Source organism: Bradyrhizobium sp. USDA 4532 (assembly GCF_024171315.1).
Classification (GTDB): domain Bacteria; phylum Pseudomonadota; class Alphaproteobacteria; order Rhizobiales; family Xanthobacteraceae; genus Bradyrhizobium; species Bradyrhizobium australafricanum.
The window spans coordinates 7,631,742-7,687,374 of the sequence record NZ_JALJZN010000001.1; the positions used below are offsets into that span (position 1 = coordinate 7,631,742).

The window sequence follows — 55,633 nt, forward strand, 5'->3', positions numbered from 1 at the left end:
TTGATCAGGAGGGAGCCGGGCTTCATGGCGTTGAGCCGCCCGGCATCGATCATGCCGCGTGTCGCATCGGTCAGCGGCGCGTGCAGGCTGACGATGTCGGAGACCGCAAGCAGCTCGGCGAGATCGGCGGCTTCGCGCGCCAGTGCCGGATCGACACGGCCGCTGCTCCGGCCGAGCGCGACGACGCTCATGCCGAGCGCGGCCGCCGCGCGGGCGACGTGCCGGGCGATGCGACCGAAGCCGACCAGGCCGATCGTGCGGCCGCGGATTTCGCGGCCGCGATAGGTGGCGCGGTCCCAGGCGCCGGAATGGGTTCGCGCGTTCAGGCTGACGACGTCGCGCCCGAGCGCGAGGATTAATGCGATGGTGTGCTCGGCAACCGCAGGCGCATTCGCGTCGCCCGCGACCATCACCAGCACGCGCCTGGCGGTTGCGGCATCGATATCGACGCTGTCGATGCCGGCGCCGTGCTTTGCGATCACGCGCAGGTGCGGATTGCCGGCGATGGTGGCGGCGGAGAACACCGGATTGCCGCGCATCAGGATCGCCTGCGTCGGCGCCCGCGCCATCTCATGCGCGAGACGCTCAGGCGTGACGGCATCGCGCATCAGCACGACATCTGCACCGATCTCGCTGAGGACATTGACGGCGGCCGGCGCGAGGCTGTCGCCGGTGACGAGAACGCGAAACGGAACGGTCATCTTCTATCGTCCGCTGCGATATTGCATGGCTGACCCGCTGCGAGCGCCGCGCCGTCGTGTCTGAACCTGACGCATTTCGCGCGCTTCTCCCTTGGAGGACTGGTGATTTCGCGCGAAGATCGGGAAACGGCCCCGTGAGGTCAAATACTTTGTTGACCCCCGACTTATAGGGAATCGGAATAAGCGATGGATTACAGGCAGCTTCGTTACTTCATCGCGGTAGCCGAAGAGCTCAGCTTCAGCCGCGCCGCCAAACGCTTGCATGTCAGCCAGCCGCCGCTGAGCACGCAGATCAAGGCGATGGAGGAAGAGCTCGGCACGCGCCTGTTGGCGCGGACGCGGCGCGCGGTGGAACTGACGCAAGCCGGACAATTGCTGCTGGAACATGCGCGGCGCGCGGTCAGCGAGCTTGATCTGGCGTCGGAGACGGTGCGCCGTGCGGCGCGCGGCGAGGCCGGCATGATCCGCGTCGGCTTCACCGGCTCGGTCCCGATGCTCGACATGTTCGCCGAGCTGTTCCGCAGCTTTCGCGCCAGCTATCCGCGGGTGAAGATCGAGCTCAGGCACATGTCGACGGCAACGCAGCTGCGCGCGCTTGCCGACGCCGAGCTCGATGTCGCGATCATGCGCCCGCCGCTCGATTTCAGGCCGGCGGCCGATCTGCAGGTCCATGTGGTGTGGCGCGACCGGCTGATGGTGTTTTTGCCGCTGGATCATCCGCTGGCCGGCGCGAAGGGTGCGCTCGAGATGGCCGACCTTGCCGAGCATGAATTCGTCGGTATGGCCGAAAGCGGCTGCGGTGTCGGTGATCAGGCCGCGATGCTGTGCCGGCGGGCGGGCTTTGCCCCGCGCGTGGTGCAGGAGGCGCATGAACTGCGCACCGTGCTCAGCCTGGTTGCGGCCGGGATCGGGCTGTCGATCCTGCCGTCGTGCTACCAGCAGGCCGGCGTGATGAATGTGGTGGCGAAGCCGCTGGACACGCCGGATGCGGAGAGCCGCATGCTGGTGGCGATGCGCTCCAACGCCTCGCTGCTGCCGCGCCGGTTCGTCGAATGCGCGCTGCAGGCGGCGTCGCGCAGCGCACCGCCGCTCGTTCCGGAGGTTGCGGCAGTGAGTCGTTGATCGTGCCGCGCGCCCTATACTTTCGTCGGCCGTAGTCTTCCGGCGTCCCGTCTGGCCTTGCTCTTGCATCGTTCAATGTCAGGTGCTGGGGCGCGGATGTGTCGCGTTCTCGCCTGCGGCGGCAGCGTCGCAGGCGAGCGGTCTGTGACGCGCGCCCGCAGCTGGATCGACGCTTACGGAGACGATGACATGCACGCTATCACGCGTGCGGCACTGCTGCTCGGGACGATGTGGCTGACATCGCCGACCCTGGCGCGGGACGACGGCCGCTACGCCAATTCACCGCTGAAGCCCTGGTTCGAAAGCCTGCACAGCGGCTATGGACAATGCTGCTCGGATGCCGACGGCTATGTGGTCGCCGATCCCGACTGGGAGTCTGATCACGGCCACTATCGCGTGCTCATCGACAATGAATGGGTTGTCGTGCCGAACGAGGCCGTGATCACCGAGCCGAACAAGGTCGGGCGCACCATGGTGTGGAAGCACTATATCGACGGCCACCCGCGCGTGCGCTGCTTCATGCCGGGCAGCATGACCTGAGGCGCATCGTCCGGGTTGCAACTCAGGCCGGCGGGACGAACACTCGGTTCGGGAATGCCTGCTCGACGACGTCGAGAAACGCGCGAACCTTTGCGCCGACCAGCCGTCGCGAGCTCTGCAGCGCCCAGATCTCGACCGGAGGTCTGGCATCCGTTCCCCAATAGGCAAGCCGGCCCGCGGCAATGTCGTCATCGACCAGCAGCTTGGGCAACAGGGCCGCGCCGGCGCCTGCGAGCACCGCATCGCGCATCATCAACATCGACGAGAGACGCAGCATCGGCCGCGGCCTGAGCATCATCTCATCGTGTTCATTCCGGATGCGCCAGGCCATATCGGGCGGCGTCGGCGACATCACAACGGCATCGACGGAGACGCCATCCGGATCGCGCACGGAGATCGTCGGTCGTCGCAGGTCGGGATGCGCCACGACCAGCAGCTCGTCGCTGAGGAAGCGGCGGCCGACGAGACGTTCATCCGGTGACGGGTTGATGCGGATGACGAGGTCATAGCCGTCTTCCACCGGATCGACCAGGCGATCCTCGGCGACGATCTCGAGCTGGACGTCGGGATAGGCGTGCGCAAAGCGCGCACCGATCCGGCCGAACGCGACATGGGCGAGCAAGACCGGCGCGCTGACCCGCAAGCGGCCGCGCGGTGTCGATGCGCCGAGCACCACGGCTTCGCCGGCCTCGGCGATGTCGGACAGTGGACCGCTGGTGCGCTCGTGCAGCGCGCGGCCGTCATCGGTCAATCGCAGACTCTGCGAACCCCGCTCGATCAAGCGGACGCCGAGACTCTGTTCCAGTTCGGCGACGCGGCGGGACAGCGTGGCCTTGGCCCGTCCGGAAGCGCGGCTGGCGCGGCCGAGCCCGCCATGAGCGGCCACCAGATTGAAATCGGCGAGTGCCTGAAGGTCCATCGAACTGTTCCATATTCGAAACGATGTGTTCAGATACTGCCATCTCCAAAGGAAAATTGGAACAGATAGCTTCTCCGCAACGGCAGACGGTCTGCCCCAAAAGAGGAGTATTCGACATGACCATTCTGGTGACAGGCAGCACGGGCACCATCGGCACCCAGGTTCTCAATCATCTCGCCGGTCAAGGCGTCGAGGTTCGGGCCCTGACGCGTTCGCCCGGCAAGGCGCAATTTCCGCAGCACGTGACGGCGGTTCGCGGCGATCTTGCCGACGTGGATTCGGTCCGCGCGGCGCTCATTGGCGTCAGCACGCTTTTCCTGCTGGTTCCGAACGCCGCCGACGAACTGACGCAGGCGATGCTGACGTTGACTGCCGCGCGCGAGGCCGGCGTCAAGGGCATCGTCTATCTCTCGGTGTTCAAGGGCGAGGCCTATGCGGACGTGCCGCATTTCGCCGGCAAGCACACGGTCGAGCGGATGATCGAGGCGCTCGATCTTCCCGCGACTGTCCTGCGTCCGGCCTATTTCATCCAGAACGATCTTCGGCTGAAGGAGCCGCTGCTGAACTTCGGCGCCTACGGCATGCCGATCGGCGCGAAGGGCATCTCGATGGTCGATATCCGCGACATCGGCGAGGCGGCCGCGATCGAGCTGCTGCGCCGCGTGCGCGCGTCCGCCCCGCTCGGCCGCGAGACTTACGCGCTGGTTGGCCCCGACGTCGTGACCGGCGAGGGCGCGGCTGCGATCTGGCGCGATGAGCTTGGCCGCGCGATAAGCTATGGCGGCGACGATCTCGCAGCGATGGAGCAGCGTTTCAAGGCAGCGATGCCGGCATGGCTCGCGCTCGACATGCGCCTCATGTTTGGCCGGTACCAGAGCGACGGCGCGGTCGCGACGGCCGACGAGCTGGCACGCCTGACGAAGCTGCTCGGCCGTGCGCCGCGGGCCTATCGCGATTTCGCCCGCGACGCCGCCGCGCAGTGGCGCAAGGGCTAGCTGCGAATGAAGGCTTTACAGCGAAGCAAGCGCTTCCTTCAGCTCTCCCCCGCGTGCGGGGAGAGGTCGCATCGCATCGAAGATGCGATGCGGGTGAGGGGGGAGCCTCCGCGAATTTTTCTGGCTCCGTTGACGTGGTGACAGCCCCTCACCCCAACCCTCTCCCCGTAAGAACGGCGCGAGGGAGCGCAGTTCCGTTGCGGCCGCCAAGCGAACACGATGTCTAGTTGCTACGCCGCACGAGGAAGCGCGTGACCACGCCGCCAAGCGTGGCGTGGTCGAGCGGTTCGGTGAGCGAGGTCTTGGCGGCTTCGATCAGGGCATCCGGCGCGCGGCCGCGATGCAGATCGCACAGCGCGTCGGCATAGTCGGCGGTGAATTCCGGATGCGGCTGCACCGACAGCGTCGTGCCGTTGGCGTAGAGCAGGGCGGCGTGCGGCGTGAACCCGGACGACAGGATGGTGCGCGCTGAGGCGGGCGGGTCGACCACTTGGTCCTGATGCGAGCAGGCGACGGCGATCGTCTCGCCGTCGATCAGCCCGTTGTCCGGCGCGATCCGATAGATATGGCGCCCGATGCCCCAGCCTTTCTCGGATTTGCGCACCGTGCCGCCGAGCGCCTGCGCGATCAGCTGATGGCCGAAGCAGACGCCGACGGTTGGAATGCGCTTGTCATGGGCCGTGCACACGAAGGCTTCGAGCGGCGCGATCCACGCGACGTCGTCGTAGACGCCGGCGGCCGATCCCGTGATCAGGATCGCATCCAATGCGACCGGATCCGGCAGCGTCTCGCCATTGGCGAGGCTGACGACGTCGCAGGTAACAGAGGAATCGGCGGTGGCTACCATCCGCTGAAACATCTGCGGATAGCTGCCGTGGCGCTCGCGGAATTGCGGACTGACGAGCCCGGTTTCGATGATGGTGATGCGGGGCATGGAACGCGCTGACAGATGAGCGAGGATGCCTCAGCCTTTACTCCGAAAGCGCCAATGGCGACAAGGTGCGCGTGGGCGGTTGCCGATCAATTCCGCGACGGTACCGCCGCGTCGATCGTGGCGGTGTGCTGCGCTGTCGGCGCCGGCGTCGTTGCGACGATCACGGGCTCGGTGCGGTAGCGCGGCAGCTGATCCTCGAGCGAGTAGCCGACGCAGAGCGCGAGGCTCGACCAGACCGCCATGCTGAAATACAGCGACATCCAGGCGATCTCCTCGCGCCACTCGGCGATGTCGTGGGTCACGACCCAGCGCCGGCTGACGTCGCGCAAGCCTTCCAGCGGATGCAGCAGCGTGCCGCCGGCGGCGAGGTTGGCGCGCCAGCGATTCAGATACATCGGGACGTCGACGGTCATCAGGAAGGCGAGGAAGGCGGCGATGCCGAGGATCGCGACGATGAAGGCCCAGCGCACCGGGCCATGAAACTCCGGCAGCAGCCGGCACAGCGCGATCCCGACCAGGAAGAACACCACCGCCCAGATCGAGTTCTCGATCGCGTTGCAGAGATAATGGGTGGTCAGCACCGCATACCAGGAGAAGCATTCCGCGATCACGATCAGCGGCACGATGATCCAGGCGATGTTCACGGTGGTCTCGGCGCCGGTCATGGTGCCGAGCTGATGCAGGATGATCGCCCATTGCGCGGCGAAGCAAACCTCGGCGACGGTGGCGACGGTGCGGCCGACCACGACGCTCGACAGCCAGGTGTCGAACAGGCAGATGCGCTGCACGTCGGCGCGCGGCAGGACCGAGCGGAAGGCACAGCCGAACACATAGGCCGCGCACAGCAGCATCATCAGGCCGATGCCCGAGGTGTTGCTGAAGCTGCCATTGGCTTGTTCATTGAACTGGCGGTAGAGCGCGAACCAGATCGCGATATTGGCGGCGCTGACGAGGCTCAAGAAGCCCCACCACCGGACCACTGGATTTGACCAAGCCAGCGAAACCGGCCGTGCCCGCCACTCCATGCTCATTCACCGCTCCACGTGTAACCGAATTGATATTGAACTGTAGCAATTCTGTCATAGAAGCCGGCGAATCACGAACTAAAAATTGCGTGTGGGAGCGAGCCGGGCAGATCCGATTATGACAGTGCCCGATTATGACAGTGCCCGATTGTGACAGTGCGCGATTGTGACAGTGCGCGATGGCGCGTGACCGTCAGCCGCGCAGCGCCGTCTCGGGAATGGTGCGGCGAACCACCTCGCGCATCGCGAAGCTGGAATGGATGCGGGCGACTCCCGGCATCCGCGACAGATGCTGCTTGTGGATGCGCTCGAAGTCGGCGATGTCGCGGGCGATCACCTGCAGATGATAATCGTCGCTGCCCGACATCAGATGGCAGGACACGACGTCGGGACAGCGCGCGATCGCAGCTTCGAAGGCTGCGAGATAGTCCTCGCTCTGCTTCTCCAGCGTGATGGTGACGACGACGGTCGTCACCAAGCCCAGCGCCGATGGTTCGAGGTCGACGCGATAGCCGCGGATCACGCCGATCTCCTCGAGATGGCGGATCCGCCGCGCGCAGGCGGTCGGCGACAACCCGACCTTCTCGGCAAGCTCGATCTGGCTGGCGCGGGCATCGCTGACCAGCTCGGCGAGGATTCTGAGGTCGATACGATCGAGACCGTCCACGCAGATTTCCTTCAAGAGCTGAGCTGGAAGCGAAGGATATGGGCGTATTTTGCTGTGAGCAAGCCGGAAATCGCTGAGAAACGCCATGTGACGGGGCATAGCCTTGACGACGGCGGAAACGAATCCTTCAAGGAGCGGACCATGCGCATCGGCGTGCCCAAGGAAATCAAGGTCGAGGAATATCGGGTCGGGCTGACGCCTGCCTCGGTGCGGGAATATGTGGCGCACGGCCACGAGGTCGTGGTCCAGCGCGGCGCCGGTGACGGCATCGGTGCCGGCGACGACGTCTACACGCAGGCCGGCGCGCGGATCGCCGATACCGCCGAAGAGGTGTTTTCCGTCGCCGAGATGATCGTGAAAGTGAAGGAGCCGCAGCCGTCCGAATGGATCAGGCTGCGCGAGGGACAGATCCTCTTCACCTATCTGCATCTCGCGCCCGATGTGCCGCAGACCGCGGGTCTGATCGCCTCCGGCTGCACGGCGGTGGCCTATGAGACGGTGACCGACGCACATGGCGGACTGCCGCTGCTCGCGCCGATGAGCGAAGTCGCCGGGCGGCTCGCGATCGAGGCCGCGGGCGCCGCGCTGCGCAAATCCGCCGACGGCATGGGCAAGCTGCTCGGTGGCGTGCCCGGCGTTCCGCCGGCGCGGGTTGCGATCATCGGCGGCGGCGTGGTCGGCACCCATGCGGCGCGGATGGCGGCAGGCCTTGGCAGCGAAGTCACCATTCTCGACCGCTCGTTGCCGCGGCTGCGCGCGCTCGACGACCTCTTCCTCGGCCGCGTCCGCACCCGTTACGCCACGCTGGAAGCGATCGAGCAAGAAGTCTTCGCGGCTGATGTTGTGATCGGCGCGGTGCTGGTGCCGGGCGCCAGCGCGCCAAAGCTGGTGTCGCGCGCGCAGCTTGCAGGCATGAAACGCCGCGCGGTGCTGGTCGACGTCGCGATCGACCAGGGCGGCTGCTTCGAGACCTCGAAGCCAACCACGCATCAGGCGCCGACTTACCTCGATGACGACATCGTGCATTATTGCGTCGCCAACATGCCGGGCGCGGTGCCGGTCACCTCGAGCCACGCGCTCAACCACGCCACGCTGCCGTTCGGCTTGGCGCTGGCCGCGAAGGGACTGCGTGCGCTGGTCGAGGATCCGCATCTGCGCGCCGGCCTCAACGTGCATCGCGGCCGCATCACCAACCGCGCCGTCGCCGAAAGCCAGCATCTGTCGGCTGTGATGCCGGAAGAAGCGCTGGCGTCGTAGGAAATTCGAAAGATCTAACTGCAGCGCGGGTCCCAACCTCCCCTTCAAAAGGGGAGGTCGCTTTGCTCGCCAGAGCAAAGCGGGTGGGGATCAACTCTCTCCACATAGAGCGTCGCCTGCGGCTGCCCCCCATCCCGACCTTCCCCCTTTCAGGGGGAAGGAGAAGACAGATATTTAGTCCGAATGCTTCGCTTCATCCGGGCTGCGGCTCCGTCATCCGCACGACGCGTTATGCGTCCCAAGAGGTCATTTCTCAACGAATCTTGGCCCGGCTTCATCTGTCAATTCCTTCAGCCGGCTCTGCATGACTTCAATGATGTGCGCGCGCTTTGCCGCGATACGTTCGATGGGGCCGCCGATGCCGATAGCCAGCGGAGCGCGTCGCTTTGGCAGGGGAACGAGCATGCCTATTGTGTTTGCGCCTGGCGTCGTGCGGCCGCCTGTCTCGGAAAAGCCGCGGCGGCGAATGCGCTCGACCTCTTCGAGAAAGGCGGATTCGCGAACGCGCGCCGACTGACTCGGCTCCTCGGCATTGTTGCGCCGGATAATGCCGCGAATTTTGGTGTTCGGCATTTGGCTCAGCAGCACATGTCCGAGCGCGGTCCGCACCATCGGTCGTATTTGACCGGCTTGTGCCGTGTACTGAAGCTGAGAGCCGCCGGGGACAACGTGCAGATATTGCATCCCGGCGGCGCCGGCCTGTTGTCCGAGCATGACGGTTTCGCCGCCCGTCGCGGTCCAGAGTTCCTCCATCAGATCGGTGAGCTTGGTATCACGGAACGGGGAACGACGGATCCAGTCACCCAGCAAATTGACCCGGTAGCTCGGGATGAAGAGCCGGGTCTTTCGCTCGTATTCCAGGTAGTTCAATTCAACGAGACATCGAAGCAACACTGACGTGCTCGACTGGGGCATCTCCAGCGCGGACGATATTTCGGTCACGGAAGCAGCCCGCTTTGTTTTCCGAAAGAACTCCAGAACTGCAAACGTCCGCATGGCCGATTTGACGACGGCCGTCTTATTCGGATTCGGCATGGCTGGCTCCTCGGCGGGTCAAGTACCGCACCTCCATCACATATGTGATGTTAGGGCAAAACTGCTTCACTTGACGACAACTTTGGCCCAGATTGGCGTCAATAAGATCAAGCCGCATGGAAACGCACAGAGCAGGGGAAGGCGGATGCCCGGCCGAAGTTTGCTCGAGAAGATCTGGGACCAGCATGTCATTGCTCGCCTCAGCGAAGACACAGACCTCCTTCATATCGACCGCCATCTGCTGCACGATCTCGGCGGCTCGCGCGGCCTGCTCGATCTCAAGAGCCGGGGCCTCAATGTCCACAATCCCGAACTGACCTTTGCAACGCCGGATCACGCGCTGTCGACGGCGCCGGGCCGCGCCGGAACCAGCAAGATCGGACTGGAATTGCTGGCGGCGCTGCGGGTCGAGACCTCGGCGAGCGGCATCACGCTGTTCGACGTCGATCAGCCCGGCCAGGGCATCGTCCACGTCATCGGTCCGGAGCTCGGCCTGAGCCTGCCGGGCGCGACCATCGTCTGCGGCGACAGCCACACCTGCACCCATGGCGGCTTGGGGGCGCTCGCCTTCGGCATCGGGTCGAGCGAGCTCACCCATGTGCTGGCGACGCAGGCGCTGATCCAGCGCCGCCCGAAGACGATGCGCGCGCGCTTCGAGGGTAAGCTGCCGCTCGGCGTCACCGCCAAGGACATGATCCTGGCGCTGATCGGCCATATCGGCGCCGCCGGCGGCGCTGGATATGCGGTCGAATATGCCGGCAGTGCGATCCGCGCGCTGCCGATCGAGGGCCGGCTCACGATCTGCAACCTCTCGATCGAGCTCGGCGCCAAGATGGGAATGGTGGCACCGGACGAGAAGACGTTCGAATTCCTGCGCGGCCGTCCCTATGCGCCGCAAGGCGAGATGTGGGATCTCGCGGTGAAAGCGTGGCACGAACTGCCGAGCGATCCCGACGCGGTGTTCGACCGCGAGGTCGTGATCGATGTCGAGAAGATCATCCCGCAGGTGACCTGGGGCATCAGCCCCGAGCACGTCGTCGGCGTCGATGGCGTGATTCCCGATCCGAAGGCGGTCGACGATCCCTTGCGGCGCGCCGCGATCGAGACGGCGCTGGAGTATATGGGCCTGCAAGGCGGGGCGCCGATCGCGGGCACGCCGGTCGATTGGGTGTTCATCGGCTCCTGCACCAACAGCCGGCTCAGCGATCTGCGCGCCGCGGCCGAGGTTGCGCGCGGTCGCAAGGTCGCGGCCGGGGTCCGCGCCTGGGTTGTGCCGGGTTCGGAGAACGTCAAGCGCGAGGCGGTCGCCGAAGGGCTCGACAAGATCTTCATCGACGCCGGCTTCGAGTGGCGCGAGCCGGGCTGCTCGATGTGCCTTGCCGCCAATGGCGAGGTGGTGGCGCCCGGGCAGCGCTCGGTCTCGACCTCGAACCGCAATTTCGTCGGCCGGCAGGGGCCGCGCGCGCGGACGCATCTGGCTAGCCCCGCGAGCGCCGCAGCATCCGCCATTGCCGGCGCGATCGCCGATGTCAGGATGATGGGACGCTAGAGCATGCCAAAACCCTTCGACAAGCTCACCGCAACCGCCGCGCCGATCATGCGCGGCAATATCGATACCGACGTCATCATCCGCATCGAGCGGCTGGTGGGCAATTCGATTCGCGGCACGCTCGGTAAATGGGCGTTCGGCTCGCTGCGCTATCTGCCCGACGGCTCGGAGAATCCGGAATTCATCCTGAACCGCGAACCGTACCGCGAGGCGGAGATCCTGGTGACCGGGCCGAACTTCGGCTGCGGCTCCTCGCGCGAGGGCGCGGTGTGGTCGCTGCAGGAGCGCGGTATCCGCGCCATCATCGGCTCCGGTTTCGGCGACATCTTCTTCGCCAACTGCTTCCAGAACGGAATCCTGCCCGTCATCGTCGACAAGGCGGTGGTCGATCAGCTTGCTGCCGACATCGAGGCGACGCAGGGCGCGGGCAAGGTCTCGATCGACCTCGAGGCCCAGACCATCGTCTCGCCGTCGGGCGCGCGGCATTCGTTCGAGATCGATCCGCGGCGGCGCGAGGGGCTGCTGAAGGGGCTCGACGAGGTGGCGCTGACGCTGCAGCGCGACGACGAGATCCACGCCTTCCAGGCCTCCGACCGCGCGGCGCGGCCATGGATTCATTCGACAACGACACCCGCTTCAAGGACACCGGCATGAGCACGCAATCCAACATGGTCAAGGTCGCCGTCGTCGGCGGCGAGGGCATCGGCCCCGAGGTCACCGCGCAGTCGCGCCGCGTGCTCGACTGGTTCGCGGCGAAGCGCGGCGTTCCGATGACGCTGCGCGAGGCGCAGTACGGCCTGATCCCGTATCTGGCGACCGGCAAGGTGCTGCCCGAGGATACCGCCGCGGCGATGGACGAGGCCGACGCGATCCTGTGGGGGGCAACCGGCGGGCCGGAGACCACCGAAGTGCCGGCCGCGGCACGCAAGGCCGGCAGTCTGCTGGGCCTGCGCAGCAAATACGATCTCTATGCCAATCTGCGGCCGATCGTGGCGAGCCCGGCCCTGTCGGCCTCCGCGCCGCTCAAGGCCGAGGTGCTCGACGGCGTCGACTTCGTCATCATTCGCGAACTGACCAGCGGCATCTATTTCGGCGAGCCGCGCGGCATCGAGACGCTGCCCGACGGCCAGCGCCGCGGCTTCAACACCGAGCAATACACCACGAACCAGATCCGCCGCGTGGCGCGCTCGGCCTTCGAACTGGCGCGGACCCGGCGCAACAAGGTCTGCTCGGTCGACAAGGCCAATGTGCTGGAGACCAGCGTGGTCTGGCGCGAGGAGGTGATCAAGCTGCACAAGGAGGAGTTCTCCGATGTCGAGCTGAACCATCTCTATGTCGATAACGCCGCGATGCAGATCGTGCGCGAGCCGCGGCAGTTCGACGTGATGGTGACCGGCAACATCTTCGGCGACATCCTTTCGGACTGCGCGGCGATGGCTTCGGGCTCGCTCGGCATGCTGCCGTCGGCCTCGCTCGGCCCGGTCGATCGCTTCGGCCGGCGCAAGGCGCTCTATGAGCCGGTGCATGGCAGCGCGCCCGACATCGCGGGCAAGGGCATCGCCAATCCGCTCGGCTCGATCCTCAGTGTCGCGATGCTGCTGCGCCTGACGCTGAACCGGCCGGAGGACGCCGACCTGCTCGAGAAGGCGGTGCAGACCGCGCTGGCCTCCGGCGCGCGCACGGCCGATATCGCCGAGGCCGGGGCGAAAAAGCTGTCGACCGTGCAGATGGGCGATGCGGTGCTCGGCGCGCTCGACAAGATCTCGGCGAAGGAGCACGCGTGATGGCGCGCCTCGCCATGCCCCACATTTCGAGGCGATCGGCGCTGACGGTCATCGCCGCCGGCGGCGCCGCCCTGGCGGGTGGCCGTGCATGGGCGCAGGCGGCCGCGGGCCGCGCGATCTATCCGGTCGCGGTGCCGGTCTATCAGACGCAGTTCGTCGCCGACCGCATCGGCTACTTCAAGGAGGCCGGGCTCGACTGCAAGCTGGTGCAGGGCGGCAGCGGTGTGAAGACCCGCGAGATCATCGCCTCGTCGCAGGGCGACATCGGCATCGGCGACGTCACCCATCCGATGCAGCTGACCAATCACGGCCGCGCCGCGCGCGTGCTGTTGCCGGTCGACACGCGATCGAACTCGGTGATGTTCATTATCCGCAAGGACCTGAAGGACCAGGGCATCAACTCGCTGGAGGCGTTCACGCAATGGAAGCGGCCCGATGGCCGCAAGCCGATCGTCTCGGTCTCCTCGCTCGGCGGCACCAACCATGTCTGGTCGTCCTACTACATGGAAACCATGGGGCTTGACGACAAGGTGACCTGGATCGGCACCGGCAATGTCGACACCATGCTGGGATCGCTGAAGTCGAAGCAGGTCGATATCCTCGTCAGCTCGCTGTCGCTGTTGAACGAGGCACAGCAGCAGGGCTGGGGCGAATTGCTGTTCGACGGCACCGACGAGGCGATCTGGAACAAGCATATCGGCGGCAAGGTGCCGGTCACGGCGCATTTCACGCTGCAAGCCACCATCGACAAGGACCCGGCCAAGATGCAGGCCTACGTCACCGCGCTGTGGCGGGCCTCGCAGTGGATCAAGACCCACAAGCCGACCGAGGTCTACGACGCCATCGAGCCCTATGTCGGCAGCACCTCGCGCGAGGCCAATCTGCTGGAGATTACGTCGATCCAGAAGGTCGCGGACTATGAGGGCTCGATCGACGCCGCGAGCTTCGCTCGCGGCGAGAAGGTCTGGTTCCGCGAGATGACCGGCATCAAGCCGCTCAAGATCGCCGACGTGGTCAATTCCAACCTGATCGAAGCGGCGCGAAAGGCCTATCCGGGTTGAGCGCGCTCGAGACAAGCGCAACCGTATCGCCGCGCGCCTCGGCCGATCGCCGCGTCGAGGTCAAGGGCCTGAGCAAGTCGTTCCAGCTCGCCAAAACCACGATCGAGGCCGTGCGCGACGTGACCTTCGACGTCCGCCGCGGCGAGTTCGTCGCGCTGCTCGGGCCGTCGGGCTCCGGCAAGAGCACCGTGCTCAACATGATCGCCTCGCTGATCCGCCCGACCGGCGGCGAGATCCTGATCGACGGCAAGCGCGTCGTCGCCGGCAAGGCGACGCCCAACGTCGGCTACGTGTTCCAGCGCGACACGCTGTTTCCGTGGCGGACCGTCGGCGACAATATCGGCTACGGGCTGGAGCTATCAGGCGTGCCGGCTCACGAACGGAAGGAGCGCATCGCCGAATGCGTCGCGCAAGCCGGCCTGAAGGGATTCGAGAACGCCTATCCGTCGGCGCTGTCGGGCGGCATGCGCCAGCGCGCGGCGCTGATGCGGACGCTGATCGTCGAGCCGCAGATTCTCCTGATGGACGAGCCGTTCGGCGCGCTCGACACCCACACCAAGATCGACATGCACGAGGTGCTGCTCCGGATCTGGGAGCGCGAGCAGCAGACCGTGCTGTTCGTGACCCACGATCTCGGCGAGGCGTTGACATTGGCCGACCGCATCATCCTGTTCTCGGCGCGGCCGGGCCGGATCAAGGACATGTTCGAGGTCGATTTCGACCGCCCGCGCGATGCGGTGAAGGTGCGCGAAACCCCGCATTATGCCGAGCTGTTCCAGCACATCTGGCATTCGCTGGGCGAGGAATTCGTCAGGGGCCGCAGCACATGAAGAGGTACGGCACGCTCGGCACGGTCGGCTGGCAGGTCCTGATCTGCGCAGTCGTGCTGTCGGTCTGGCAATGGGGCTACGACCTCCGCACCAAACTGCCCTGGCTGGTGCCCGACCTGCTCGATCCCTACTTCATCTCGAAGCCGTCGATGATCTTCGACAACTTCCTGATCCAGAGCTGCCTGACCTCGAAGCTCGGCGCCTTCAACGGCTGGTTCAATGGCGACTTCGGAAAGTGCCTGGCGCGCAACGAGAACAACCTCTGGGCCGCGACCGCCATCACCCTGAAGAACACTTTCTTCGGCTTCGTCACCGGCGTTGTCAGCGGCTTCATCGCGGGGCTCATCCTGGGACGATCCGACCGCCTGAGCGCGATCTTTCAGCCCTTCATCACCGCGGTGAACTCGATCCCGCGGATCGCGCTGGCGCCGATCATCGTGCTGGCATTCGGGATCGGCGACATGTCGAAGATCGTGACGTCCTGGATCGTCGTCGTGTTCCTCGTGTTCTTCAACACCTTCGAGGGCGCGCGCTCGATCGACGAGGGCTTCACCAATGCCGCGCGGCTGCTTGGCGCCAGCGAATGGCAGATCACCCGGACGGTGGTGATCCCCTCGACCATGGCCTGGGTGTTCGCTTCGCTGACGCCTGCGATCTCCTTCGCGCTGATCGGCGTGATCGTCGGCGAGTTCATCGGCGCCGAGCGCGGCATCGGTCGCCTCATCATCGAATCGGAGGCGCGCGGCGAGGCCTCGGGCATGATGGTTGCTGTCGTGGTGCTGATGCTGGTCGGTGTGGTGCTGTCGACGATCATCTGGCGGCTGCAGGCCTATCTGTTGCGCTGGCAGCGGCAACGCAGCGCCGAGTAGGCCGCGGGCCGTGGCGACGTCGCATTTGCCGCCACGGCCGGGCTGGATCTAGGCTGCATTTTCCGATGGCGAGGTCTCGCCGTCGAGCCAGTCCTGTTCCTTTGCCAGCGCGCGCCAAGCCGCTTCCATTCGCTTGAAGCGATTGTAGGTCGGCCCGTCGTCGGCACGCTCGGCAAGTTGCGCGCAGTTCTCCGCATTATCGCGGAAGTGCTGTGACTGTTTCATGGAACGTCCTCCTATTAGTTAAGGACGTGGGACATCAATTCAGGCTATTCAACGCGTGGAACATGGGTATTTCGCCACACAGATGAATGCCTGTTCAGCGAGTTCCCGGCGCGATATTTCGCAACTGAGCGTGAGCAATTGCAGCACGGTCGATACAGGAACGGTGCGTCGCACTCGACGTTCCTCCTTCACGTCGCAACTGGAGGAGGAGAGACGGCATGAGGACGCATCTGCTAACCGCGGCCATGGTGACCGCGATCGCATCGCCTGTGTTCGCCGATGATATCGGTGTCCGCGCAGGTCCCGTCGGCGCAGGCGTAACGGTTGGTCGGGCACCCGAATATCGCGATCGCGATCGTGATCGCACCACGGTGATCAGGGAGCGTGAGCCGCGCCATGACCGGACCACGGTCATCAAGAAGCGGGACGAATTCGGCAATCGCAGCAAGACCGTCATCCATAACGACGACGATTGACGCCAACTCAGGCGATCTTGTGTGAGCATGAACGTCCGTCGCTGACCTCGTCACGGCGGACGTTTGCTTGGTGCCCCAGGCATGGAGCGACGATGGCGGCCGAGACGGAGCTCAAATTCCACGTTCCCGCGCGCAAGCTCAAGGGACTGAAGAAACCGCTGGTCGCCGGCAGCAAGAGCGGTGCACCATCCGAGAGCGATCTCGTCTCGACTTATTTCGACACCGCGAAGCACAAGCTCAAGCGGCACGGACTGACGTTGCGCGTGCGGCGGGATGGCGGCAACTATGTTCAGACTATCAAGTCGGGAGCGGGTCCGCAGTTTGAACGGGGCGAATGGGAGACTGACCTAGCGGACGGAAACCTCGACCTCGACAAGGCCAAAGGTACGCCGCTTGAAGGGCTTACGTCTGGCAGGCTGCGTCGCAAGCTGAAACCGGTATTCGAGACATCAGTGCGGCGTATCACCGTGCCGCTGCGGACCAAACGCAGCGAGATCGAACTCGCGATCGATCGCGGCTACACCACGGCCGGGCACCGTTTGCGCCGAATCGACGAGGTCGAACTCGAACTCAAGAGCGGCCGCCCGCTCGACCTGTTCCGGGTCGCCAGGGCGCTGGAGCGGAAGGCGGCGGCGGAGCTCGATCTGCGCTCGAAAGCCGAACACGGCTATGAACTTGCCGATGGCGAGGAGCCTGTCGTCGTCTCCGCCGGGAGCATCGTGCTCGACGCCGGACTTACCGCCGGCGCGGCGTTCCGGGTGATCGCGCGCGCCGCGCTTCGTCACTTCTCGTCGAATGCCGAGGCCGTCCGCGAGGGCGAGGCGGAAGGCATTCACCAAATGCGGGTCGGGTTGCGGCGGCTGCGCGCCGCGATCTCGCTGTTCTCGAAGATCCTGACCGTGGCCCCGACGGAAGACATCAAGACGCAGCTGAAGTGGCTCACCAATGCGCTCGCCCCGGCGCGCGAGCTTGACGTGTTCGTCAAGGAAGATATCGAGCCAGCATCGCATGACGCGCTGCTGCGGCGCGGCGGAAAAGCGATCCGGCAGGAATTTTCCGGCCGCCGTGATCGCGCATTTGCCGGCGCGAGGCACGCGGTCAATTCGCAGCGCTATCGCTCCATGCTGATCGATACGTTGCAATGGATCGAGGCAAAGCAGACCGTTGCCGCGGAGGACGAAGGCGGTCCGATCGAGGACTTCGCCGCCGCGCTGCTGCATCGCCGCATCAGGAAGCTGCGCAAGGATGGCCGGCGTCTCGACGAGCTGTCGGCCCGGGAGCGGCACAAGGTGCGCATCAGGGCCAAGAAGCTCAGATACGCGATCGATTTCTTCGAAAGCCTGTCTCCGCGCAAGGGTGAACGCAAGCAACTCGCGCGGCTGTCCAAGCACCTGAAGCGGGTCCAGGATGCGCTCGGCTCGCTCAACGATTTTGTCGCGCACCGCAAGCTGGCGGTCGATGCAGCGCTGAAGGCCCCGCATCGGAAGGAGCGCGCCAGCGCCTTTGCCTCGGGCGTTGTGCTTGGCCGAGAGGAACAGGCGGTCAAGCCGCTGATCAAGGTTGCCGCGAAGGAAGTGCGAGGACTCCAGAAATTTTGACGAGCGTGTGGTGGCGAACCCGGACATCTATGCTGCTGGTGATGCTCCCGACTGCCTCTCCCGCTCGGCCGCTTCGATGCGACATTCCTCTGCGTAGGCACGCAGGCGCTCGGCCGTCAACGAGTCCATGCCGGTGCGTGCCAGCCGCTCGGCGCGGTCGGCCTGATCTCTGAGATCATTGATGGTCCGGGTCATGTGTGCCTCCATGCCCGGACAATTTGAATCGAATTGCGACGTTCCCCGGCCGATCAGGACGTGGCTAATGGGTGGTTAAGGAGGCACGGTTGCTCAGGTCACCGGCGCCGGGTTGAACAGCGTCAGATCGTTGTGGATGCCCCAGCGGTCCGACCATGGCTTGGTGCGCCCGCTCGCGACGTCGAGGATCAGGCGGAACAGGTCCCAGCCGGTTTCCTCGATGGTCTTCTCGCCGGTGGCGATGCAGCCGGCGTCGAAATCGATCAGGTCCTTCCAGCGCCGTGCCAGCTCGCTGCGGGTCGCGACCTTGATGACAGGCGCGGCGGCCAGGCCATACGGCGTGCCGCGGCCGGTGGTGAACACCTGCAAGGTCATGCCGGAGGCGAGCTGCAGCGTGCCGCAGATGAAGTCGCTCGCCGGCGTCGCCGCAAACAGCATGCCCTTCTGCCGCGCCTTCTCGCCCGGCGACAGTACGCCCGCGATCGGGCCGGAGCCGGACTTGACGATCGAGCCGAGCGACTTTTCGACGATGTTGGCAAGGCCGCCCTTCTTGTTGCCCGGCGTGGTGTTGGCGCTGCGGTCGGCGCCGCCGCGGGCGAGATAGGCGTCATACCATTCCATCTCGCGGATCAGCGCGCGGCCGACATCCTCGTTGACGGCGCGGCGGGTTAGAAGCTGGATCGCGTCGCGCACCTCGGTGACTTCCGAAAACATCACGGTCGCGCCGGCGCGCACCAGCAGGTCGGCGGCAAAGCCCACCGCGGGGTTCGCGGTGACGCCGGAGAACGCGTCGCTGCCGCCGCATTGCAGGCCGATCACGAGATCGGCGGCCGGGCAGGTCTCGCGCTTGCGGGCGTTGAGCACCGTCAGCCTGGCCTCGGCCTGGGTCATGATGGCGTCGACGATGGCGCCGAAGCCGTCAAACGCTTCGTCCTGCATCCGCACGATGGCATCGCCGACGCCCTCCGGCACCAGCCGTTCCGGCGCGAGCTTCTCGCAGCCGAGGCCGACGACGAGGATCTCGCCGCCGAAGTTCGGATTGAGCGCGAGATTCTGCAGGGTGCGGATCGGCACCACGGCGTCGGGTGCGGTGATCGCGACGCCGCAGCCATAGGCGTGCGTCAACGGCACGACGTCGTCGACATTGGGATATTTCGGCAAGAGCTCGGCGCGGATGCGCTTCACGGCATATTCCATCGTGCCCTTGACGCATTGCACGGAGGAGGAGATGCCGAGGATGTTCTTGGTGCCGACCGAGCCGTCGGGATTGCGATAGCCCTCGAAGGTGAAGCCTTCGAGCGGCGGCAGCGCGGGCGGCACCGCGGTCGCGATCTCGAGCTGATCGAGCGGTGGCGCCTCGGGCATGCGGATACGGGCCTCGTCGACCCACTCACCGGCCAGGATCGGCGACAGCGCCGTGCCGATCACTTCGCCATAGCGGATGATCGGGGCGCCCTCGGCGATGTCTTCCAGCGCGGTCTTGTGGCCTTGCGGCACGAAAGCGCGCAGCGTCAGGCCCGAGGCGAAGCGGGAGCCGGCCGGCAGGCCGAAATCATTCACGACGATCGCGACATTGTCGCGCTCGTTGAGCTTGATGTAGCGGGGCTGCTCCTGCGCGCCGATCGACTGGTCCATGTGGCTTCTCCTGACTCTTCACCTCTCCCGCTTGCGGGAGAGGGGGCAGCGCTTGCGCGGCTGCAACTCGTTTCAACCGCTTCAGCCCGGGAAGGTGTAAGCCGTCTTCACCGTGGTGTAGAACTCGCGGGCATAGGCACCCTGTTCGCGTGCGCCGTAGCTTGAGCCTTTGCGGCCGCCGAACGGGACGTGGTAGTCGACGCCGGCGGTCGGCAGGTTGACCATCACCATGCCGGCCTCGCTGTTGCGCTTGTAGTGCGAGGCGTATTTCAGGCTTGACGTGCAGATGCCCGAGGCAAGGCCGAACTCGGTGTCGTTGGAGATCGCCAGCGCCTCTTCATAATCCTTGGCGCGGATCACGCAGGCGACCGGACCAAAGATCTCCTCGCGGGCGATCCGCATCTGGTTGGTCGCCTCGGTGAACAGCGCCGGCTGCAGATAGAAGCCGGGCGTCTCGCGGTTCAACAATTCGCCGCCCCAGTGCAGGCGGGCGCCTTCATCCTGACCGATCTTGATGTAGCGCAGGTCCTGGTCGAGCTGGCTCTGGTCGACGACCGGGCCGACATGTACGCCGCTCTTCAGCGCGTCGTCCACCGAAAGTCCCTTCATGCGCTCGGTCATCGCGGCGACGAAGCGGTCGTGAATTCCCGCGGTGACGATCAGGCGCGAGGACGCCGTGCAGCGCTGGCCGGTCGAGAAATAGGCGCCGTTGACGGCGACCTCGACCGCGACCTTCACGTCGGCGTCGTCGAGCACGACCAGCGGGTTCTTGCCGCCCATCTCGAGCTGGAACTTCTTCATGGGGTTGGAGAGCACGCAGGCCTGCGCGATCTTGCGGCCGGTCTGCACCGAGCCGGTGAACGAGATCGCGGCAACGTCGGGATGATCGAGCAGGGTCTGGCCGACCACCGAGCCCGAGCCGACCACGAGGTTGAAGACCCCCGCCGGAATGCCGGAACGCGCGATGATCTCGGACAGTGCATGGGCGGAGCCCGGCACCAGCTCGGCCGGCTTGAACACCACGGCGTTGCCGTAACACAGCGCCGGCGCGATCTTCCACGCCGGGATCGCGATCGGGAAATTCCACGGCGTGATCATGCCGACAACGCCGACCGGCTCGCGGGTGATCTCGACGTCGAGGCCGGGGCGCACCGATGCGCCCTTCTCGCCCATCAGCCGCAGCGCTTCGCCGGCAAAGAACGCAAAGATCTGCCCGGCGCGCGCCACCTCGCCGATGCCTTCCGGCAGCGTCTTGCCCTCCTCGCGGGCGAGCAGGCGGCCGAGCTCTTCCTTGCGGGCGAGGATTTCGACCGAGATCCTGGTCAGCGCGTCGAAGCGCTCCTGCGGCGTCGAGCGCGCCCAGGCCGGGAAGGCGGCCTTCGCCGCGGCGATCGCCTTTTCGGTCTGCGCCTTGTCGGCCTTGGCGTATTCGCCGACGACATCGGTCGTGTTGGAGGGGTTGATGTCCCGCGTGATGCCTGTTCCGTCGACCCATTCGCCGGCGATGAAGTTCTTCTGGTGAGCGGTCATGTTTCCAACCTTTCTTGTTAGCGCACGAGGCAGGGACGCTTGTCGTCGAAGGTCCACCCCTGGATCAGGAACTGCATGGCCAGCGCGTCGTCGCGGGCGCCGAGACCATGCTGCTTGTATAGCGCGTTCGCGGCCTCGATGGCACCGCGATCGAGCTCGATGCCGAGGCCCGGCCGATCCGGGATAGCGATCTTGCCGCCCTTGATCTGCAGCGGCTGGCGCGTCAACGCCTGGCCGTCCTGCCAGATCCAGTGGGTGTCGATCGCGGTCACCTTGCCGGGCGCGGCGGCGCCGACATGGGTGAACATCGCCAGCGATATGTCGAAATGGTTGTTGGAGTGCGAGCCCCAGGTCAGGCCGTTGTCGTGGCAGGTCTGCGCCACCCGCACCGAGCCCTGCATGGTCCAGAAATGCGGGTCGGCGAGTGGAATGTCGACCGCGCCAAGCCGCAGCGCGTGCGAGAGCTGGCGCCAATCGGTCGCGATCATGTTGGTCGCGGTCGGCAGCCCGGTGGCGCGGCGGAACTCGGCCATGATCTCGCGGCCGGAGAAGCCGGCCTCGGCCCCGCATGGATCCTCAGCATAGGCGAGCACGCCATGCATGTTGCTGCACAGCCGGATCGCCTCGTCGAGCGACCATGCGCCGTTCGGGTCGAGCGTGACACGCGCCTTCGGAAAGCGTTTTGCAATTGCGGTGACGGCCTCGATCTCCTCTTCGCCCGTGAGCACGCCGCCCTTGAGCTTGAAATCGGCAAAGCCGTAATGCGCCTGCGTCGCCTCGGCGAGCCGCACGATCGCCTCCGGCGTCATTGCCACCTGATGGCGCAGATCGAACCAGTCGGGCTTGCCGGTCTCGCCCTCGACGTAAGGCAGGTTGGTCTTCCTGCGATCGCCGACAAAGAAGAGATAGCCGAGCGTCTCGACGCTGGCGCGCTGCTGGCCTTCGCCGAGCAGCGCTGCGACCGGGAGATTGAGATGCTGGCCGAGCAGATCGAGCAGCGCGGATTCGACCGCGGTCACAGCATGGATGGTGACGCGGAGGTCAAACGTCTGCTTGCCGCGGCCGCCGGCGTCGCGATCGGCGAAGGCCTGGCGCATCGAGGCCAGGATGTTGTTGCAGGCGCCGATGGTCTGGCCGACGACGAGGTCGCTTGCGTCCTCGAGCGTCTTCTTGATCTTCTCGCCGCCCGGCACCTCGCCGACGCCGGTGTGGCCGGAGTTGTCGGTGAGGATAACGAGGTTGCGGGTGAAGAACGGCGCATGCGCGCCGCTCAGATTGAGGAGCATGCCGTCGCGGCCGGCGACCGGGATCACCTCCATCGCCGTGACAACGGGTGCCCCGGCAAAGCCGGTGCGGATCGTGTCCTGGATCATCTGCTCCTCCCCTTCGTCCTTTGCTGTTTTCCTGGCCGTTCGGCTTATTCCGCCGCCTGCTGCGCGGCGGCCTGCGGCAGCTTGGCGACCAGCGCCGCGAGCTCGGCGATCTCCTGCTCGGTAAGATCGGTCAGCGGCGGCCGCACCGGGCCGGAGTAGCGGCCGATCACCTTCATGCCGGCCTTGATAATCGACACCGCATAACCCTTCTTGCGGTTGCGTATCGCGATCAGCGGCAGGATGAAATCCTTCAGGCCTGCATGGATGGTCTGATGATCGCGCCGGCGCACCGCGGCGTAGAATTTGGTGGCGAATTCGGGCACGAAGTTGAACACCGCCGACGAATAGGTGGTCACGCCCATGTCGAGATAGGGCAGGGCAAAGGTCTCCGCGGTCGGCAGGCCGCCGATATAAGTCAGGCGGTCGCCGAGCCGGGTGTAGACACGGGTCATCAGCTCGATATCGCCGATGCCGTCCTTGTAGCCGACGAGGTTCGGGCAGCGCTCGCAGAGGCGCGCCAGCGTATCAGGCTGCAGGATCGCATTGTCGCGGTTGTAGACGATGACGCCGATCTTAACCGATGCGCACACCGCCTCGACATGGGCAGCGAGGCCGTCCTGCTCGGCATGCGTGAGATAGGGCGGCAGCAGCAGCAGGCCGTCGGCGCCGGCCTTCTCGGCGCCAACCGCGATCTCGCGCGCGATCGCGGTGCCGTAGCCGGTGCCGGCCAGCACGGGAACGCGGCCCTTGGTCTCGTCGACCGCGATCTTCACGACGTGGGGAACTTCACTCGGCGTCAGCGAGAAGAACTCGCCGGTGCCGCCGGCGGCGAACAGGCCGGCGACGTCATAGCCGCACAGCCAGTCCATGTTGGCGCGATAGGTCGCCTCGTCGAACGAATAGTCCGCGTTGAACGGGGTCACGGGGAAGGACAGGAGGCCGCCACCGATTCTAGCGGCCATCTCCTGAGGGGTCATCTTGCTCATGGCGCCACTCCTTGAATGTTTCTGGGAACGGGATGCGCGAGCAGCGCGCGTCCATGGCGGAATTTCTAGGGAATGGTTCGATGCGCGTCCAAGCCAAACGCGGTATCGAGCGATGCTAACTCTGCATCAATCGCCGCGCAGATGCGGCGCTGCGATTTCGGTCGCGATCTCGATCAGCGACGGCAGCAACTGGTTCTCGTGATCGCGCCGCCATACCATGAACAGCTCGACCGGCACGGGCGATCGCAGCTTCAGCGGCTTCAACTTGACGTCCGCGATCTTCAGGCTGGCGGCCGCTTCCGGCACGATCGCTACGCCAAGCCCGGCGCGCACCATAGCGAGGATCGAATGGATCTGGCTGAGATGCTGCACATAGCGCGGCAGCACGTCGGCGCGCGTGAACATCGACACCAAGAGATCGTGGAAGTAGCGCGCCTCGTAGGGCGAATACATCACGAAGGGCTGGTCGTCGAAATCCTTAATGCTCACGGTCTCGGCCGCGGCCAGCGGATGCTTCTTCGGGATCGCGGCGAGCAGCGGCTCGGCCACGACGCGCCGGCTGGCGAATTCCGGCCGCGCGATCGGCGGACGCAGCAGGCCGGCATCGATCTGCCCGGTGGTGAGCGCCTCGAACTGATCGCCGGAGACCATCTCCTTCAGCGAAAAATCGACCTCCGGCAGCCGTGAGCGGCAGGCCGCGATCAGGTCGGGCAGGAAGCCGTAGGCGGCCGCCGCGGTGAAGCCGATCTTGAGCGAGCCGGTCTTGCCGAGCGCGATGCGGCGGGCGACCTGCGAGGCGGATTCCGCGAGCTTGAGGATGCGCCGCGCCTCGGGCAGGAAGCTGCGTCCCGCCGGCGTCAGCCGCACCGAGCGGCTGGTGCGTTCCAGCAGCGGCGCGTCGATGATGTGCTCGAGCACCTGGATCTGCCGGCTCAGCGGCGGCTGCGTCATGTTGAGCCGCGTCGCGGCGCGGCCGAAGTGCAATTCTTCGGCCACCGTGACAAAGCAGCGGAGCTGGCTCAGGTCGAACATCGATGCAAGCCCGGAATTGATCGCGCGGGGATTTGTACGTTCTAGCATCGATGCCTCCCACTGGCCAAGAAGACAAACAAGCAGACAAAAAAGCAGACAAAGACGGCGGCCGAAGCCGCTGTTTGGTTTTCTGCTCCCTCTCCCCGCAGAAGGGCGGGGAGAGGTGAAGCGCGTTCACGCAGCCTTCAGCTGCACCCGCTTGATCTCGCCGACGATGAACAGATAGGCGATCGCCGCGACCAGCGCGTTGGCACCGACGAACACCAGCGCGCCGTTGAACGAGCCGGTGGCGGCCAGAATGTAGCCGATGACGATCGGCGTCGTGATCGAGGACAGGTTACCGAAGGTGTTGAACAAGCCGCCGGAGACGCCGCCGGCTTCCTTCGGCGAGGTGTCGGAGACGACCGCCCAGCCGAGCGCGCCGATGCCCTTGCCGAAGAAGGCGAGCGCCATGAAGCCGACCACCAGTGCCTGGCCGTCGACATAGTTGCAGGCGATGATCGACATCGACAGCAGCATGCCGCCGACGATCGGGATCTTGCGCGCTATGGTCAGCGAGCCGGTGCGGCACAGGATATAGTCCGAGATCACGCCGCCGAGCACGCCGCCGATGAAGCCGCACAGCGCCGGCAAGGTCGCGACGAAGCCGGCCTGCAGGATCGAGAGCCCGCGCTCCTTCACCAGATAGACCGGGAACCAGGTCAGGAAGAAATAGGTCAGGGTGTTGATGCAGTATTGGCCAATATAGACGCCGAGCATCATGCGGTTGGCGAGCAATTGGCGGATGTGGTCCCAGCTGGGGCCGCTGTCCTGGGTCTTGCCGGCCTTCGCCGCGTCCATGTCGACCAGCGCGCCGCCCTGCTTGATGTAGTCGAACTCGGCCTCGTTGATCGCGGGGTGCTCCTTCGGCTCGTAGATGGTCTTGATCCAGGCAATGCCCATGACGATGCCGAGCGCACCCATCACGTAGAACACATGGCGCCAGCCATACTCATGGGCGATCCAGCCCATCAGCGGCGCGAAGATCACGGTGGCGAAATACTGCCCCGAATTGAAGAAGGCCGAGGCGGTACCGCGTTCATTGCCGGGGAACCAGGAGGCGACGATGCGGGCATTGGCCGGGAATGACGGCGCCTCGGCGATGCCGACCAGGAAGCGCAGGGCGAACAACAGGACCACGGCCGCGCCCGCGGACAGGAATCCGACCAGGCCCTGCATCGCGGTGAAGATCGACCAGACGATGATGCTGAGCGCATAGACCCATTTGGAGCCGAAGCGGTCGAGCAGCCAGCCGCACGGCACCTGGGCGACCACATAGGACCAGCCGAACGCCGAGAACACGTAGCCCATCGCGACGGGATCGAGATGCAGTTCCTTGGAAAGGGCGGGGCCGGCGATCGAGAGCGTGGCGCGATCGGCATAGTTCACGGTGGTGACGAGAAACAACATCGTCACGATCAAGAGCCGGACGCGGGATCGCCGCGTGTCTGCGGCGGACACAATTGCGCTCATTAGCGCCTCCTCGAAAATTTCCTCAGGGTCTGTCCTAGAGAGATGACGACAATGGGTCCAAGCCGAAACGGGTATTGATCCATACCGATTTTGAATGGATCGGCCCGGTGTCATTCCACCTTCGCCGCTATTGCCAGGGTTTCGCATTTAGTGTACCAATAGTACAGTTATTAAGGGCGCAGCGTTGCGCCCGGCTGCTCGAGGTCGAATGCTGATGACCACGCCGCGCGACTATGAGGTGTTCGAGGCAGGCGATGTGACGCTGCAGGGCGGTGCCGTGTTTCCGCAACTGAGGCTCGCCTACAAGACCTATGGCACGCTGAATGCGGCGCGGGACAACGTCATCCTCTATCCGACGTCGTTCGCCGCACAGCACACCGACATCGAATGGCTGGTACAGCCGGGCGGCGCGCTCGATCCCGAGCGCTACTTCATCGTCATCGCGAATCTGTTCGGCAATGGCCTGTCTTCCTCGCCGTCGAATTCGGTCGAGGTGCTCGGCGGCGCGCCGTTTCCTGCCTTCACCTATCATGACGCGGTCGCGATCCAGCGGCGGCTGCTGGTCGAGCGGTTCGGCGTGACCAGGCTCGCGCTGGTCTATGGTTGGTCGATGGGCGGCATGCAGGCCTATCACTGGGCCGCGCGGTATCCCGACATGGTCGAGCGCGCGGCCGTGGTCTGCGGCAGCGCGCGGTGCTCGCCGTATAATCATTTGTTCCTCGAAGGTGTGAAGGCCGCGCTGACCGCCGACCCGGCCTACCGGGACGGCCGCTTCGTCAGCAAGCCCGCGGCGGGCCTTCGTGCGATGGGGCGCGTCTACGCCGGCTGGGCGATGTCGCATGAGTTCTATCGCGAGGAAGTCTGGCGCGCGGCCGGCTTCAACTCGCTGGAAGACTACCTCGCGGGATCCTGGGACGGTGCCTTCGCGCGGCGCGATGCGAATGATCTGATGGCGCAGATCGCGATCTGGCAGGCCGGCGATATCAGCCGTTGCGATCAATTCGGCGGCGACTTCGACCGGGCGCTGGCCGCGATCAAGGCGCATGTCCTGCTGATGCCAGGGCGTACCGATCGCTATTTCGACCCGCGCGACAACGAGGCTGAACTCGGCCGCCTGGTCAACGCGCGCTCGGCCGCGCTGCATGCGATTCCGTCGATCCACGGGCACCGGGCCGGAAATCCCACCAACAACGCCGAAGACCGCGCCTTCATCAACGCCGAAATCTCGGCGCTGCTGCAACGCTGACAGGTGAGACGACCATGAGCACCGCAGAGACCAGTGACGCCGGACCCCGCCTGAAGCCGCTCAGCCCGCTGACCTTGCGCGATTTGTCGACCAAGTCGAACCTTGCCGGCGCGGTGCGCGCGGCAAGCCATTACGGGATGATCGTCATCGTCGGCGCGCTGATCTCCCTGGTCTCATCGCGCTACGGTCTGCCATGGGCGCTGCCGCTGATTGCCGTGCAGGGCTACTTCGTCGCATTCCTGTTCATGGTGGTGCATGAGACCGCGCACAAGACGGCGTTCCGCAGTCCAGCGCTCAATCTTGTCGTAGGCAATCTGTCCGCCTTCATGATCGGACTGCCCTACCAGTATTACTGCCTGTTCCACTGGGACCATCATCGCTACACGCAGGATCCGGAGAAAGACCCGGAGCTGATCGTCGGCCCCAAGCCCGCGTCGGACACCCAGCTGGCGATCGCCTATTCGGGACTGCTGCAGGTGTTGGTTCGCATCCGCCTGATGTTTTGGCATGCACTCACCGGAAAGGTGGTCGTGCCGTGGATTCCGGAGCACAAGCGCGCCTCGATCGTGCTGGAGGCGCGGCTCTATCTCGCGGGCTATCTGCTGTTGCTCGCGGCCTCGTTCGCGCTGCACAGTGCGATCCTGCTGTGGGTGTGGATCGTGCCGCTCCTGGCCGGTCAGCTCATCCTGCGCCCCTATCTCTATGCCGAGCACACCGGCTGCGAGCGGACGCGGAGCGCGTTCGAGAACACGCGCACAACGATGACCAGCAGGATCATGAAATGGTTCGCCTGGAACATGCCTTACCATGTCGAGCACCACGCCTATCCCACGGTGCCGTTCCATGCGCTGCCGAAGCTGAACGCTATCGTCGATGGCCACATCGTGTATCGCGGCAGCAGTTACCGGGCCGTCACGCGCGAGACCTGGGTCTGGTTCCGCCGTCAGCGCCAACGCTCTGCTTGATAGTCAAGCGTCCGTGCGCGGCCGCAGCACCAGATTGACGAGATTGCGGGCGTAGGCCGGCGTCAGCGGCTTGATGCCGAAGACGTAGCGGTAGAACAGGCTGCCGTAGATTGCGTCATAAATATCGCCGGGTACGCCCGGTGCGCCGATGCTGCCGTCCTTCTGGCCGGCGGCGATGATCTCCAGCATCTTGCTGCGGCGCAGGCCGAGGTAACGCTCGTAGAACAGTTCTGCCGTGCTGGTCTTCGAGATGCATTCCGAGATCACGGCAAGCTGCACGCGGCCGAACTCGCCCTGCAACGCCTCGACATAGGTTGCAACGTGGCGGCGGATGCGGGCCACCGGACTGCCGGTTTCGGGCAGCGGCACGGCCCGCGAGGCCTGGTCGAGGAAGGCATCGATCAGCAAGGCTTCGCGCGACGGCCACCATTTGTAGATCGTCATCTTCGAGACGTTGGAATGCCTGGCGATCGCGTCGATGGTGGTCGCGGCGAGGCCGGTCGTCGCCATCAGTTGATAGGCGCCTTCCAGGATCGCGGCCGTGGTCGCGGCGGAACGCGGCCGCCCGCGCCGCCCCGTTGCCGCTTCCTCTGTCTGCGTCTTGCCGCTGGCCATGGCCGGACTTCGCGTCCTGCGTCTTTCAATCATTGCGCTGCATGCGGGCATAGCATGAAATCGCGCTCGGTTTCAGATCGTCGCCGTCGCTGATAGTGTACAACGCGCAGGCCAGAGCTTGCGTGCGGCACATTGCCCTCGCTCTGTCCAGCTCAGCCGCCGATCCAACAGGAGTGTCCCCGTGAAGGCCGTCTACAGTGATCTGCACCGCAGCCATGATCCGCAATTCTTCCTTGTCCGCGGTGTGGTCCAGCGTACCACCGAACAGCCCGAACGCGCCGACCGCCTGCTGGCGGGCCTGAAGGCCGGCAAGCACACGCTGATCGAGCCGACCAAGTTCGGGCAGGGGCCACGGGCGCGCGTGCACAGTCCGGAATATCTGAGCTTTCTCGCGGACGCCTGGGACGAATGGTCGGCGCTCGGCAATGCCGGACCGGAGATGATCGCGAACATCCACCCGGTGCGCAATGCCGGCACGTACCCTGCTCATATCGTCGGCAAGCTCGGCTGGCACACGATGGACACCGCAGCCCCGATCGGTCCCGGCACCTGGGCCGGCGCCTGCGCCGCGAGCGACGTGGCGGTCACCGCCGCGCAGATGGTGCTCGACGGCGAGGACGCCGTCTACGCGCTTTGCCGCCCGCCCGGTCACCACGCCTATCGCGACCTCGCCGGCGGCTTCTGCTTCCTCAACAACAGCGCGATCGCGGCCGAGCATCTGCGCCAGAAGCATGAGCGCGTCGCGATCCTCGACGTCGACGTGCATCACGGCAACGGCACGCAGGGCATCTTCTACGAGCGGCCGGATGTCTTCACCGTCTCGATCCACGCCGATCCGTCGTTCTTCTACCCCTTCGTCTGGGGCTATGCGCATGAGCGCGGCGCCGCAGGTGGCTTCGGCACCAATCTCAACATTCCCCTCGCCAAGGGCACCGGTGACGACGACTACATGAAGGCGCTCGCGGTGGCGGAGAAGGCGATCCGCTCCTTCGCCCCGACCGCGCTCGTGGTCGCGCTCGGTCTCGACGCCTCCGAGAAGGACCCGCTCGCCGGTCTCGCCGTCACCACCGACGGCTTCCGTCGTATCGGCGAGGGACTGGCCCGATTCGGACTGCCGACGGTGCTGGTGCAGGAGGGCGGCTATCTCTCCGACATCCTCGGCGCCAATCTGACGGCAGTGCTCGGCGGGTTTGAGGCCGCGCGCTAGCGCGGCTTTGGGCGAGGTGGCGACCGGTCCGCGCGAACAAAGCCCGTCAAGGCCGGAATCCGGAGCATCGGCCTTGATTGGTCAAAGCCGATACCCCGGCCGCGAGGCGCGCAACAGAACGTCGTGGACTTGCGTGTCCGCAACCAAAATCACATCATGCCGTTGGTATTCGGCGCTGGCTTATGATTCTGCCTGGCGACTTCAGCCGGCCAGGTGGACAGCAACGCGAGGACGGCCATGAGTGACCTGCTTCGCATCGCCATCGTCGGCTATGGCGAGATCGCGTGCCGGCAGCACGTGCCTGCGATCGCGAAGACGTCAGGCGTGGCTCTCGTTGCGGTGGCCGATCCCGTCAAGACCCCGCCCGGCCTGCCGCATTTCCGTGATTTGCAGGAGTTGTTGCGCGACGGGCCGGAGATCGACGCGGTCGCGCTGTGTACGCCACCGCAGATGCGCCACGCGCAGGCCGCCGCCGCGCTCGCCTCGGGCAAGCACGTGCTGCTGGAGAAGCCGCCGGGCACGACGTTAAGCGAACTCAAGCCGCTGATCGCGGCCGCGCAGGAGGCGGGTCGGACATTGTTTGCCACATGGCATTCACGCTATGCGGCCGCGGTCGGTCCTGCGCGGCAATTGCTCGCGAGACGCACCATCAACAAGGTCACCATCATCTGGAAGGAAGACGTGCGCGTCTGGCACCCAGGCCAGGCCTGGATCTTCGAGGCGGGTGGCTTCGGCGTGTTCGATCCCGGCATCAACGCGCTGTCGATCCTGACCGAGATCCTGCCGCGTGCGGTCTTTATCAGGAGCGCGGCGTTGGACTTTCCGTCCAATCGGGAGGCGCCGATTGCGGCAGAGATCGAACTCTCCGACGCGGGCGGCTTGCCAATTCACGCCGAATTCGATTTCCGCCAGACCGGATCGCCGAGCTGGGACATCCTGTGCGAAACCGAGGCCGGGCCCGTGACGCTGTCGAAAGGTGGAAGGCAACTGCGCGATGGCGGCAGGCTGGTGGTCGATGCGCCGGATGAGGAATATCCCGCGCTGTACCGCCGCTTCGTCGCGCTGACCTCGGAAGGAAAATCCGATGTCGACCTCGCGCCCTTGCGGCTTGTCGCCGATAGCTTCATGCTCGGGCGACGGCGCCTGGTCGAGGCGTTCGAGGACTGACAATGACATCAGCCAGCATTGGTCGCGCTCCCTTCGGCAAATTGCACGACGGCACCGTGGTCGAGCGCGTGATCTTGCGCGGCGAACATGGTTTTGAGGCCGCCATCCTTCCGTTCGGCGCCACGCTGCAGGCGCTGCTTGCGCCGGATCGTGACGGGCATTGCGACGACATCGTGCTTGGCCACGATGAGCTCGACGGCTATCTCGCACAGCGCAAATTCTTCGGCGCGACGATCGGGCGCTATGCCAACCGGATCGCCGGTGCGCGCTTCTTGCTCGATGGCGAGACCGTGCAGCTTGACGCCAACAACGGTCCCAACGCGCTGCACGGCGGCCTGCAGGGCTTTGATCGCAAGCTGTGGCGGATCGTCGAACTATCGGATGATCCGGGACCGACACTGGTGCTGGAGCGCGAGAGCCCGCATGGCGAGGAGGGCTATCCGGGCAATCTCGCGGCGCGCGTGACCTATCGCGTGCGCAGTCCGATGGAGCTCTCGGTCACCTACGAGGCGACGACCGACCGGCCGACATGCCTCAATCTCACCAATCATAGTTTCTTCAATCTCGAGGGCGCGCGCTCGGGCATGCAGATCCTCGATCACCGGCTGACGATCGTCTCCGACCATTTCCTCGCGGTGGATGCCACGGCGATGCCGCTCCACGAACCGCCGCGGCCGGTCGACGGCACGCCGTTCGACTTCCGCAAGCCTACAGCCATCGGCGCGCGGATCAGGATGAATGACGAGCAGCTGCGGCTCGGGCGCGGCTATGACCACAATTTCTGTCTGGCCAAGGGGGCGGGCCTTTGCCTTGCTGCGCGCCTCGAGGCGCCGCACAGCGGCCGCGTGATGGAGCTGTTCACCGATCAGCCGGGACTGCAGTTCTATACCGGCAATTTCCTCGACGGCTCGACCGCCGGCAAGGGCGATCGTCTGTACCGGCAATCCGACGCGCTCTGTCTCGAGCCGCATGCCTGGCCGGATACGCCGAACCGGCCCGACTTCCCGTCGGCGCGGCTCGATCCAGGACAGCTCTATCGGCGCAGCATCGTCTACCGCTTCTCAACCGCGTGAGTGACGCCATGACCGACCGTGCCGCCGAGCCGCTGATGGAAGAGGTGCCGACATCGGTGCTGTCGGCGGAGCGTTGCCATCTCGGCGAAGGCCCGACCTATGATGCGGCGACCGACACCGCCTGGTGGTTCGATATCCGCGAGCGCCGCCTGTTCGAGCATCGATTTGCAGGTGGCCGCACCGTCATCCACGGATTGCCGAAAATGGCGAGTGCATTGGCGCGGATCGACGGCGAGCGGCAGCTGATCCTTGCCGAAGATGGACTTTATGTACGGCACGTTGCAGACGGCCGCCTGGAGCTGTTCGCTGCGCTGGAGGCCGACAATCCGCTGACGCGCTCCAACGACGCGCGTGTGCATCCGTCGGGCACGTTCTGGCTCGGCACCATGGGGCGCCATGCCGAGCAGGGTGCCGGCGCGATCTATGCGCTGCACCGGGGCCGCATCGTGCGACTCTATCCCGGGATCACCATCCCGAATGCGATCTGCTTTTCGCCCGCGGGCGACATCGGCTATTTCGCCGATACCGCAACCAATGTGCTGCATCGCGTGCCGCTCGATCCATCAACAGGACTGCCGACCGGTGAACCCATCGAATTGATCAGGCATCAAGGCAGCGGCGGCCTCGACGGCGCGATCGTCGATGCCGACGGCCTGATCTGGAACGCGCGCTGGGGTGGCGGTCGCGTCGACGTTTACGATCCCGCCGGCCGGCATCTGCGTTCGCTGCGCGTACCCGCGAGGCAATCGAGCTGCCCGGCATTCGTCGGCCGCGACTTCTCGCGCGTGCTGGTCACTTCGGCCTGGCAGGACATGGATGAGGCGCAGCGTGCGGCCGATCCCGAGCGTGGCAGGACGTTCCTGCTCGAGGCCGCCGCGCGCGGTCGGGCAGAGCCTGACGTCAAACTATCCTGACGGATGGGTGCCGCGCGGCGTTGTTGACGCGACCGGATTATTTGGACGATAGTACAAATATGGTCCGCAAACCTGCCAGGTCTGACGTGAAGGCCGCCAGCGCCCGCAAGCCGAACATGCGCGAGGCGATCCTCGCCGCGGCGGAGGAATTGTTCTCGACCTACGGCTTCAACGCCGTCTCGGTACGCGACATCGCGCAGGCCGCCGGCGCCAATCCGGGCAGCGTGACCTATCATTTCAGGACCAAGGACGGCCTGCTGCTGGAAATCTATCGGCGCCATTGCGGCCCGATGAACCGCCGGCGCTCCGAGCTGTTGGCGGCGGCGCGGCGGGTGCGCGATCTGCAGGACCGGCTGGAGGCGATCGTGCGCGCCTATGTGTTGCCGGCCTTTACGTCCGGCAGCGATCTTGCCGGCGGCGGAACGCGGTTCACGCGATTGCGCGCGATCATGTCGGCCGAGGGCAATGAGGTCGTGCGCAAGATCATCGCGCAGACCTTCGACGACACCAGTCATGCCTTCATCGACGCGATTCATGAAAGCCTGCCGCATATTCCGCGTACCGATCTGGTCTGGCGCAGCCACTTCCTGCTCGGCGCGCTCTACTACACGCTGGTGACGCCGGAGCGCGTCTCGCGCCTGTCGCGCGGCAGCGCCGACGGCTCCGATGCCGGCCACGCCATCGAGGAACTGGTGCGCGCCACCGTTGCCGCGTTGCAGGCCGCGCCGCTCGACGAAGGGGCGCCCCGCAAGATCCCGGGCGCGAATCCGGGCCGAGTGGTGACCTGAACGTCCGGAGCTTGTCGCGATGGAGAAACTTCGGCTGCGCGCCGTGCTCGGCAATCATCCGCACATCCGGGCGGTGAAGAACGGTGAGCTTCGCTCCGAGCTGTTCGATCTCGACTTCAAAGAATTCACGCCGACCAACGCCGCGTTCAAGCCGATGGTGCGCGAGCAGGCCTTCGACGTCTGCGAGATGGCGATCGTGACCTATCTGATGGCAAGGGCGCACGGCAAGCCGCTGGTGCTGCTGCCGGCGGCGATGGTCGGCCGCTTCCAGCACGGCCATGCGCTCTATCGCGCCGACCTCGGTACGCTTGAGCCGGCCGATCTCGAAGGCAAGCGGGTCGGCATCCGCTCGTTCACGACCACGACCGGGGCATGGATGCGCGGCATCCTTGCCAATGACCATGGCGTGAACCTCGACAGGATCAACTGGGTCACGTTCGAGGATCCACATGTTGCGGAATATGTCGACAGCACCGAGCGCGCGCCGAAAGGCAAGACAATCGTCCAGATGCTGGGGGACGGCGAGGTCGACGCCGTGCTGGGCGAGACCTCCAGCGATCCGGAGCTCAAGCCGCTGTTCGCCGATCCAGCCCGAGAGGCGTCCCTGTGGTATCAGCGGCACGGCGTGGTGCCGGTCAATCATCTGGTGGTGGTGACATCGCGGCTTGCGGCGTCGCGGCCGGACGTGGTGCGGAGCCTGTACGAGCTGCTCAAGCGCGGCAAGGCAGCGGCCGGCCCGCCCAGCATGCCGGACCTGCTGCCGTTCGGCGTTGCGGCGAACCGCAAGCCGCTCGAATTGATGATCGACTATTGCGTCCAGCAGGCGTTGATCCCCCGGCGCGTCACGGTCGATGAGCTGTTCGACGACACAACACGGGACTTGAACTGATGACAATCTCCGGCGATCCGCGGCAATGGCAGGTCGGCATGCTCGGCTATGGCGAGGTCGGTCGCATCCTTGCCGAGGATCTGCGCCAGCAGGGCGTGAGGGTTTCGGCCTACGACATCAAGCTTGACCGCGGGCAGGGCGCGGCGCTGCGCGCACACGCGGCCGAGATCGGCGTCGAGCTCGCGCAATCCCATGCCGATCTCGCGGCGCGGGCCGATTTCATCATCTCGGCGGTGACGGCGAGCCAGGCGGTGCCGGTGGCCGCGGCCTGCGCGCCCGGGATCCAGAGCGGGGTCTGGTTTCTCGATTTCAACTCGGCCTCGCCCGGCGCCAAGCAGCGCGCGGCGGCGCACATCGACGGCGCCGGTGGCCGCTATGTCGAAGGCGCGGTGATGACTTCTCTGCCGCCGTACCGGATCAGGGTGCCGCTGCTGCTCGGCGGCCAAGGCGCGCGGGAGCTGGCGCCGCTGCTGGTCGCGCTCGGTTTTGCGGCGAAGGTCGCAAGCGACGAGCTTGGGGTCTCCTCTGCAGTCAAGATGTGTCGCAGCATCATGATCAAGGGGCTGGAGGCCATGGTGATCGAGAGCTTCACCACCGCGCGCGCCTATGGCGTCGAGGATGCGGTGCTCGCCTCGCTCAAGGAGACCTTTCCGTCGATCGACTGGGAGAAGCAGGGCGCCTATTTCTTTCAGCGGGTGATCGAGCACGGCCGGCGGCGCGCCGAGGAGGTGCGCGAGGTGGCGGAGACCGTGCGCGAGGCCGGGCTGACGCCATGGTCTGCCTCCGGCACCGCCGAGCGGCAGGGCTGGATCGCCGACCTTGCCGATGAGGGCGTGTTCGGACCCAGGGGAACGCCGGACTTCGCCCGCAGCGCCGACTGGCGTACCGAGGCCGACCGGATTCTCGCGCGCATCAAGTCGTAAGGTCTCGCCCGGAGAATCCGCCGCGTTCCCTGCCGACGCGCAATGCGCTATTGCTCCATGAACAGTTTGTTCTGGAGGCACTCCCATGAAGAATTCCGGCAAGGTCGTCGCCATCACGGGGGCGGCACGCGGCATCGGCAAGGCCTGCGCGGCGCGCTTCCTGTCCGACGGCGCCAGGGTCGTCATCTCGGATGTCGACGCTGCAGGGCTGGTCCACACCGCCCAGGAACTCGGACATATCGATCAGTTGCGGGCGGTCGAGGCCGACGTCAGCAAGCGCGCCGATGTCGATCGCATTGTCGCGACCGCGGTGAAGGAGTTCGGCCGGCTCGACGTCATGGTCAACAATGCCGGCGTCGCGCGCAACCGCGACTTCCTCGACATCAGCGAGGCCGAATTCGACGACGTGATGGGCATCAACCTCAAGGGCGCGTTCTTCGGCGTCCAGGCTGCGGCGCGCCAGATGATCGCGCAGGGCGGTGGCGGCGTCGTCGTCAACATGTCCTCGGTCAACGCGCTGCTCGCGATCCCCTCGCTCGCGACCTATGCGATGTCCAAGGGCGCGATGAAGCAGCTCACCTCGGTCGCCGCCGTGGCGCTGGCGCCGCACGGCATTCGCGTCGTGGCGGTCGGACCCGGCACGATCCTGACCGAGATGGTGGCGACGGCGATCTTCTCGTCCGAGGATGCGCGGCGCAGCGTGCTGTCGCGGACGCCGGCCGGCCGCTGCGGCGAGCCGAGCGAGGTCGCTGCCGTCGTGGCATTCCTTGCCAGCGACGATGCCTCCTACATCACCGGCCAGACCATCTATCCCGACGGCGGGCGGTTGATCCTGAACTACACGGTCCCGGTCAGCGAGAAGAAGTAGGGCAGGTTCAACCGCGAGCACACTGCCAAAATATCGAAAACAACCCCATGCAAAGGAGCCGCCGGCGGCCGGCGTTCGACCAGGCGACTTGACACGTCGGGCAAATCAGCGGCATTCTTCCATTATTCAGAAATCGTGCGATCGTCATCCGGCGTCATCACCCGCGCATGCGCATGCGGGTGATATTCCAGAGGCGGTCGTGCTTGAGCCGATGGGCCGCCGCGGACTGGATCGCCCGGTTGAACCGGGCGATGACCGGTGAGGATGAGGACGCCGCTACCGGCCCTTGAACTGCGGCTTGCGCTTCTCCATGAAAGCGTTGCGGCCTTCGCGGAAGTCCGCACTGTCCATGCATTCGATGCCGACCTGCTTGATCGCCGCCATGTCGCGATCGGCGGGATCCTTCAGCACCTGCGCGATGGTGATCTTGGCGGCTTTGATCGCCAGCGGCGCGTTGCCCGAAATGGTGCGCGCGATCTCTATGGTCGCGTCCCAGAGCTCGTTGTCCGGCAGCACGCGATCGACGAGGCCGATCCGCAGCGCCTCGGCGGAATCGATCCGCATGCCCGTATACATGATCAGCCGCGCCCAGGACGGGCCGACCAGCGATACCAGATGGCGCAGCCCGTCATAGCCATAGGCGATGCCGAGCTTGGCCGCGGGAATGCCGAACTGGCCGCTGGCGCCGGAGATACGGATATCGGTCAGCATCGCGACCTGCATGCCGCCGCCGAGGCAGAAGCCGCGGATGCAGGCGATGGTCGGCTTCGGATAGTCGGCGAGCAGGGTGCGCTGGGCGGCGCTGCGCCGTGAATATTCCTCGGAGGCCTCGGCGTTGTGCCTTGTCTTCTCGAACTGGCTGATATCGGCGCCCGATACGAACGCCTTGTCGCCGGCGCCGACCAGGATCACGACGCGGACAGCCGGCTCGTCGCGCAACGCCGTCAGCGCCTCGCCGAGCCCCTCCCACATCTCCAGCGACATCGCATTGCGCTTGTCGGGATTGTTGAAGGTGATGACGCCGACACCGTCGACGACGTCCTGCAGGATCTTGCCGTCGGCAAGCGATTTGTTTGACATGTTGAGCCTATGAGGGTCCGGACCGATCGAGCGAAGGCTAGCACCCGGCCGACAGCCGGGGCAGGCGGTTTGGAGCACGGCGCGATTGCATTGCCGGGCGGCAACTCTCCCGGCAGTTGTACGGTTCGCAAAATAAACCGCCGCGAAACGGTTGCGCCATGGAGTGCGCCGCCGACGCTCCGTCCCGGTTTAACTTTTTCCTAGTTTTTCGACGGTATGGCTGTACGCACCTGCGCGCCAGGACCATTCCGCCACGCGCTGGGATGCGTGCCGCAGCTGCCCGCTACCATCGCGTCGGTAGCGGACTTCCCCACCACCGGACCGGCAGTGAAGCCGGTCAATCCCGACCTCCGTGCACTCACATCGCCTCGGGCGAGGTTCAGTCGTGTCCGTCGAAAAGTTTCTCAAGCAACGCGCGGTCAAGATCACCGTCAATGGCAGCTACACGTTGCCGAACTGGTACGATGCCCAGGGCAAATTGCGCACCTTCGCCTGCCGCACGACGCGCGTCTCGCCGTTCCGGATGATCGTGGACGTGCCCGTCGTCGGCAAGGTCGGCGACCGGCTGACTTCGTATTTCGAGGAGTTCGGCAAATTCGAGGGCTGCATCACCGACACGATGAGCGGCAGCTTCCTGCTCGAGCTCGAGATGACGCATGCCATGCGTGAGAAGTTCGCCGACAAGCTGACCTGGATCGAGAAGAAGCAAAAGGATCCGAGCATCCGCGAGGCGCGCAACAACCCGCGTTTCGTTCCCGTCGCGCCGCATGCCATGTTGACGCTGGCGGACGGCACCATGCAGAGCTGCTTCATCATCGACATGTCGCTGTCCGGCGCGGCGGTCTCCTCCGAGGCGCAGCCGCCGGTCGGCATGCCGCTTGCGATCGGCGCCTGCGTCGGGCGGGTGGTCCGGCATCTGCCGAACGGCTTCGCCATCAAGTTCGTCGAGACCTACAAGCAGAGCGAACTGGCCCGCCTGATCTCGCGCAAATCCAAGGAATTGCAGCAAGCGTCGGCCGACGGGAACCCTGTCGCCTGACGGCCGGGATCCGCCGGCTCCCTAGGTCAGCTGTTCCGGGTCTTCGGCCGCGCGCATCCGCGAGATAGTGTGCTCGGTTGCATTTGGACCGGCCGCCGCGATCGCGATCTCCCGCGCCAAATTGGTGCATTCGGCCCACATCAGGAAGAACACCAGCGGTGGCCGTTCGCGCGCTTCCAGCAGTTGCCGGCAACGCTCGGCCGCGCCGTCGATCGCCCACCACTGTTGGGCGACCACCATGACTCTGCGGAAGCTCCGCAACGTGCCGGAAAATTTTTGCGGATCGGCGCCCACGAGCGCGCCGCAATGGTTCAGCCAGTTCAGGCCAGCGTAGATCGCAATCCCGTAGTCTTCGATCGCGGTGCCGGTGAAATCGACGACGGTCTTGTCGTGCGCGCGCTGGCGCAGGAAAGCATCGATCATCTCCGCCTGGCGGGCCGGATCGACCAGCAGCGAGATGTCCTGCCGCGGCACCATCGGGACATAGCGCATCGCTTCAAGCCGCGTGTGCTCCCAGATCGCACTGATGTCGCCGAGCAGATCGCCGGACTTGCGTTTGCAGGCCGGATAGACCAGCACGCCATTGTCGGCGAGATCGAGATAGCGCGGGACCACCTTGTCGAGCGCGGCGACAAACGCCAATGGATCGGTAAGGCCGCGCAAGTCGCTGGCGGCGTCCTCCGCTTGTGCAGGCTTGTTGCCGCGTGTCCAGCCGAAATTGGCCATCCCCGGACGTCCTGATCTCAACCCGGCTATCAGGTTAGTTGGAAAATGCGGCGAAGCAAATGCGGCATTTGCTGCTACGCCGCCGTGCGTGCCCGCCGCTGCCGGTTGACGCGAGAGACCGCCGCGCCTAGCTGATGGTTAATGGCGCAACGCAGGTTGTTGCCGCTTTCGGGACCTATCGCCATGACCGCTTCTGATTGGCAATCGCATTGGCAGACTGTCTATCTGACCAAGGGAGAGCAACAGGTGAGCTGGTCGCAGGCCGATCCGCAGCCATCGCTGCGCCTGATCGAAACGGTTGCGCCCGGCCGCGACGCCTCGATCGTCGACGTCGGCAGCGGAGCTTCGCGACTTGTCGATGCGCTGCTGGCGAGCGGCTTTCATGATGTGACCTTGCTCGATCTCTCTGAAGCGGCACTGGCGAACGCGCGGGAGCGGATCGGCGCAGCAGGTGACGCGGTGCACTGGATCGTAGGTGACGCAACGGTCTGGCAGCCGCAGCAGACCTTCGACATCTGGCACGATCGCGCGGCGTTTCACTTCCTGGTCGAGGAACCAGACCGTGCAGCTTATCTCGACCGGCTGCATCGCGGCGTCAAAGCAGGCGGGCACGCCGTGATCGGCACCTTCGCGCTGGATGGCCCGGAGAAGTGCAGCGGCCTGCCGGTGCAGCGCTATGACCCCGCGACGCTCAGCAGGACCATTGGTCCGGCATTCGAGTTGATCGCGCATGAGGCGCACCGGCACGTCACGCCCTGGGGCGCGACGCAGTCGTTCCAGTTCAGTGTGCTGCGGCGCAAGTGACCGGCCGCGGAGGGAGAGGTGAGATGACGGACGCGCCACGGATGATCGGCGAGATCGCGAGCTACCACGCCCATGTCTATTACGACCCCGCGGCCAGCCGGGACGAGGCGGAGCGGCTGCGCAACTGGATCGGCGAGCGCTTTCTGGTCACGCTCGGACGCTGGCACGACGTCAAGGTCGGCCCGCACGATCAGGCGATGTATCAGGTGGCGTTTGCGGCCGAGTTGTTCCCGACCCTGGTGCCGTGGCTGATGCTGAACCACGGCAGCCTAAGCATCCTGGTCCATCCCAACACCACCAATCCGCGCCGCGACCACCACGACGATCCGCTCTGGATCGGCACGCCGCTCGCCGTCCACGCCGACAAGCTGCCCGAAGAGGCGGAGATGGAGCAGGCGCCGACGCCGAACACGTCGCCGACACTGCGTCCCTGAGCGTCGCGGCTGTTGCGTAAAGTTTGACGCAATTGTGCTGCAGCCAAGTCGTTTCAAACTCATCGCGTTTTGCAACGTGAGGTTAAGTCACCATTCCTAGGCTACCCGATAAATTTCAGGGTCGGGGCGCATTGGGCATGTTCTTTTCGTTTCGAAGCTGGTCGTTGTGGCGGGTGGTGGGACCGCTGCTGGCCATCGTGTTGCTGCTGGGCGGCCTGTCGACGGGCAGCCTGCAGGTGATGTCCGCGGTCAGGGCCTATGTGGCCGGCGAAAGCATGTGGTCGAAGGGGCAGAAGGACGCCATCCACTACCTGCAGACCTATGTCAGCACCGGTGCGCCGATCTATCTGCAGAAGTTCGATGCCGCGATCGCGGTGCCGCTGGCCGATCGCACGGCGCGGCGCGCGCTGGAAGCGCCGGGCGACAATGACGCGGTGGCGAGGGCCGGCTTCGCCAGGGCAGGTAATCATGATGACGACATCGGCGGCCTGATCTGGCTGTTCAAATATTTCCGCACGATGCACCACGTGGCCGGCGCGGTGACGGCATGGCGCAATTCGGGTGCGCTGCTCGATCAGCTGATTGAAATCCGGAACGAGGCGGCGAGCGACGTCGCGCTGCACGATCCGTCGGCTGCGACCATCAGGCATTGGGCCGAACGGATCGGTACGGTTGATGCGGCGCTGAGCACGCTCGCCGTCGATTTCTCCGATCATCTGGGCAAGGCGTCGCGTCAGGTCTCCGCGCTGCTGCTGCTGGTCAACCTCGTGATCGCGGCCTGCCTTGCCGGCATCGTGCTGGTCCATACGCGGCGGATGCTGTGGCGGCGCTGGCTTGCCGAGACCGCGCTCGCGGTCGAGAAGGAGCGCGCCCAGCTCACGCTGGCGTCGATCGGCGATGCCGTCATCGTGACGACGCAGGACGATCGGGTCGACTACATGAACGCCGCCGCGCAGCGGCTCATCGCGGCAGGGCAGGAGGTGACGGGACGGCCGCTGTCGTCGCTGTTCAACATTGCCGAACAGCCGGTGCGCGGATCGTTCGACGCCGACGACGAAAGCCGGCCGCAGCTCCTGGTGCGGCCGGACCACTCCAGCGTGCCGGTCTCGGTGGTCGAGACCCCGATCGTGTATGCCGGAGAACCGGCCGGCCGCGTCATGATCATTCACGACATGACCGCCGAGCGGCGGCTGGTCGAGGAATTGGCGCGGGCTGCCTCGCATGACGCGCTCACCGGCCTTGCCAACCGCCGGCAGTTCGAGTTCGAACTGCACAAAGCGATGTCGGGCTCGCCGGCCGTCGGCGCCGACCTGATGCTGATCGATCTTGATCAGTTCAAGATCGTCAACGACACCTGCGGCCACATGGCGGGCGACCGGTTGCTGAAGCAGGTGGCGAGGCTGCTGGCGACCGAAGTCGGCAGCAGCGGCCTCGTCGCGCGTCTTGGCGGCGACGAGTTCGGCATTCTCCTGCGTGACGACGGCTCCGCGACGCACGACGTCGCTGCCGACGTTGCGGAGCGGGTCAGGGCGGTGATCGAGCAGTCGAACTTCATTTATGAGGGATCGAGCTTCCGGATCAGCGCGAGCATCGGCCTGGTCGGGCTGGCCGACAGCGCCGGCGTGCAGGACGCGTTGCGGCTTGCCGACGTTGCCTGTTTCCTTGCCAAGGACAAGGGACGCAATCGCGTCCAGGAGCACCGCCCGTCCGACACCGGCATGGCCGTGCGCGTTGCCGAGATGAGCTGGGTCAATCGCATTCGCAAGGGACTGGATGAGGGGCGCTTCTGCCTCTACGAGCAGGAGATCCGCCCGGTGAACGGCGTGCTGAAGGGCAACGACCGGCGCGAGCTCTTGCTGCGCCTGCGCGACGAGAGCGGCGCGCTGGTGCCGCCCGGCAGTTTCCTGCCCGCCGCCGAACGCTACGGGCTGATGCCGCTGATCGACCGCTGGGTGGTTCGCCGCGCCTTCGAGATCATCGCCGAGCGCAAGCACCAGCCGCGCAAGATTGCGAGCTACGCCATCAACCTGTCCGGCGCCACCATCGGCGACAGCGACTTCGTCGACTTCGTCGCCGGGCTGTTCGCGCAGCTTGACGTTTCGCCGGCATCGGTGTGTTTCGAGATCACCGAAACCAGCGCAATCTCGAACCTCGACGAGGCGCAGAAGTTCATCGCGCGGCTGCGCGAGATCGGCTGCAGCTTCTCGCTCGACGATTTCGGCACCGGCATGTCCTCGATCGCCTATCTGAAGCACCTGCCGGTCGACATCATCAAGATCGACGGTTCGTTCGTGAAGGAGATCCTGAACAGCAAGGTCGATCGGGCGATGGTCGAGATGATCACCAAGACCGCGAAGATCATGCAGAAGCAGGTGGTCGCGGAATTTGTCGAGAACCTCGCGATCCTGGACGAGCTGCGCCAGATCGGGGTCGATTACGCCCAGGGTTACGCCATCGGGAAGCCGGTCCCGGTGCTCACTCTCTGGGAAGAAAAGATCGCCTGAGCCGCCGAAATCGTCCCGAATCGGGACATTTTCGGTCAATTCAGCCCGCCCAAGGCTGATTCTCTGGCACTTTCCATCCGAAAAACGTTTAAAAAACCTCTCGTTGTGCGCTTTGTCTCGATTATGCCTTACTCTAATTCCCTGATATGATGAGTGATCGGTGAATCCCGGTGGGCCGGGTAACAGGCCCCAGAGCACCGAACTTGGGGATTGATGGGTCAACGAACGACGAAACCTGCCCGGCGCAAGTCGAGCCGCGGCATGTCTCTGGTGGGCAGCACGGCATTTGCCGTGAGCGCGCTTGCCCTGTCGTCCGGCCTTGCAGCCTGGATGGTCGGCATCGACCCCACCGCTTGGCTTCACGGTCCGGCGCTCGCCAACACCACCGCCTCGCTGAACTTCGACGATCGCTTCGGCTCGCGCTCCACGATCAATTCGGCCTCACTCTATTATCCACTGCGCCGCGGGTTCCGTTCGAGCCGCGGCGATTTCAATTCCGAGTTCGGCCAGATCGAGGACGCGCTGTCCGGCCAGCTGCGCGACACGCAGACCGAACTGCCGACCAGCCAGGCGGCGACGGCGTCCGTCGCCGCCACGACCACAGCGACGACGTCCACCGTGCCGATGCCGCGGTCGCGGCCGGCCGAGGCCAATCTGCTTGCGCGTAACGATCAGCCGCCACCGCCACAGGCGCCGGTGCAGCAGGGCGACAACCGGACGTTCCTGCAGAAGATTGCCGACATGATGCCGGGCAAGATGCGGCTGGCCTCGCTCGATCCGAATGACGGATTGTTGTCCGGTCCGAGCCCCGATCTCGGCAAGCTCGGCTATGACAGCACGACGGCGGTCTACGACATCACCGGCCGCATCGTGTACATGCCCGACGGCACCAAGTTCGAGGCGCATTCAGGCCTCGGCAATCTGCTCGACGATCCGGCGCACGTGAATGCCCGCAACGCCGGCGCGACGCCGCCCGGCATCTATGAGATGAAGCCGCGCGAGAAGCTGTTCCACGGCGTGCCCGCGCTGCGCATGACCCCGGTCGATGGCAGCGACACGTTCGGGCGCGTTGGCCTCTTGGTCCACAGCTACATGCTCGGACCGAATGGCGACTCCAACGGCTGCATCTCGGTCAAGCACTACGACAAGTTCCTGCAGGCCTACCGCAGCGGCACGATCAAGCGCATCGCCGTCGTCATCAACATCAAAGATGTCCAGTCGGCCTCGACCCGCGCGGCGTCGAACTCATAGGCAGCGCGCCGGCGTCTCCGGCAAATTGCGCAGGCTCTTGCAGATTCCAGCCTTCGATCCGCTGACCGCCTCCAGCGCGGCCTAGCTGCTTCTCCCATCGTCTCGGAAAATTGCACCACGTTGTCGCCAGCTCTCCCTGGAGGCGGCGCCGGCTTGATAGTCTTCCCGACACGGTGCAATTATGTATACTGAAAATCGGACATAAATACCTTGATACCTCATATTTGCCTATTTTGCGAATACGATGTATACATAGCGTATTCATAAACGCTGAGAGGCGGACCAGTGCCAAAACCCTTTCCAATGAACGCATGGTACGCGGCTGGCTGGGATGCCGAGATCAAGCACGCGCTGTTGCCGCGGACGATCTGCGGAAAGCATGTCGTGATGTACCGGAAGGGCGACGGCGAGATGGTGGCGCTGGAGGATGCCTGCTGGCACCGCCTCGTGCCGCTCTCCAAGGGCCGGCTCGATGGCGATGCCGTGGTCTGCGGCTATCACGGCTTGAAATACAATGCGCAGGGCCGCTGCACCTTCATGCCCTCGCAGGAGACGATCAATCCGTCGGCCTGCGTCCGCGCCTATCCCGTCGTCGAGCGCCACCGCTTCATCTGGCTCTGGATGGGGGATCCCGCGCTTGCCGACCCGGCGCTGGTGCCAGACATGCACTGGAACCACGATCCGGCCTGGGCCGGCGACGGCAAGACCATTCACGTCAATTGCGACTATCGCCTCGTCGTCGACAATCTGATGGACCTGACGCACGAGACCTTCGTGCACGGCTCGAGCATCGGCAATGATGCGGTCGCCGAGGCGCCGTTCGACGTCACCCATGGCGAGAAGACGGTCACCGTAACGCGCTGGATGAAGGGCATCGAGGCGCCGCCGTTCTGGGCCAAGCAGCTGCAGAAGCCGGGCCCGGTCGATCGCTGGCAGATCATCCGCTTCGAAGCGCCGTGCACCGTCAACATCGACGTCGGCGTCGCGCCGGCCGGTTCGGGCGCGCCGGAGGGCGATCGTTCGCAGGGCGTCAACGGCTATGTGCTGAACACGATCACGCCCGAGACCGAGAAGACCTGCCATTACTTCTGGGCGTTCGTCCGCAATCACCGCATTACCGAGCAGCGGCTGACTAGCGAAATCCGCGACGGCGTCGCCGGCATCTTCCATGAGGATGAGATCATCCTGGAAGCGCAGCAGCGGGCGATGGACGAGAATCCGGACCGGGTGTTCTACAATCTCAACATCGACGCCGGCGCAATGTGGGCACGGCGCGTCATCGACCGCATGGTGGCGAAGGAAAATCCGCCGCAGCAGCTGCAGGCTGCCAAGTAGACGAGGGGCGAGCCCATGGCGGAACGCGAGACCGATCGTTCAGTGTCGCAGACCGTGCGGGCGCAGCTTGCGCTGCGCGACCTCGTTCTCTCCGGCGGCCTGCGGCCCGGCGAGCGGATCTCGGAGCTGCAGGCGGTCGAGTTCACCGGCGTGTCGCGCACGCCGGTGCGGATGGCGCTGGTCCGGCTGGAGGAGGAAGGCCTGCTGGAGGCGATCCCTTCCGGCGGCTTCATGGTCAAGGCATTTTCCGAGCGCGACATTCTCGATTCGATCGAGCTGCGCGGCACGCTGGAGGGACTGGCCGCGCGCTTCGCCGCCGAGCGCGGCGTCTCGTCGCGCGATCTCGAGCCGCTGAAGGAATGCCTCAACGAGATCGACGGCCTGGTGCGGCAGGATCCGATTTCGGTCGAAGCCTTTTCGTCCTATGTCGCGCTCAATGCGCGCTTCCACGCGCTGCTCACCGAGCTGTCGCGCAGCCCGCCGCTGATCCGGCAGATCGACCGCGCCTCGGCGCTGCCATTCGCCTCGCCGAGCGGCTTCGTGATGGCGCAATCGGCGTTGCCCGAGGCGCGTCAGATCCTGCTGATCGCGCAGGATCACCATCGCATTGTGGTCGACGCCATCGAGAACCGCGAGGGCGCGCGCGCCGAGGCGATCATGCGCGAGCACGCAAGGCTTGCGGCACGCAATCTGCGGCTGGCGCTGCGCAACCGCAGCCATCTCGATCTGCTGCCGGCGCTGGCGCTGATCAATTCGGCAGCCGGCTGAGCGGAGAACGCCATGCGATTCATCGAGACCTGGACACCCGCCACGCTGCTCGCCGTGCGCGACCTCACGCCCGGCATCCGTGAATTCCTGCTGCGGCCGGATAACTTTACGGGCGCGCCCTATCCGGTCGGCAGCCATATCGATGTCGGCGTCACCATCGAAGGCCAGCCGCAGACCCGCTCCTATTCGCTGGTCGGCGAAGTCGATCCGCAGGGCTACCGGATCGCAGTTCGGCGCGCAGCGGATTCCCGCGGCGGCTCGCGCTACATGTGGTCGCTCGCGCCGGGCGTGCGCCTCAACATCACGCTGCCGACCTCGCTGGTGCAGCTCGACTGGACGCGGCGGCAGTTCTGCCTGATCGCGGGCGGCATCGGCATCACGCCGATCGTCGGTGCGGCACAGGCGCTCGCCCGCCGCGACGCCGGCGTGACGCTGCACTATGCCGTGCGCACGCGCGGCGATGCGGTCTATCTTGAACCGCTTGAGCGTGCGCTCGGCGACCGCCTCACCGTCCACGCCGGCGACGAAGGCAGGCGGCTCGACCTCGAGCGCGTCTTTTCGGCGCTGCCGCAGGACACGATGACACTGTTCTGCGGCCCGATGCGGATGCTGGACGCGGCGCGGCGCGCCTGGGAGGAATCCGGCCGCCCGCTCTCCGACTTGCGCTACGAGACCTTTGGATCGAGCGGGCTGCTGCCGACCGAGCCGTTCCGCGTGCGGCTCAGGGGCGAGGGGACTGAGCTGGGGACCGAGTTCGTCATCCCGCGCGACCGGTCGATGCTGGACGTGCTCAACGAAGCCGGTCATGAGGTGATGAACGACTGCCGGCGCGGTGAATGCGGGGTCTGCGCGCTCGACGTGGTCGATGTCGACGGCGAGATCGACCATCGCGACGTCTTCTTCAGTGACCATCAGAAGCGGGAGAGCCGCAAGATCTGCGCCTGCGTGTCGCGCGCCCGCGGCACCATCACGGTCGACACCCTGCATCGGTCGGACACGCCCTGACGAGCCGATCGGCGCGGACGGTCGATCGGCGTTACGCCGCGTGCACCGAGTGCTGCGGATCGTGATCGAGCAGTGCGGAGATCTCGCTGCCTGACATCGGCCGCCCGATCAGATAGCCCTGGACCTCATCGCAACTGGTCTGGCGCAGATATTCGAGCTGATCCGCGGTTTCGACGCCTTCGGCCACGACGCCGATCTGCAGCTCCTGCGCGAGGCCGATCACCGATTTGACGATCGCGGCGCAGTCCGGCTGGGTCAGCATGTCCCGGATGAAGGATTGATCGATCTTGATACGGCTGAACGGCAGCTTGCGCAGATAGGTCAGCGACGAGAAGCCGGTGCCGAAATCGTCGAGCGCGACCGTCAGGCCGAGCTCGAGCAGCGCGTGCAGGATCGCGGGCGCCGATCCGTATTTCGAGATCAGCATCGACTCGGTGATCTCGATCTCGAGACGGTTCGGCGCGACGTTCGCCTCGGCCAGAGCGTCGACGATCGTCTGCAGGATGCCGACGTTCTGGAACTGGACCGCGGAGAAATTGACCGCGATCCGGATGTCATCCGGCCAGCGCGACAGCATCGCGCAAGCGTGGCGGATCACCCACTCGCCGAGCTGGTGGATCAGCCCGCTTTCCTCGGCGATCGGGATGAAGACGGTCGGCGGGATCAGGCCGCGCGTCGGATGCTGCCAGCGCAGCAGGGCCTCGAAGCCGGTGACGCGGCCTTTGCGGATGTCGAGGAACGGTTGGTAGACCAGAAACAGCTCGTCCGCCTCGATCGCGTGCTCGAGATCCCGCTGCAAGGCGCGGCGGTCGCGCGCCGACCGGTCGTCGCTAGCCTCGAAGAAGCAGATGGTACCGGGCGCGGATTTCTTCGCCCGGTAAAGCGCGATGTCGACATGCTTGAGCAGGTCGTGGGACGTGCTGCCGTCTCGGGGCGCCAGCACGATGCCGATGCTGACCATGCGGTTGACCTCCAGCCCGTCGATCGGGAACGGCTCGGCAAAGGCCGCGACGAACCGTTCGGCGATCGCCAGCGCATCCTCGGGCCTTGCCAGATTCGACATGATCAGGGCGAATTCGTCGCCGCCGATCCGTGCGACATGTTCGGCCGCGCGCGTGCAGCGCTGCAACCGGGCCGCGACCTGCACCAGGAACTCGTCGCCTGCCGGATGGCCGAACCTGTCGTTGACCTCCTTGAAGCGATCGAGATCGAGCAGCAGCACCGCGAATTCTTCGCCCGACCGCGCCAGCCGGTTCAGTGCGCTGTTGAGCGCTTCATTGAAGGCGACGCGGTTCGGCAGATGCGTCAGCGGATCCTGCCTCACCGTCCGTTCGGCCTCGTGCTGGGCGATGATCCGCCGCCTGAACTCGAACGCGTTGACGAACACGCCGCGCAGTAGCACCGAGCCGTAGACCACGACCAGCACGGCCATCAGGAGGTAGACGAAATCGCCGTCCCGGCCGAGGCAGATCGCGGTGCCGACGAAGATCGGCGCGGTGAACGCAATCGCGGCGATCGGGATGGTGGAGAACGCGAAGGCGCCGCCGGCCAGCATTCCGGCGCACAGGCAGGTGATGACGAGCTGGGCGCCGCTCGATGCGTTCGCGAAGAAGGCGACGGGGACGACGCCCCAGGCCGTCCCGAGCGCCAGCGCATTGCGCACCAGCCGGTACATGGTTCGGCGCGACACGAATTGCGGCTTGGCGATGCGGCGCGATGCCCGCGCCTGCAGGCCGAAGAACAGCGCCGCGCTGCCCACCGCGGCCGCCCACACCAGCGCGAAGGCCCAGTCCGGCGATTGCCACAGCGCAATCGCCAGCACCATCGCGTTGCAGGCATTGGCCAGCATGATGCCGAAGGAATAGCCGAGCACCAGCGAGACCTGTTCGGCGCGGATGTGGCCGGCAAGCGCTTCATCCGTCGGTGGTGCACCGAAGGCCGCGAGGTCGCCGGCGAACAGGGTCGCGAAATATGATCTCAGATGGGTACGCATCACTACGTTGCCTGCCCGGTTTGGCCATGGCGCCGTGGCGAAGAATTCTCTGCAAACCTTTGACAAACTATGAACTATTGGAACGGACCGTGCCGCGGCGGGCCGCTCCTTCGGTTCCACCGGCGGGCATTGCTAACAAATCGATACAAGTGCGTGACGCGGGGTCACGGAGCGGCAAAGCTTGCCGCGCGCCGCGCTGCTTGATCCCCCGCGGGTTTTTCGCAATGAGTCGGGTTCCCGCGAACGGCAAAAACCAGAAGGTGCGCATGAGCCTCCCGATCACGAACCACGATCCCGGGTTCCGTATTACGCGAGCCAGCCATGTCGTCCTGAGCGTTCGTGATCTTGCGGCGAGCCGGCAGTTCTACGAAAAGGTGATCGGGCTGATCCTGACCGCGGAGGAGGGCGGCGCACTCTATTTCCGCGGCGTCGAGGAGGCCTGTCATCACAGCCTTGTGTTGCGCAAAGGCGAGAGCACCGCCTGCGCGCGGCTCGGCCTGCGGGTCTTTCAGGACGGTGACCTCGACCGGCTCAAGGCCTTCTTCGAGGCGCAGGGATGCCGGGCCGCCTGGGCCGAAGTGCCGCATCAGGGCCGCACCCTGCATGCGACCGATCCGGCCGGCACGCCGCTGGAGTTCTGCGCGACCATGCCGGTCGAGTCGCGCATGATCACCAAATTCACCCGCCATGCCGGCGGCTCGGCGCTGCGGCTCGATCACTACCAGGTGCTGACGCCGGAGCTGCGCAAGGCGTGCGAGTTCTACACCGCGGCAGGCTTCCGGCTCAGCGAATACATCGCGCCCGCTGATACCTTCGACCTGCGCGGCGTGTTCCTGCAGCGCAAGGGCAATCCGCACGACATCGTGTTCTTCAACGGCGCCGGACCGCGGCTGCATCATTTCGCATTTCTCGCGCCCGAAGTTCATCATCTGCTCAACGCCTGCGATGTCGCCGGCGAGCTCGGCTATGGCGCGGCGGTTGAACGCGGCCCCGGGCGTCATGGGCCGGGACACGCGATGTATGTCTACATGCGCGATCCCGACGGGCATCGCGTCGAGCTGTTCAACACCCACTATCAGATCATGGACATCGAGAACGAGCCGGTCGGCTGGGATCCGTCCGACCACACGATCTCGTTCCCGTGGGGGTTGCCGGCGCGGCAGGCCTGGTTCGAGGAGGCGACGCCGTTCGAAGGTGTCGCGATCCGCGAACCCGAGGTGAAGCCGAAGCCGCTGACGCTCGAGAGCTACCTCGCGAAGTAGCATGTCATTGTCAGCCGATAATCCCATCCATGACGTGGCCATCGTCGGCCTCGGGCCGGTCGGTGCCATCTTCGCCAACCTGCTCGCGAAATCCGGCTTGAGGGTCGCCATCGTCGAGCGCGTTGCCGACATCTACGACAAGCCGCGCGCGATCACGCTCGACCACGAGGCGCTGCGCGTGCTGCAGGCGATCGGGCTCGGCGATTTCATGGAGCAGGCGATCGCCCCGCATAACGGCTCGCACTATCTCGGCGTCGACGGCGAGATCATCAAGATCTTCGACCCGATGCCGCCGCCGTTCCCGCTCGGCTGGATTCCGAACGTGACCTTCGTGCAGCCGGACGTCGAGCAGGCGCTGCGCGACAAGCTCTGCGACTATCCGCATGCCGACATTTTCCTTGCGGCCACGGGCGTGGCGCTGCAGCAGGACGATGGCGCGGTGATGCTGACGGCGCGCCGCGAGTCCGGTGAGGAGTTCTTGATCCGCGCGCGCTATCTGGTCGGCTCCGACGGCGCCAACAGCTTCGTCCGCAAGCAGCTCGGCATCGGCCTCGACGACCTCGCCTTCGATGAATGGTGGATGGTGGTGGACACGCTGACCAGCGATCCCGCCAAGCGGCCGGCCAAGAGCTTTCAGTATTGCTGGCCGTCGCGTCCCGGCACTTTCGTGCCGGGTCCGCGCAATTTGCGACGCTGGGAGATCAAGTTGCTGCCCGGCGAGGACCCCGAGGCGGCCGGCGCGCCCGACAACGTCGTGACGCTGCTCAAGGGTTTCACCGATATCTCCGACCTGACGATCTGGCGCTCGGCGGTCTATCGCTTTCACGCGCTGCTCGGCCGGCGCTGGCGCGACCGCCGCGTGCTGCTGATGGGCGATGCCGTGCACCAGACGCCGCCGTTCCTCGGGCAAGGGCTGTGCGCCGGTATCCGCGATGCGGTGAACCTGGCCTGGAAGTTGCGGCTGGTTCTTCGCGGCGACGCGGGCGGTGCGCTGCTCGACAGTTACGAGATCGAGCGCAAGCCGCATGTCCGCGCCGTCGTCGCCAGCGCCAAGGAGTTCGGCAAGATCATCGGCGAGCTCGATCCGGTGGCCGCCGTCGAACGCGACATGCGGCTGCGCGCCGACCTGAAGGCCGGCAAGGCCGAAACCATCAGGCAGAAATTCATCCCCGATCTCGTCTCCGGCCTGATCGCGCGCGATGCCGCGCTTGCCGGGCGGCTGTTCGTGCAGCCGCATGTGCGCGCGCCGGATGGGCGGACGTGCCGGCTCGACGATCTGCTGCAGCCGGAATTCGCGATCGTGACGACCGCGGCGGAGCGGATGGCGTGGCTGTCGGACGCGTCCGCTGCCGCCTGGCAGCGTCTATCAGGCGAGCGCGTCGTCATCGCCACATCAGGCGAAAGCGCCGATCGAGGCGGTATCCTGACCGTGATCGAACGCGACAGTTTGTTCGCGGACTGGATGCGGCAGCATGACTCCGCGGCCGTCATCGTGCGGCCGGACCGCTACGTCTTCGGCGCCGCGCGCAATGCCGGCGAGCTCAGTATGCTTGTCGGGCAACTGCTCCAGAACCTCAGCGCAGGGCACTAGTCTTTTCAAGGCTGCGCTTTGTCTGTACCACCGGAAGAAAGAAATTCCGGGGGAAACCAGTGAACAACAATAACGATGCGGCGGAGTATGATTACGTCATCGTCGGTGCCGGCTCGGCCGGTTGCGTGCTCGCCAACCGCCTGAGCGCTGACGGCAAGCACTCGGTGCTGCTGCTCGAGGCCGGCCCGAAGGACAGCAACATCTGGATCCATGTGCCGCTCGGCTACGGCAAGCTGTTCAAGGAAAAATCCGTCAACTGGATGTACCAGACCGAGCCCGAGCCGGGCCTGAACGGGCGGCAGGTGTTCCAGCCGCGCGGCAAGGTGCTCGGCGGCTCCAGCTCGATCAACGGCCTGCTCTATGTGCGCGGCCAGCATGAGGACTATGACCGCTGGCGCCAGCGCGGCAATGCCGGCTGGGGCTATGACGACGTCCTGCCCTATTTCCGGAAGGCGGAAGATCAGCAGCGTGGCTCCAACACCTATCACGGCGCCGGCGGCCCGCTGCCGGTGTCGGATTGGCGGCATCATGATCCGCTGTCGGAGGCCTTCGTGCATGCCGCAGCCGAGGTCGGGATTCCCACCAATCCGGATTTCAACGGCGCGACCCAGGAGGGCGCGGGCTTCTTCCAGACCACGACGCGGCGCGGCCGGCGCGCCTCGACGGCGCGGTCCTATCTGCGGCCGGCGTTGACGCGCGGCAATCTTCATGTCGAGACCTCGGCGCTGGCGCAGCGCATCCTGTTCGACGGCAAGCGCGCGAGCGGCGTCGCCTACAAGCAGAACGGGCAATTGCGCAAGGCCAAGGCGCGCAGGGAGGTGCTGGTATCGAGCGGTGCGTACAACTCGCCGCAATTGTTGCAGCTCTCCGGCGTCGGCCCTGCCGATCTGTTGAAGCAGCACGGCATCGACATCGTGCTCGATGCGCCCGGCGTCGGCAACGACCTGCAGGACCACATGCAGGTCCGCATCGTCACGTGCTGCGCGCAGACCGTCACGCTGAACGACGTCATCAATCATCCCGTGCGCCGCGTCATGGCGGGCCTCCGCTACGCCGCGCTGCGCAAGGGGCCGCTGACGATCGCCGCCGGCACCTCGGGCGCGTTCTTCAAGACCAGCCCGCGGCTTGCCTCGCCCGACATCCAGATCCACTTCCTGCCGTTCTCGACCGACAAGATGGGCGAGCAGCTGCATCCGTTCTCGGGCTTCACGGCCTCGGTCTGCCAGCTGCGTCCGGAGAGCCGCGGTTCGCTGAAGATCAGGAGCGCGGACCCGGGCGTGCCGCCGGAAATCCGCATCAACTATCTGGCGACCGAGACCGATCGCCGCGCCTTCATCGACGGCATCCGTATCCTGCGCAAGATCCTGGCGGCACCGGCGCTGAAATCCTATTCAGTGGGCGAGGTCGATCCCGGCGCCAAGGTGGTCAGCGACGACGACCTGCTCGATTTCTGCCGGCGCACCGGAAGCACGGTCTATCATCCGACCTCGACCTGCCGGATGGGCAACGATCCGCTCGCGGTGGTCGACCAGCGGCTCAAGGTGCGCGGCATCGAAGGTCTGCGCGTGGTCGATGCGTCCGTCATGCCGGACCTGATGTCGGGCAACACCAATGCGCCGACGATCATGATCGCGGAGAAAGCGTCGGACATGATCCTGGAGGATGCGAGGTAGGACGCCATCCGTCATCCTGAGGAGCGCGTAGCGCGTCTCGAAGGATGCACGGCCCCGGTCTGACGGCTCGGAAAGCTCCGGGCCGTCGACCCTTCGAGACGCGCGCAAGAGCGCGCTCCTCCAGCGACAAAGGCGAAGCCTTTGCGCGGGGGTGACGGTGATAGAGTGGGCGACTGGACGTCAGCCCTTATACGCGCGCACCCGTGCGACCATCTGCTCGACATGGGCGATCGGCGTCTCGGGGAGGATGCCGTGCCCGAGATTGAAGATCATCCGCCCCTTGCCGAAGTTCTCCAGCACATCGTCCACCGCGCGGTCGAGCGCGGCGCCGCCGGCGATCAGGGCCAGCGGATCGAGATTGCCCTGCACCGCGACGCGGCTTTGCACGCGCTCGCGGATCATCGACGGCTCGGTGGCCCAATCGATCGAGACCGCATCGACGCCGGTTTGCTCGATATAGGCCGGCAGCATGCCTGCCGCGCCGCGCGGGAAGCCGATGATCCTGGCATCGGGGACCTGCTTGCGCACCCCGGCCACGATGCGCCGGGTCGGCTCGATCGCCCAGCGGGCGAACTCGCGCGGCGGCAGCACGCCGGCCCAGGTGTCAAAGATCTGCAGGCAGTCGGCGCCGGCCTTCAACTGGCCGACGAGATAGTGGATCGAGTTCTCGACCAGCACGTCGATGATCTTGGCGAACGCATCCGGATGGCGGTAGGCAAGCATCCGCGCGGGTGCCTGGTCCGGCGTGCCCTGTCCGGCCACCATGTAGGTCGCAACCGTCCACGGTGCGCCGCAGAAGCCGATCAGTGCGATCTCGGGGGCGAGTTCGCGACGGACGCGGCGCAGTGCTTCAAAAACCGGCTCGAGCGTGTCGAAGTTGGCATCGGTTGCCAACGTCGCGATTTCGCCGGGCGTTGCCAGCGGATCGAGCCGCGGTCCTTCGCCGGCCTCGAAGCGCACCGAGCGGCCGAGCGCGTAGGGGATTACCAGGATGTCGGAGAAGATGATCGCGGCGTCGAAGTTGAACCGGCGGATCGGCTGCAGCGTGACCTCGGCGGCGAATTCGGGCGTGAAGCAGAGATCGAGGAAGCCGCCGGCCTTGGCGCGCAGCTCGCGATATTCCGGCAGATAGCGGCCGGCCTGCCGCATCATCCAGAGCGGCGGCACGGCCTGGCGGTGGCCCGATAGCACGTCGATGAGCGGCTTCTTGGTGGGATCCTGGGGCACGCGGATAGTTCCTGATCACGGTCAAATTTGCGCCCCTGATACACGCTGCAGCGCAATGGGCCAAGGCGGTTCTGGAACCCCCCTTTGCGCGGCCGCGTTGTCCCCCGAATGGAGGGACGACATGGCCGACAAATTCGATCCTGCCCCGCACGACAAGCATGCCGAGAAGCCGCACGAGGCGCAGGCTGCCGACCGCAAGGCCCGCACCCGGCTGAAGGAGGGGCTCGAGGATACCTTCCCGGCCTCCGATCCGGTCAGCGCCACGCAGCCCGCGCCGTCAAAGCACGACGGCAATCGGGACAATTAGCTGGTGTATGCCAGCGCCTGCTAACCACGATGCCAAGAGAGTTCCACATGCGGCGAACTATTCGCCGCGGAGCGATGGCCCGGAGCACCGGGCCCGTCCGCATACCGTGATCGCCGGGATAGTCTAGAC

General features: G+C 65.6%; 54 protein-coding genes (2 of these 54 only partly in view). 34 read left to right on the forward strand and 20 right to left on the reverse strand.

The genetic code is table 11. The annotated features are described in order from the left end of the window. Positions 1–701, reverse strand: the 5' portion of a protein-coding gene (locus tag J2R76_RS35190; protein ID WP_253625528.1) for an NAD(P)-dependent oxidoreductase. It extends 286 nt beyond the left edge of the window; 701 of the gene's 987 nt are visible here — the first part of the coding sequence; its start codon is at positions 699–701; its stop codon lies beyond the left edge, outside the window. Positions 702–887: 186 nt separating this feature from the next. Between J2R76_RS35190 and J2R76_RS35195 the strand changes: the two genes are divergently transcribed. After that, a complete protein-coding gene (locus J2R76_RS35195) occupies positions 888–1,823 on the forward strand; it encodes a LysR substrate-binding domain-containing protein (RefSeq protein ID WP_057016894.1) in 936 nt (311 codons plus the stop codon). A 189-nt stretch (positions 1,824–2,012) separates the two neighbouring features. Then, positions 2,013–2,363, forward strand: a complete 351-nt coding sequence (locus J2R76_RS35200; protein WP_057017007.1) for a hypothetical protein — start codon at positions 2,013–2,015, stop codon at positions 2,361–2,363. Positions 2,364–2,385: 22 nt separating this feature from the next. Here the strand turns inward: J2R76_RS35200 and J2R76_RS35205 are convergent, their stop codons facing one another. After that, positions 2,386–3,282 (reverse strand): LysR family transcriptional regulator, encoded by an 897-nt coding sequence (locus J2R76_RS35205; protein ID WP_253589245.1) that lies wholly within the window; start codon positions 3,280–3,282, stop codon positions 2,386–2,388. A gap of 116 nt (positions 3,283–3,398) precedes the next feature. Here J2R76_RS35205 and J2R76_RS35210 point away from each other — a divergent pair, with 116 nt between their 5' ends. Continuing rightward, positions 3,399–4,277, forward strand: coding sequence for an NmrA family NAD(P)-binding protein (locus J2R76_RS35210; protein ID WP_253625529.1), 879 nt, complete (start codon positions 3,399–3,401; stop codon positions 4,275–4,277). 223 nt (positions 4,278–4,500) lie between these two features. Here J2R76_RS35210 and J2R76_RS35215 read toward each other — a convergent pair whose 3' ends face one another. The 3 genes from J2R76_RS35215 to J2R76_RS35225 form a co-directional block, all read right to left on the reverse strand. Next, entirely contained in the window at positions 4,501–5,211 is a 711-nt protein-coding gene (locus J2R76_RS35215) for a type 1 glutamine amidotransferase (protein ID WP_253589247.1), read from the reverse strand. 86 nt (positions 5,212–5,297) lie between these two features. Beyond that, positions 5,298–6,236 (reverse strand): hypothetical protein, encoded by a 939-nt coding sequence (locus tag J2R76_RS35220; protein WP_253590580.1) that lies wholly within the window; start codon positions 6,234–6,236, stop codon positions 5,298–5,300. 193 nt (positions 6,237–6,429) lie between these two features. Beyond that, positions 6,430–6,918, reverse strand: a complete 489-nt coding sequence (locus tag J2R76_RS35225; protein ID WP_028333294.1) for an Lrp/AsnC family transcriptional regulator — start codon at positions 6,916–6,918, stop codon at positions 6,430–6,432. A gap of 126 nt (positions 6,919–7,044) precedes the next feature. On the opposite strand from J2R76_RS35225, the gene ald reads away from it, so the two are divergent. Continuing rightward, positions 7,045–8,160, forward strand: coding sequence for an alanine dehydrogenase (gene ald / locus J2R76_RS35230; RefSeq protein WP_253589248.1), 1,116 nt, complete (start codon positions 7,045–7,047; stop codon positions 8,158–8,160). A gap of 246 nt (positions 8,161–8,406) precedes the next feature. Here ald and J2R76_RS35235 read toward each other — a convergent pair whose 3' ends face one another. Next, entirely contained in the window at positions 8,407–9,195 is a 789-nt protein-coding gene (locus J2R76_RS35235; protein WP_253625530.1) for an IclR family transcriptional regulator, read from the reverse strand. 145 nt (positions 9,196–9,340) lie between these two features. Here J2R76_RS35235 and leuC point away from each other — a divergent pair, with 145 nt between their 5' ends. The 6 genes from leuC to J2R76_RS35265 are packed head-to-tail and all read left to right on the forward strand — an operon-like array spanning position 9,341 to position 15,288. Continuing rightward, entirely contained in the window at positions 9,341–10,744 is a 1,404-nt protein-coding gene (leuC, locus tag J2R76_RS35240) for a 3-isopropylmalate dehydratase large subunit (RefSeq protein WP_253625531.1), read from the forward strand. A gap of 3 nt (positions 10,745–10,747) precedes the next feature. Continuing rightward, complete coding sequence (gene leuD / locus J2R76_RS35245; protein WP_016847649.1) at positions 10,748–11,398, forward strand: 3-isopropylmalate dehydratase small subunit; 651 nt, start codon at positions 10,748–10,750, stop codon at positions 11,396–11,398. Beyond that, positions 11,395–12,528, forward strand: coding sequence for a 3-isopropylmalate dehydrogenase (gene leuB, locus J2R76_RS35250; protein WP_253626114.1), 1,134 nt, complete (start codon positions 11,395–11,397; stop codon positions 12,526–12,528). The genes leuD and leuB overlap by 4 nt, the downstream gene beginning before the upstream one ends. Continuing rightward, a complete protein-coding gene (locus J2R76_RS35255) occupies positions 12,528–13,589 on the forward strand; it encodes an ABC transporter substrate-binding protein (protein ID WP_253625532.1) in 1,062 nt (353 codons plus the stop codon). The genes leuB and J2R76_RS35255 overlap by 1 nt, the downstream gene beginning before the upstream one ends. Then, entirely contained in the window at positions 13,586–14,419 is an 834-nt protein-coding gene (locus tag J2R76_RS35260) for an ABC transporter ATP-binding protein (RefSeq protein WP_253625533.1), read from the forward strand. Before J2R76_RS35255 ends, J2R76_RS35260 begins: the two co-directional genes overlap by 4 nt. Then, positions 14,416–15,288, forward strand: a complete 873-nt coding sequence (locus J2R76_RS35265; RefSeq protein WP_076826049.1) for an ABC transporter permease — start codon at positions 14,416–14,418, stop codon at positions 15,286–15,288. Before J2R76_RS35260 ends, J2R76_RS35265 begins: the two co-directional genes overlap by 4 nt. A gap of 48 nt (positions 15,289–15,336) precedes the next feature. Here J2R76_RS35265 and J2R76_RS35270 read toward each other — a convergent pair whose 3' ends face one another. Next, complete coding sequence (locus tag J2R76_RS35270) at positions 15,337–15,513, reverse strand: hypothetical protein (protein WP_168857282.1); 177 nt, start codon at positions 15,511–15,513, stop codon at positions 15,337–15,339. Between the two features lie 218 nt (positions 15,514–15,731). On the opposite strand from J2R76_RS35270, the gene J2R76_RS35275 reads away from it, so the two are divergent. Together J2R76_RS35275 and J2R76_RS35280 are read left to right on the forward strand one after the other, a co-directional pair. After that, positions 15,732–15,989 (forward strand): hypothetical protein, encoded by a 258-nt coding sequence (locus J2R76_RS35275; protein ID WP_253625534.1) that lies wholly within the window; start codon positions 15,732–15,734, stop codon positions 15,987–15,989. 92 nt (positions 15,990–16,081) lie between these two features. Beyond that, a complete protein-coding gene (locus J2R76_RS35280) occupies positions 16,082–17,587 on the forward strand; it encodes a CYTH and CHAD domain-containing protein (RefSeq protein ID WP_253625535.1) in 1,506 nt (501 codons plus the stop codon). Positions 17,588–17,614: 27 nt separating this feature from the next. Here J2R76_RS35280 and J2R76_RS35285 read toward each other — a convergent pair whose 3' ends face one another. The 7 genes from J2R76_RS35285 to J2R76_RS35315 all read right to left on the reverse strand — a co-directional run bounded on the left by J2R76_RS35285 (position 17,615) and on the right by J2R76_RS35315 (position 25,850). Beyond that, complete coding sequence (locus J2R76_RS35285) at positions 17,615–17,782, reverse strand: hypothetical protein (RefSeq protein ID WP_168857280.1); 168 nt, start codon at positions 17,780–17,782, stop codon at positions 17,615–17,617. A gap of 93 nt (positions 17,783–17,875) precedes the next feature. Next, positions 17,876–19,417 carry a galactarate dehydratase gene (gene garD, locus J2R76_RS35290; protein WP_253589251.1) on the reverse strand — a complete coding sequence of 514 codons (1,542 nt, stop codon included), beginning with the start codon at positions 19,415–19,417 and terminating at the stop codon, positions 17,876–17,878. A gap of 81 nt (positions 19,418–19,498) precedes the next feature. Beyond that, on the reverse strand, positions 19,499–20,947 hold the full coding sequence (locus tag J2R76_RS35295; protein WP_253625536.1) for an aldehyde dehydrogenase family protein: 1,449 nt from the start codon (positions 20,945–20,947) through the stop codon (positions 19,499–19,501). Between the two features lie 17 nt (positions 20,948–20,964). Beyond that, positions 20,965–22,320 carry a glucarate dehydratase gene (gene gudD, locus J2R76_RS35300; protein WP_253625537.1) on the reverse strand — a complete coding sequence of 452 codons (1,356 nt, stop codon included), beginning with the start codon at positions 22,318–22,320 and terminating at the stop codon, positions 20,965–20,967. A gap of 44 nt (positions 22,321–22,364) precedes the next feature. Then, positions 22,365–23,306, reverse strand: coding sequence for a 5-dehydro-4-deoxyglucarate dehydratase (kdgD, locus tag J2R76_RS35305; RefSeq protein ID WP_253625538.1), 942 nt, complete (start codon positions 23,304–23,306; stop codon positions 22,365–22,367). Positions 23,307–23,432: 126 nt separating this feature from the next. Further along, positions 23,433–24,338 (reverse strand): LysR substrate-binding domain-containing protein, encoded by a 906-nt coding sequence (locus tag J2R76_RS35310; protein WP_141340767.1) that lies wholly within the window; start codon positions 24,336–24,338, stop codon positions 23,433–23,435. Positions 24,339–24,512: 174 nt separating this feature from the next. Next, positions 24,513–25,850 (reverse strand): MFS transporter, encoded by a 1,338-nt coding sequence (locus J2R76_RS35315; protein WP_168857275.1) that lies wholly within the window; start codon positions 25,848–25,850, stop codon positions 24,513–24,515. A 214-nt stretch (positions 25,851–26,064) separates the two neighbouring features. On the opposite strand from J2R76_RS35315, the gene J2R76_RS35320 reads away from it, so the two are divergent. Both J2R76_RS35320 and J2R76_RS35325 read left to right on the forward strand, forming a co-directional pair. After that, entirely contained in the window at positions 26,065–27,096 is a 1,032-nt protein-coding gene (locus tag J2R76_RS35320) for an alpha/beta fold hydrolase (protein WP_168857292.1), read from the forward strand. A 14-nt stretch (positions 27,097–27,110) separates the two neighbouring features. Continuing rightward, positions 27,111–28,061 (forward strand): fatty acid desaturase, encoded by a 951-nt coding sequence (locus J2R76_RS35325; protein ID WP_253625539.1) that lies wholly within the window; start codon positions 27,111–27,113, stop codon positions 28,059–28,061. A gap of 3 nt (positions 28,062–28,064) precedes the next feature. Here the strand turns inward: J2R76_RS35325 and J2R76_RS35330 are convergent, their stop codons facing one another. After that, entirely contained in the window at positions 28,065–28,676 is a 612-nt protein-coding gene (locus J2R76_RS35330) for a TetR/AcrR family transcriptional regulator (protein WP_057016914.1), read from the reverse strand. A 181-nt stretch (positions 28,677–28,857) separates the two neighbouring features. On the opposite strand from J2R76_RS35330, the gene J2R76_RS35335 reads away from it, so the two are divergent. The 8 genes from J2R76_RS35335 to J2R76_RS35370 all read left to right on the forward strand — a co-directional run bounded on the left by J2R76_RS35335 (position 28,858) and on the right by J2R76_RS35370 (position 36,505). Beyond that, on the forward strand, positions 28,858–29,883 hold the full coding sequence (locus J2R76_RS35335; RefSeq protein ID WP_253625540.1) for a histone deacetylase family protein: 1,026 nt from the start codon (positions 28,858–28,860) through the stop codon (positions 29,881–29,883). A gap of 237 nt (positions 29,884–30,120) precedes the next feature. After that, positions 30,121–31,050, forward strand: a complete 930-nt coding sequence (locus tag J2R76_RS35340) for a Gfo/Idh/MocA family protein (protein WP_253625541.1) — start codon at positions 30,121–30,123, stop codon at positions 31,048–31,050. Positions 31,051–31,052: 2 nt separating this feature from the next. After that, positions 31,053–32,123: an aldose epimerase family protein gene (locus J2R76_RS35345; RefSeq protein WP_253625542.1), complete on the forward strand. Its 1,071-nt coding sequence runs from the start codon at positions 31,053–31,055 to the stop codon at positions 32,121–32,123. A 35-nt stretch (positions 32,124–32,158) separates the two neighbouring features. Continuing rightward, positions 32,159–33,037: an SMP-30/gluconolactonase/LRE family protein gene (locus J2R76_RS35350; protein WP_253626115.1), complete on the forward strand. Its 879-nt coding sequence runs from the start codon at positions 32,159–32,161 to the stop codon at positions 33,035–33,037. Positions 33,038–33,096: 59 nt separating this feature from the next. Beyond that, positions 33,097–33,825 carry a TetR/AcrR family transcriptional regulator gene (locus J2R76_RS35355; protein ID WP_076826067.1) on the forward strand — a complete coding sequence of 243 codons (729 nt, stop codon included), beginning with the start codon at positions 33,097–33,099 and terminating at the stop codon, positions 33,823–33,825. 19 nt (positions 33,826–33,844) lie between these two features. Then, on the forward strand, positions 33,845–34,714 hold the full coding sequence (locus tag J2R76_RS35360) for an ABC transporter substrate-binding protein (protein ID WP_253589261.1): 870 nt from the start codon (positions 33,845–33,847) through the stop codon (positions 34,712–34,714). A 5-nt stretch (positions 34,715–34,719) separates the two neighbouring features. Beyond that, entirely contained in the window at positions 34,720–35,637 is a 918-nt protein-coding gene (locus tag J2R76_RS35365; RefSeq protein WP_253626116.1) for a DUF1932 domain-containing protein, read from the forward strand. Positions 35,638–35,722: 85 nt separating this feature from the next. Beyond that, a complete protein-coding gene (locus J2R76_RS35370) occupies positions 35,723–36,505 on the forward strand; it encodes an SDR family NAD(P)-dependent oxidoreductase (RefSeq protein WP_092089647.1) in 783 nt (260 codons plus the stop codon). A 276-nt stretch (positions 36,506–36,781) separates the two neighbouring features. On the opposite strand, the gene J2R76_RS35375 is transcribed toward J2R76_RS35370, so the two are convergent. Further along, on the reverse strand, positions 36,782–37,585 hold the full coding sequence (locus tag J2R76_RS35375) for an enoyl-CoA hydratase (protein WP_253625543.1): 804 nt from the start codon (positions 37,583–37,585) through the stop codon (positions 36,782–36,784). 385 nt (positions 37,586–37,970) lie between these two features. Between J2R76_RS35375 and J2R76_RS35380 the strand changes: the two genes are divergently transcribed. Further along, positions 37,971–38,624: a PilZ domain-containing protein gene (locus J2R76_RS35380; RefSeq protein WP_076826071.1), complete on the forward strand. Its 654-nt coding sequence runs from the start codon at positions 37,971–37,973 to the stop codon at positions 38,622–38,624. Positions 38,625–38,645: 21 nt separating this feature from the next. On the opposite strand, the gene J2R76_RS35385 is transcribed toward J2R76_RS35380, so the two are convergent. After that, entirely contained in the window at positions 38,646–39,350 is a 705-nt protein-coding gene (locus tag J2R76_RS35385) for a hypothetical protein (RefSeq protein ID WP_076826073.1), read from the reverse strand. A 183-nt stretch (positions 39,351–39,533) separates the two neighbouring features. Between J2R76_RS35385 and J2R76_RS35390 the strand changes: the two genes are divergently transcribed. From J2R76_RS35390 to J2R76_RS35420, 7 genes are all read left to right on the forward strand, one after another. Beyond that, positions 39,534–40,154, forward strand: coding sequence for a trans-aconitate 2-methyltransferase (locus tag J2R76_RS35390; RefSeq protein ID WP_076826075.1), 621 nt, complete (start codon positions 39,534–39,536; stop codon positions 40,152–40,154). A 23-nt stretch (positions 40,155–40,177) separates the two neighbouring features. Next, on the forward strand, positions 40,178–40,588 hold the full coding sequence (locus J2R76_RS35395) for a DOPA 4,5-dioxygenase family protein (RefSeq protein WP_057016923.1): 411 nt from the start codon (positions 40,178–40,180) through the stop codon (positions 40,586–40,588). A 137-nt stretch (positions 40,589–40,725) separates the two neighbouring features. Continuing rightward, the gene (locus J2R76_RS35400) at positions 40,726–43,092 is read left to right on the forward strand and encodes a bifunctional diguanylate cyclase/phosphodiesterase (protein ID WP_253625544.1); all 2,367 of its coding nucleotides are present in this window, start codon (positions 40,726–40,728) and stop codon (positions 43,090–43,092) included. 261 nt (positions 43,093–43,353) lie between these two features. Beyond that, positions 43,354–44,343, forward strand: a complete 990-nt coding sequence (locus tag J2R76_RS35405; RefSeq protein ID WP_253625545.1) for a DUF2778 domain-containing protein — start codon at positions 43,354–43,356, stop codon at positions 44,341–44,343. A gap of 303 nt (positions 44,344–44,646) precedes the next feature. After that, on the forward strand, positions 44,647–45,678 hold the full coding sequence (locus J2R76_RS35410; RefSeq protein WP_256521283.1) for an aromatic ring-hydroxylating dioxygenase subunit alpha: 1,032 nt from the start codon (positions 44,647–44,649) through the stop codon (positions 45,676–45,678). 15 nt (positions 45,679–45,693) lie between these two features. Then, positions 45,694–46,446 (forward strand): GntR family transcriptional regulator, encoded by a 753-nt coding sequence (locus J2R76_RS35415; protein ID WP_038382468.1) that lies wholly within the window; start codon positions 45,694–45,696, stop codon positions 46,444–46,446. Positions 46,447–46,458: 12 nt separating this feature from the next. Then, entirely contained in the window at positions 46,459–47,451 is a 993-nt protein-coding gene (locus J2R76_RS35420; RefSeq protein ID WP_253625547.1) for a PDR/VanB family oxidoreductase, read from the forward strand. Positions 47,452–47,482: 31 nt separating this feature from the next. Here J2R76_RS35420 and J2R76_RS35425 read toward each other — a convergent pair whose 3' ends face one another. Next, positions 47,483–49,444: a bifunctional diguanylate cyclase/phosphodiesterase gene (locus J2R76_RS35425; protein ID WP_253625548.1), complete on the reverse strand. Its 1,962-nt coding sequence runs from the start codon at positions 49,442–49,444 to the stop codon at positions 47,483–47,485. A 266-nt stretch (positions 49,445–49,710) separates the two neighbouring features. On the opposite strand from J2R76_RS35425, the gene J2R76_RS35430 reads away from it, so the two are divergent. The 3 genes from J2R76_RS35430 to J2R76_RS35440 are packed head-to-tail and all read left to right on the forward strand — an operon-like array spanning position 49,711 to position 53,970. Beyond that, the gene (locus tag J2R76_RS35430; RefSeq protein WP_253625549.1) at positions 49,711–50,706 is read left to right on the forward strand and encodes a VOC family protein; all 996 of its coding nucleotides are present in this window, start codon (positions 49,711–49,713) and stop codon (positions 50,704–50,706) included. 1 nt (position 50,707) lies between these two features. After that, a complete protein-coding gene (locus tag J2R76_RS35435) occupies positions 50,708–52,297 on the forward strand; it encodes a bifunctional 3-(3-hydroxy-phenyl)propionate/3-hydroxycinnamic acid hydroxylase (protein ID WP_253625551.1) in 1,590 nt (529 codons plus the stop codon). Between the two features lie 59 nt (positions 52,298–52,356). Further along, positions 52,357–53,970, forward strand: a complete 1,614-nt coding sequence (locus J2R76_RS35440) for a GMC family oxidoreductase (protein WP_253625552.1) — start codon at positions 52,357–52,359, stop codon at positions 53,968–53,970. A 180-nt stretch (positions 53,971–54,150) separates the two neighbouring features. On the opposite strand, the gene hemE is transcribed toward J2R76_RS35440, so the two are convergent. Continuing rightward, positions 54,151–55,197, reverse strand: a complete 1,047-nt coding sequence (gene hemE, locus J2R76_RS35445; protein WP_057016932.1) for a uroporphyrinogen decarboxylase — start codon at positions 55,195–55,197, stop codon at positions 54,151–54,153. A gap of 121 nt (positions 55,198–55,318) precedes the next feature. Between hemE and J2R76_RS35450 the strand changes: the two genes are divergently transcribed. Further along, entirely contained in the window at positions 55,319–55,504 is a 186-nt protein-coding gene (locus J2R76_RS35450) for a hypothetical protein (protein ID WP_028333252.1), read from the forward strand. Between the two features lie 123 nt (positions 55,505–55,627). Here J2R76_RS35450 and J2R76_RS35455 read toward each other — a convergent pair whose 3' ends face one another. Next, positions 55,628–55,633 carry the 3' portion of a PilZ domain-containing protein gene (locus J2R76_RS35455; protein WP_229189556.1) on the reverse strand. The gene runs 282 nt beyond the window's last position, so only the last 6 of its 288 coding nucleotides appear in the window; the start codon falls outside the window, past its right edge; the stop codon is at positions 55,628–55,630.

Excerpts from the sequence above, each read along its gene's own strand:
- J2R76_RS35195 (WP_057016894.1), top strand. The coding sequence starts at position 888 with ATGGATTACAGGCAGCTTCGTTACTTCATCGCGGTAGCCGAAGAGCTC.
- J2R76_RS35200 (WP_057017007.1), top strand. The coding sequence starts at position 2,013 with ATGCACGCTATCACGCGTGCGGCACTGCTGCTCGGGACGATGTGGCTG.
- J2R76_RS35205 (WP_253589245.1), bottom strand. The coding sequence starts at position 3,282 with ATGGACCTTCAGGCACTCGCCGATTTCAATCTGGTGGCCGCTCATGGC.
- J2R76_RS35210 (WP_253625529.1), top strand. The coding sequence starts at position 3,399 with ATGACCATTCTGGTGACAGGCAGCACGGGCACCATCGGCACCCAGGTT.
- J2R76_RS35215 (WP_253589247.1), bottom strand. The coding sequence starts at position 5,211 with ATGCCCCGCATCACCATCATCGAAACCGGGCTCGTCAGTCCGCAATTC.
- J2R76_RS35220 (WP_253590580.1), bottom strand. The coding sequence starts at position 6,236 with ATGGAGTGGCGGGCACGGCCGGTTTCGCTGGCTTGGTCAAATCCAGTG.
- ald (WP_253589248.1), top strand. The coding sequence starts at position 7,045 with ATGCGCATCGGCGTGCCCAAGGAAATCAAGGTCGAGGAATATCGGGTC.
- J2R76_RS35235 (WP_253625530.1), bottom strand. The coding sequence starts at position 9,195 with ATGCCGAATCCGAATAAGACGGCCGTCGTCAAATCGGCCATGCGGACG.
- leuC (WP_253625531.1), top strand. The coding sequence starts at position 9,341 with ATGCCCGGCCGAAGTTTGCTCGAGAAGATCTGGGACCAGCATGTCATT.
- leuD (WP_016847649.1), top strand. The coding sequence starts at position 10,748 with ATGCCAAAACCCTTCGACAAGCTCACCGCAACCGCCGCGCCGATCATG.
- leuB (WP_253626114.1), top strand. The coding sequence starts at position 11,395 with ATGAGCACGCAATCCAACATGGTCAAGGTCGCCGTCGTCGGCGGCGAG.
- J2R76_RS35255 (WP_253625532.1), top strand. The coding sequence starts at position 12,528 with ATGGCGCGCCTCGCCATGCCCCACATTTCGAGGCGATCGGCGCTGACG.
- J2R76_RS35265 (WP_076826049.1), top strand. The coding sequence starts at position 14,416 with ATGAAGAGGTACGGCACGCTCGGCACGGTCGGCTGGCAGGTCCTGATC.
- J2R76_RS35270 (WP_168857282.1), bottom strand. The coding sequence starts at position 15,513 with ATGAAACAGTCACAGCACTTCCGCGATAATGCGGAGAACTGCGCGCAA.
- J2R76_RS35275 (WP_253625534.1), top strand. The coding sequence starts at position 15,732 with ATGAGGACGCATCTGCTAACCGCGGCCATGGTGACCGCGATCGCATCG.
- J2R76_RS35280 (WP_253625535.1), top strand. The coding sequence starts at position 16,082 with ATGGCGGCCGAGACGGAGCTCAAATTCCACGTTCCCGCGCGCAAGCTC.
- J2R76_RS35285 (WP_168857280.1), bottom strand. The coding sequence starts at position 17,782 with ATGACCCGGACCATCAATGATCTCAGAGATCAGGCCGACCGCGCCGAG.
- garD (WP_253589251.1), bottom strand. The coding sequence starts at position 19,417 with ATGGACCAGTCGATCGGCGCGCAGGAGCAGCCCCGCTACATCAAGCTC.
- J2R76_RS35295 (WP_253625536.1), bottom strand. The coding sequence starts at position 20,947 with ATGACCGCTCACCAGAAGAACTTCATCGCCGGCGAATGGGTCGACGGA.
- gudD (WP_253625537.1), bottom strand. The coding sequence starts at position 22,320 with ATGATCCAGGACACGATCCGCACCGGCTTTGCCGGGGCACCCGTTGTC.
- kdgD (WP_253625538.1), bottom strand. The coding sequence starts at position 23,306 with ATGAGCAAGATGACCCCTCAGGAGATGGCCGCTAGAATCGGTGGCGGC.
- J2R76_RS35310 (WP_141340767.1), bottom strand. The coding sequence starts at position 24,338 with ATGTTCGACCTGAGCCAGCTCCGCTGCTTTGTCACGGTGGCCGAAGAA.
- J2R76_RS35315 (WP_168857275.1), bottom strand. The coding sequence starts at position 25,850 with ATGAGCGCAATTGTGTCCGCCGCAGACACGCGGCGATCCCGCGTCCGG.
- J2R76_RS35320 (WP_168857292.1), top strand. The coding sequence starts at position 26,065 with ATGACCACGCCGCGCGACTATGAGGTGTTCGAGGCAGGCGATGTGACG.
- J2R76_RS35325 (WP_253625539.1), top strand. The coding sequence starts at position 27,111 with ATGAGCACCGCAGAGACCAGTGACGCCGGACCCCGCCTGAAGCCGCTC.
- J2R76_RS35330 (WP_057016914.1), bottom strand. The coding sequence starts at position 28,676 with ATGGCCAGCGGCAAGACGCAGACAGAGGAAGCGGCAACGGGGCGGCGC.
- J2R76_RS35340 (WP_253625541.1), top strand. The coding sequence starts at position 30,121 with ATGAGTGACCTGCTTCGCATCGCCATCGTCGGCTATGGCGAGATCGCG.
- J2R76_RS35345 (WP_253625542.1), top strand. The coding sequence starts at position 31,053 with ATGACATCAGCCAGCATTGGTCGCGCTCCCTTCGGCAAATTGCACGAC.
- J2R76_RS35350 (WP_253626115.1), top strand. The coding sequence starts at position 32,159 with ATGGAAGAGGTGCCGACATCGGTGCTGTCGGCGGAGCGTTGCCATCTC.
- J2R76_RS35355 (WP_076826067.1), top strand. The coding sequence starts at position 33,097 with ATGGTCCGCAAACCTGCCAGGTCTGACGTGAAGGCCGCCAGCGCCCGC.
- J2R76_RS35360 (WP_253589261.1), top strand. The coding sequence starts at position 33,845 with ATGGAGAAACTTCGGCTGCGCGCCGTGCTCGGCAATCATCCGCACATC.
- J2R76_RS35370 (WP_092089647.1), top strand. The coding sequence starts at position 35,723 with ATGAAGAATTCCGGCAAGGTCGTCGCCATCACGGGGGCGGCACGCGGC.
- J2R76_RS35375 (WP_253625543.1), bottom strand. The coding sequence starts at position 37,585 with ATGTCAAACAAATCGCTTGCCGACGGCAAGATCCTGCAGGACGTCGTC.
- J2R76_RS35385 (WP_076826073.1), bottom strand. The coding sequence starts at position 39,350 with ATGGCCAATTTCGGCTGGACACGCGGCAACAAGCCTGCACAAGCGGAG.
- J2R76_RS35390 (WP_076826075.1), top strand. The coding sequence starts at position 39,534 with ATGACCGCTTCTGATTGGCAATCGCATTGGCAGACTGTCTATCTGACC.
- J2R76_RS35395 (WP_057016923.1), top strand. The coding sequence starts at position 40,178 with ATGACGGACGCGCCACGGATGATCGGCGAGATCGCGAGCTACCACGCC.
- J2R76_RS35400 (WP_253625544.1), top strand. The coding sequence starts at position 40,726 with ATGTTCTTTTCGTTTCGAAGCTGGTCGTTGTGGCGGGTGGTGGGACCG.
- J2R76_RS35405 (WP_253625545.1), top strand. The coding sequence starts at position 43,354 with ATGTCTCTGGTGGGCAGCACGGCATTTGCCGTGAGCGCGCTTGCCCTG.
- J2R76_RS35410 (WP_256521283.1), top strand. The coding sequence starts at position 44,647 with ATGAACGCATGGTACGCGGCTGGCTGGGATGCCGAGATCAAGCACGCG.
- J2R76_RS35415 (WP_038382468.1), top strand. The coding sequence starts at position 45,694 with ATGGCGGAACGCGAGACCGATCGTTCAGTGTCGCAGACCGTGCGGGCG.
- J2R76_RS35420 (WP_253625547.1), top strand. The coding sequence starts at position 46,459 with ATGCGATTCATCGAGACCTGGACACCCGCCACGCTGCTCGCCGTGCGC.
- J2R76_RS35425 (WP_253625548.1), bottom strand. The coding sequence starts at position 49,444 with ATGCGTACCCATCTGAGATCATATTTCGCGACCCTGTTCGCCGGCGAC.
- J2R76_RS35430 (WP_253625549.1), top strand. The coding sequence starts at position 49,711 with ATGAGCCTCCCGATCACGAACCACGATCCCGGGTTCCGTATTACGCGA.
- J2R76_RS35435 (WP_253625551.1), top strand. The coding sequence starts at position 50,708 with ATGTCATTGTCAGCCGATAATCCCATCCATGACGTGGCCATCGTCGGC.
- J2R76_RS35450 (WP_028333252.1), top strand. The coding sequence starts at position 55,319 with ATGGCCGACAAATTCGATCCTGCCCCGCACGACAAGCATGCCGAGAAG.